At 73.0% G+C, this 56444-nt stretch carries 53 protein-coding genes and 1 riboswitch (2 of these 54 cut by a window edge); of the genes, 19 read left to right on the forward strand and 34 right to left on the reverse strand.

Annotated features, from left to right (window positions below; translation table 11 throughout):
• The 6 genes in view from HHX40_RS01270 to pyrR are tightly spaced (at most 27 nt apart) and all read right to left on the reverse strand, a layout consistent with a single transcriptional unit that may run on beyond the window.
• On the reverse strand, nucleotides 1–654 hold the 5' portion of the coding sequence (locus tag HHX40_RS01270) for a dihydroorotate dehydrogenase electron transfer subunit (protein WP_182879099.1). 204 nt of this gene lie to the left of the window's left edge; only the first 654 of its 858 coding nucleotides appear in the window; its start codon is at nucleotides 652–654; the stop codon falls past the left edge of the window.
• A gap of 27 nt (nucleotides 655–681) precedes the next feature.
• Complete coding sequence (gene carB, locus HHX40_RS01275; protein WP_117408567.1) at nucleotides 682–3960, reverse strand: carbamoyl-phosphate synthase large subunit; 3279 nt, start codon at nucleotides 3958–3960, stop codon at nucleotides 682–684.
• Nucleotides 3953–5068, reverse strand: a complete 1116-nt coding sequence (gene carA / locus HHX40_RS01280; RefSeq protein ID WP_182879100.1) for a glutamine-hydrolyzing carbamoyl-phosphate synthase small subunit — start codon at nucleotides 5066–5068, stop codon at nucleotides 3953–3955. The genes carB and carA overlap by 8 nt, the downstream gene beginning before the upstream one ends.
• Nucleotides 5065–6366, reverse strand: a complete 1302-nt coding sequence (locus tag HHX40_RS01285) for a dihydroorotase (RefSeq protein ID WP_182875745.1) — start codon at nucleotides 6364–6366, stop codon at nucleotides 5065–5067. Before HHX40_RS01285 ends, carA begins: the two co-directional genes overlap by 4 nt.
• Before the next feature lie 26 nt (nucleotides 6367–6392).
• The gene (locus HHX40_RS01290) at nucleotides 6393–7328 is read right to left on the reverse strand and encodes an aspartate carbamoyltransferase catalytic subunit (protein WP_117408564.1); all 936 of its coding nucleotides are present in this window, start codon (nucleotides 7326–7328) and stop codon (nucleotides 6393–6395) included.
• The gene (pyrR, locus tag HHX40_RS01295; RefSeq protein ID WP_117408563.1) at nucleotides 7325–7882 is read right to left on the reverse strand and encodes a bifunctional pyr operon transcriptional regulator/uracil phosphoribosyltransferase PyrR; all 558 of its coding nucleotides are present in this window, start codon (nucleotides 7880–7882) and stop codon (nucleotides 7325–7327) included. Before pyrR ends, HHX40_RS01290 begins: the two co-directional genes overlap by 4 nt.
• Nucleotides 7883–8285: 403 nt before the next feature.
• On the opposite strand from pyrR, the gene HHX40_RS01300 reads away from it, so the two are divergent.
• Nucleotides 8286–8780 (forward strand): transcriptional regulator, encoded by a 495-nt coding sequence (locus tag HHX40_RS01300; protein WP_117408562.1) that lies wholly within the window; start codon nucleotides 8286–8288, stop codon nucleotides 8778–8780.
• A 117-nt stretch (nucleotides 8781–8897) separates the two neighbouring features.
• Nucleotides 8898–10142: an arginine deiminase gene (locus HHX40_RS01305; RefSeq protein ID WP_182879101.1), complete on the forward strand. Its 1245-nt coding sequence runs from the start codon at nucleotides 8898–8900 to the stop codon at nucleotides 10140–10142.
• A 46-nt stretch (nucleotides 10143–10188) separates the two neighbouring features.
• Here the strand turns inward: HHX40_RS01305 and HHX40_RS01310 are convergent, their stop codons facing one another.
• Both HHX40_RS01310 and HHX40_RS01315 read right to left on the reverse strand, forming a co-directional pair.
• Nucleotides 10189–10626, reverse strand: coding sequence for an SAV_6107 family HEPN domain-containing protein (locus HHX40_RS01310; protein ID WP_117408560.1), 438 nt, complete (start codon nucleotides 10624–10626; stop codon nucleotides 10189–10191).
• 391 nt (nucleotides 10627–11017) lie between these two features.
• Nucleotides 11018–11902 carry a L,D-transpeptidase family protein gene (locus HHX40_RS01315; RefSeq protein WP_259403194.1) on the reverse strand — a complete coding sequence of 295 codons (885 nt, stop codon included), beginning with the start codon at nucleotides 11900–11902 and terminating at the stop codon, nucleotides 11018–11020.
• A 124-nt stretch (nucleotides 11903–12026) separates the two neighbouring features.
• On the opposite strand from HHX40_RS01315, the gene HHX40_RS01320 reads away from it, so the two are divergent.
• On the forward strand, nucleotides 12027–12503 hold the full coding sequence (locus HHX40_RS01320) for a YbaK/EbsC family protein (RefSeq protein ID WP_138462823.1): 477 nt from the start codon (nucleotides 12027–12029) through the stop codon (nucleotides 12501–12503).
• Between the two features lie 42 nt (nucleotides 12504–12545).
• Nucleotides 12546–13118: a GNAT family N-acetyltransferase gene (locus HHX40_RS01325; RefSeq protein ID WP_182879102.1), complete on the forward strand. Its 573-nt coding sequence runs from the start codon at nucleotides 12546–12548 to the stop codon at nucleotides 13116–13118.
• A 16-nt stretch (nucleotides 13119–13134) separates the two neighbouring features.
• Here HHX40_RS01325 and metF read toward each other — a convergent pair whose 3' ends face one another.
• On the reverse strand, nucleotides 13135–14061 hold the full coding sequence (gene metF / locus HHX40_RS01330; RefSeq protein WP_138462825.1) for a methylenetetrahydrofolate reductase [NAD(P)H]: 927 nt from the start codon (nucleotides 14059–14061) through the stop codon (nucleotides 13135–13137).
• Between the two features lie 165 nt (nucleotides 14062–14226).
• Here metF and HHX40_RS01335 point away from each other — a divergent pair, with 165 nt between their 5' ends.
• Nucleotides 14227–15294: a polyprenyl synthetase family protein gene (locus HHX40_RS01335; RefSeq protein WP_182879103.1), complete on the forward strand. Its 1068-nt coding sequence runs from the start codon at nucleotides 14227–14229 to the stop codon at nucleotides 15292–15294.
• Between the two features lie 116 nt (nucleotides 15295–15410).
• Here the strand turns inward: HHX40_RS01335 and thiE are convergent, their stop codons facing one another.
• The 3 genes from thiE to HHX40_RS01350 are packed head-to-tail and all read right to left on the reverse strand — an operon-like array spanning nucleotide 15411 to nucleotide 17689.
• The gene (thiE, locus tag HHX40_RS01340) at nucleotides 15411–16061 is read right to left on the reverse strand and encodes a thiamine phosphate synthase (RefSeq protein ID WP_244302388.1); all 651 of its coding nucleotides are present in this window, start codon (nucleotides 16059–16061) and stop codon (nucleotides 15411–15413) included.
• Nucleotides 16062–16089: 28 nt separating this feature from the next.
• Nucleotides 16090–16467: an Rv2175c family DNA-binding protein gene (locus HHX40_RS01345; RefSeq protein ID WP_111700302.1), complete on the reverse strand. Its 378-nt coding sequence runs from the start codon at nucleotides 16465–16467 to the stop codon at nucleotides 16090–16092.
• Between the two features lie 43 nt (nucleotides 16468–16510).
• Entirely contained in the window at nucleotides 16511–17689 is a 1179-nt protein-coding gene (locus HHX40_RS01350; protein WP_111700301.1) for an NAD(P)/FAD-dependent oxidoreductase, read from the reverse strand.
• Between the two features lie 171 nt (nucleotides 17690–17860).
• A riboswitch (TPP riboswitch) is annotated at nucleotides 17861–17972 on the forward strand.
• Here HHX40_RS01350 and thiO point away from each other — a divergent pair.
• The 4 genes from thiO to pknB all read left to right on the forward strand — a co-directional run bounded on the left by thiO (nucleotide 17961) and on the right by pknB (nucleotide 22254).
• On the forward strand, nucleotides 17961–19097 hold the full coding sequence (thiO, locus tag HHX40_RS01355; RefSeq protein WP_182879104.1) for a glycine oxidase ThiO: 1137 nt from the start codon (nucleotides 17961–17963) through the stop codon (nucleotides 19095–19097). It overlaps the preceding riboswitch by 12 nt.
• The gene (gene thiS, locus HHX40_RS01360; protein ID WP_111700300.1) at nucleotides 19094–19294 is read left to right on the forward strand and encodes a sulfur carrier protein ThiS; all 201 of its coding nucleotides are present in this window, start codon (nucleotides 19094–19096) and stop codon (nucleotides 19292–19294) included. Before thiO ends, thiS begins: the two co-directional genes overlap by 4 nt.
• Nucleotides 19291–20079, forward strand: a complete 789-nt coding sequence (locus tag HHX40_RS01365; protein ID WP_138462828.1) for a thiazole synthase — start codon at nucleotides 19291–19293, stop codon at nucleotides 20077–20079. Before thiS ends, HHX40_RS01365 begins: the two co-directional genes overlap by 4 nt.
• A 156-nt stretch (nucleotides 20080–20235) precedes the next feature.
• Entirely contained in the window at nucleotides 20236–22254 is a 2019-nt protein-coding gene (pknB, locus tag HHX40_RS01370) for a Stk1 family PASTA domain-containing Ser/Thr kinase (protein ID WP_182879105.1), read from the forward strand.
• 147 nt (nucleotides 22255–22401) lie between these two features.
• On the opposite strand, the gene HHX40_RS01375 is transcribed toward pknB, so the two are convergent.
• The 10 genes from HHX40_RS01375 to uraD all read right to left on the reverse strand — a co-directional run bounded on the left by HHX40_RS01375 (nucleotide 22402) and on the right by uraD (nucleotide 31165).
• Nucleotides 22402–22773 (reverse strand): hypothetical protein, encoded by a 372-nt coding sequence (locus HHX40_RS01375; RefSeq protein WP_182879106.1) that lies wholly within the window; start codon nucleotides 22771–22773, stop codon nucleotides 22402–22404.
• A gap of 167 nt (nucleotides 22774–22940) precedes the next feature.
• Nucleotides 22941–23930: an allantoicase gene (gene alc / locus HHX40_RS01380; protein ID WP_111700297.1), complete on the reverse strand. Its 990-nt coding sequence runs from the start codon at nucleotides 23928–23930 to the stop codon at nucleotides 22941–22943.
• Entirely contained in the window at nucleotides 23927–25285 is a 1359-nt protein-coding gene (gene allB / locus HHX40_RS01385) for an allantoinase AllB (RefSeq protein WP_310737893.1), read from the reverse strand. Before allB ends, alc begins: the two co-directional genes overlap by 4 nt.
• 49 nt (nucleotides 25286–25334) lie before the next feature.
• Nucleotides 25335–26495 (reverse strand): glycerate kinase, encoded by a 1161-nt coding sequence (locus HHX40_RS01390; RefSeq protein ID WP_182879107.1) that lies wholly within the window; start codon nucleotides 26493–26495, stop codon nucleotides 25335–25337.
• A 64-nt stretch (nucleotides 26496–26559) separates the two neighbouring features.
• The gene (locus tag HHX40_RS01395; RefSeq protein ID WP_220498530.1) at nucleotides 26560–27927 is read right to left on the reverse strand and encodes an 8-oxoguanine deaminase; all 1368 of its coding nucleotides are present in this window, start codon (nucleotides 27925–27927) and stop codon (nucleotides 26560–26562) included.
• Between the two features lie 67 nt (nucleotides 27928–27994).
• Nucleotides 27995–28564 carry a (2Fe-2S)-binding protein gene (locus HHX40_RS01400; protein WP_182879108.1) on the reverse strand — a complete coding sequence of 190 codons (570 nt, stop codon included), beginning with the start codon at nucleotides 28562–28564 and terminating at the stop codon, nucleotides 27995–27997.
• A complete protein-coding gene (locus HHX40_RS01405; RefSeq protein WP_182875756.1) occupies nucleotides 28561–29457 on the reverse strand; it encodes an FAD binding domain-containing protein in 897 nt (298 codons plus the stop codon). The genes HHX40_RS01400 and HHX40_RS01405 overlap by 4 nt, the downstream gene beginning before the upstream one ends.
• A 3-nt stretch (nucleotides 29458–29460) precedes the next feature.
• Complete coding sequence (gene pucL / locus HHX40_RS01410) at nucleotides 29461–30345, reverse strand: factor-independent urate hydroxylase (RefSeq protein WP_182879109.1); 885 nt, start codon at nucleotides 30343–30345, stop codon at nucleotides 29461–29463.
• A gap of 2 nt (nucleotides 30346–30347) precedes the next feature.
• A complete protein-coding gene (gene uraH, locus HHX40_RS01415; protein ID WP_182879110.1) occupies nucleotides 30348–30695 on the reverse strand; it encodes a hydroxyisourate hydrolase in 348 nt (115 codons plus the stop codon).
• Nucleotides 30692–31165, reverse strand: a complete 474-nt coding sequence (uraD, locus tag HHX40_RS01420; protein WP_138462835.1) for a 2-oxo-4-hydroxy-4-carboxy-5-ureidoimidazoline decarboxylase — start codon at nucleotides 31163–31165, stop codon at nucleotides 30692–30694. The genes uraH and uraD overlap by 4 nt, the downstream gene beginning before the upstream one ends.
• A gap of 147 nt (nucleotides 31166–31312) precedes the next feature.
• On the opposite strand from uraD, the gene HHX40_RS01425 reads away from it, so the two are divergent.
• On the forward strand, nucleotides 31313–32152 hold the full coding sequence (locus HHX40_RS01425; protein ID WP_182879111.1) for a deoxyribonuclease IV: 840 nt from the start codon (nucleotides 31313–31315) through the stop codon (nucleotides 32150–32152).
• Between the two features lie 537 nt (nucleotides 32153–32689).
• On the opposite strand, the gene HHX40_RS01430 is transcribed toward HHX40_RS01425, so the two are convergent.
• Entirely contained in the window at nucleotides 32690–33418 is a 729-nt protein-coding gene (locus HHX40_RS01430) for a LytR/AlgR family response regulator transcription factor (protein ID WP_182875761.1), read from the reverse strand.
• A gap of 318 nt (nucleotides 33419–33736) precedes the next feature.
• On the opposite strand from HHX40_RS01430, the gene HHX40_RS01435 reads away from it, so the two are divergent.
• The gene (locus tag HHX40_RS01435) at nucleotides 33737–35146 is read left to right on the forward strand and encodes a sensor histidine kinase (protein ID WP_182879112.1); all 1410 of its coding nucleotides are present in this window, start codon (nucleotides 33737–33739) and stop codon (nucleotides 35144–35146) included.
• 16 nt (nucleotides 35147–35162) lie between these two features.
• On the opposite strand, the gene HHX40_RS01440 is transcribed toward HHX40_RS01435, so the two are convergent.
• Together HHX40_RS01440 and HHX40_RS01445 are read right to left on the reverse strand one after the other, a co-directional pair.
• Nucleotides 35163–36446, reverse strand: coding sequence for a sensor histidine kinase (locus HHX40_RS01440; protein WP_310737894.1), 1284 nt, complete (start codon nucleotides 36444–36446; stop codon nucleotides 35163–35165).
• 27 nt (nucleotides 36447–36473) lie between these two features.
• On the reverse strand, nucleotides 36474–37094 hold the full coding sequence (locus HHX40_RS01445) for a sulfite oxidase-like oxidoreductase (protein ID WP_182879113.1): 621 nt from the start codon (nucleotides 37092–37094) through the stop codon (nucleotides 36474–36476).
• Between the two features lie 353 nt (nucleotides 37095–37447).
• Between HHX40_RS01445 and aroF the strand changes: the two genes are divergently transcribed.
• Complete coding sequence (aroF, locus tag HHX40_RS01450) at nucleotides 37448–38527, forward strand: 3-deoxy-7-phosphoheptulonate synthase (protein WP_182879114.1); 1080 nt, start codon at nucleotides 37448–37450, stop codon at nucleotides 38525–38527.
• A 46-nt stretch (nucleotides 38528–38573) separates the two neighbouring features.
• Here the strand turns inward: aroF and thiI are convergent, their stop codons facing one another.
• The 4 genes from thiI to HHX40_RS01470 all read right to left on the reverse strand — a co-directional run bounded on the left by thiI (nucleotide 38574) and on the right by HHX40_RS01470 (nucleotide 43306).
• Nucleotides 38574–39770 (reverse strand): tRNA uracil 4-sulfurtransferase ThiI, encoded by a 1197-nt coding sequence (thiI, locus tag HHX40_RS01455; protein WP_138462839.1) that lies wholly within the window; start codon nucleotides 39768–39770, stop codon nucleotides 38574–38576.
• A 146-nt stretch (nucleotides 39771–39916) separates the two neighbouring features.
• Nucleotides 39917–40606: a response regulator gene (locus HHX40_RS01460; protein ID WP_182879115.1), complete on the reverse strand. Its 690-nt coding sequence runs from the start codon at nucleotides 40604–40606 to the stop codon at nucleotides 39917–39919.
• Nucleotides 40607–40780: 174 nt separating this feature from the next.
• Nucleotides 40781–42052 (reverse strand): MacS family sensor histidine kinase, encoded by a 1272-nt coding sequence (gene macS / locus HHX40_RS01465; protein ID WP_182879116.1) that lies wholly within the window; start codon nucleotides 42050–42052, stop codon nucleotides 40781–40783.
• A 228-nt stretch (nucleotides 42053–42280) separates the two neighbouring features.
• A complete protein-coding gene (locus HHX40_RS01470) occupies nucleotides 42281–43306 on the reverse strand; it encodes a 6-phosphofructokinase (RefSeq protein WP_117409215.1) in 1026 nt (341 codons plus the stop codon).
• 277 nt (nucleotides 43307–43583) lie between these two features.
• On the opposite strand from HHX40_RS01470, the gene HHX40_RS01475 reads away from it, so the two are divergent.
• Both HHX40_RS01475 and HHX40_RS01480 read left to right on the forward strand, forming a co-directional pair.
• Nucleotides 43584–44480 carry a helix-turn-helix domain-containing GNAT family N-acetyltransferase gene (locus HHX40_RS01475; protein ID WP_310737895.1) on the forward strand — a complete coding sequence of 299 codons (897 nt, stop codon included), beginning with the start codon at nucleotides 43584–43586 and terminating at the stop codon, nucleotides 44478–44480.
• Nucleotides 44481–44504: 24 nt separating this feature from the next.
• Nucleotides 44505–44666, forward strand: a complete 162-nt coding sequence (locus tag HHX40_RS01480; RefSeq protein WP_182879118.1) for a hypothetical protein — start codon at nucleotides 44505–44507, stop codon at nucleotides 44664–44666.
• A 44-nt stretch (nucleotides 44667–44710) separates the two neighbouring features.
• Here the strand turns inward: HHX40_RS01480 and HHX40_RS01485 are convergent, their stop codons facing one another.
• Nucleotides 44711–46036, reverse strand: a complete 1326-nt coding sequence (locus tag HHX40_RS01485; RefSeq protein ID WP_182879119.1) for an alkaline phosphatase PhoX — start codon at nucleotides 46034–46036, stop codon at nucleotides 44711–44713.
• Between the two features lie 442 nt (nucleotides 46037–46478).
• Between HHX40_RS01485 and HHX40_RS36160 the strand changes: the two genes are divergently transcribed.
• The 3 genes from HHX40_RS36160 (at nucleotide 46479) to mmuM (ending at nucleotide 51320) form a co-directional block, all read left to right on the forward strand.
• Entirely contained in the window at nucleotides 46479–47318 is an 840-nt protein-coding gene (locus tag HHX40_RS36160; protein WP_259403196.1) for a helix-turn-helix domain-containing protein, read from the forward strand.
• Entirely contained in the window at nucleotides 47315–50074 is a 2760-nt protein-coding gene (locus tag HHX40_RS01495) for a VIT domain-containing protein (protein WP_259403197.1), read from the forward strand. The genes HHX40_RS36160 and HHX40_RS01495 overlap by 4 nt, the downstream gene beginning before the upstream one ends.
• 391 nt (nucleotides 50075–50465) lie before the next feature.
• Nucleotides 50466–51320 (forward strand): homocysteine S-methyltransferase, encoded by an 855-nt coding sequence (gene mmuM, locus HHX40_RS01500; RefSeq protein ID WP_182879120.1) that lies wholly within the window; start codon nucleotides 50466–50468, stop codon nucleotides 51318–51320.
• A 68-nt stretch (nucleotides 51321–51388) separates the two neighbouring features.
• Here mmuM and HHX40_RS01505 read toward each other — a convergent pair whose 3' ends face one another.
• Complete coding sequence (locus tag HHX40_RS01505; RefSeq protein ID WP_182879121.1) at nucleotides 51389–52933, reverse strand: MDR family MFS transporter; 1545 nt, start codon at nucleotides 52931–52933, stop codon at nucleotides 51389–51391.
• 148 nt (nucleotides 52934–53081) lie between these two features.
• On the reverse strand, nucleotides 53082–53780 hold the full coding sequence (locus HHX40_RS01510) for a lysophospholipid acyltransferase family protein (RefSeq protein ID WP_117409211.1): 699 nt from the start codon (nucleotides 53778–53780) through the stop codon (nucleotides 53082–53084).
• A 116-nt stretch (nucleotides 53781–53896) separates the two neighbouring features.
• On the opposite strand from HHX40_RS01510, the gene HHX40_RS01515 reads away from it, so the two are divergent.
• Both HHX40_RS01515 and HHX40_RS01520 read left to right on the forward strand, forming a co-directional pair.
• Complete coding sequence (locus HHX40_RS01515) at nucleotides 53897–54661, forward strand: alpha/beta hydrolase (RefSeq protein ID WP_182879122.1); 765 nt, start codon at nucleotides 53897–53899, stop codon at nucleotides 54659–54661.
• A gap of 12 nt (nucleotides 54662–54673) precedes the next feature.
• Entirely contained in the window at nucleotides 54674–55195 is a 522-nt protein-coding gene (locus HHX40_RS01520; protein ID WP_182879123.1) for a hypothetical protein, read from the forward strand.
• Nucleotides 55196–55229: 34 nt separating this feature from the next.
• On the opposite strand, the gene HHX40_RS01525 is transcribed toward HHX40_RS01520, so the two are convergent.
• Nucleotides 55230–56402, reverse strand: coding sequence for a hypothetical protein (locus tag HHX40_RS01525; RefSeq protein ID WP_182879124.1), 1173 nt, complete (start codon nucleotides 56400–56402; stop codon nucleotides 55230–55232).
• Nucleotides 56399–56444 carry the 3' portion of an endonuclease/exonuclease/phosphatase family protein gene (locus tag HHX40_RS01530; RefSeq protein ID WP_310737896.1) on the reverse strand. The gene runs 854 nt beyond the window's last position, so 46 of the gene's 900 nt are visible here — the last part of the coding sequence; the start codon falls outside the window, past its right edge — the gene reads right to left on this strand; its stop codon occupies nucleotides 56399–56401. Before HHX40_RS01530 ends, HHX40_RS01525 begins: the two co-directional genes overlap by 4 nt.

Raw genomic sequence — 56444 nt, forward strand, 5'->3', positions numbered from 1 at the left:
CACCGGGATGCCGAACTCGGCCGCGACCGCGGTGACGCCGCGCAGCGTCTCCATCGGACCGCACGCGTAGACGACGTCGGCCCGCGCGTCGGCGATGACCCCGGGCAGCACGTCCGTCACCCGGCCGCGCATGCCGAGCGAGCCGTCCTCGGTGGTCAGCGTGGTCGTCTCGCCCATCCGGCGGGCCCGCAGCGCGCCGAAGACCCGGTCGGCCGACGGCGCACCGAGCACGAAGTCGACCCGGCAGCCCCGCTGCTGCAGCGCGTCGCCCAGCGCGAACAGCGCCGCCGCGCCGTGCTCGTCGCCCACCAGCACACAGGTGCAGGGGTCGCGGGGCAGCGGGAAGGGCCGGCCCAGCGGGCCGACCAGGTCGAGCGTGTCGCGCACCCTGAGGTCGGCGAGCCAGGCCGTCCCCGCGCCGCGCACGCCGAAGACGAGCTCCACCGTGCCACCGTAGTCCGGCTTCACGTCGTGGACGGTGAAGGCCCGCCGGGTGAGCATCGAGGTGTTCCGGCCGCCCACGGCGACCGTGACGAAGTGGCCGGGCCGGAACCGGTCGGCGATGCCCGGGGCGACGACGGTGAGCGCATGGTAGGCGTCCACCCGGCGCGTCGTCAGCACCGTTCCCGTGACCTGAACCGGACTCCCGGCCACTCAGTCCTCCCTGCTATCGCGGCTCGCTCAGTCTCGCAGCCTCCTGGCGTGTTCCTGGAGGGAACGCACGTCGATGTCGCCCCGGACGAGTTGCTGGATGCCCTGGACCGCGGCGGCCAGGCCCTGGACGGTGGTGATGCAGGCGATGCCGCGGTTGACGGCGGCGGTGCGGATCTCGTAGCCGTCCAGGCGCGGCCCGGACTGGCCGGGGCTGCCGAACGGGGTGTTCACGATGAGGTCCACCTCCCCGTCGAGGATGCGGCGCACGATCGTCGGCTCGCCGCCGGGGCCCGTCCCCTCGCTGTGCTTGCGCACGATCCTGGCACGGACGCCGTTGCGGCGCAGCACCTCCGCGGTGCCCTCCGTGGCGAGGATCTCGAACCCGAGGTCCGCCAGCGCCTTCACCGGGAAGATCGCGGCCCGCTTGTCCTTGTTCGCCACCGAGACGAACGCCCGGCCCTTGGTGGGCAGCGCGCCGTACGCGGCCGACTGCGACTTGGCGTAGGCCGTGCCGAAGAACTCGTCGATGCCCATGACCTCGCCGGTCGAGCGCATCTCCGGCCCGAGGACGGTGTCGACGCCGCGGAACCGGTTGAACGGCAGCACCGCCTCCTTGACCGCGACCGGCGCGTCCAGCGGCAGCGTGCCGCCGTCGTAGCCCTCCGGCAGCATGCCCTCGGCGCGCAGCTCGGCGATCGTGGCGCCCATCGTCAGCCGGGCCGCGGCCTTGGCCAGCGGCACCGCCGTCGCCTTGGACACGAACGGCACCGTACGGCTGGCCCTGGGGTTGGCCTCCAGGACGTACAGCACGTTCGCGGCCAGCGCGTACTGGACGTTCAGCAGGCCGCGCACGCCGACGCCGCGGGCGATGGCCTCGGTGGCGGCGCGGATGCGCTTGACGTCGTAGCCGCCCAGCGTGATCGGGGGCAGCGCGCAGGCCGAGTCGCCGGAGTGGATGCCGGCCTCCTCGATGTGCTCCATGACGCCGCCGAGGTAGAGCTCCTCGCCGTCGAACAGCGCGTCCACGTCGATCTCGATGGCGTCGTCGAGGAACCGGTCGATCAGCACCGGGTGCTCCGAGGCCGCCCTGGCCATGTAGGTCGCGAGCGTGTCCTCGTCGTACACGATGGCCATCCCGGCCCCGCCGAGGACGTACGACGGCCGTACGAGCACGGGGTAGCCGATCTCCTCGGCGACCGCCTTCGCCTCGTCCACGGTCGTCGCGGTGCCGTGCTTGGGCGCGGTCAGCCCGGCCTCGGACAGGACCCGGCCGAACGCCCCGCGGTCCTCGGCGAGGTGGATCGACTCCGGCGAGGTGCCGACCACCGGCACCCCGGCGTCCTTGAGCGCCTGCGCGAGGCCCAGCGGCGTCTGGCCGCCGAGCTGGACGATCACTCCCGCGACCGGCCCGGTCTCCCGCTCGGCGTGCACGACCTCCAGCACGTCCTCCAGCGTGAGCGGCTCGAAGTAGAGCCGGTCGGAGGTGTCGTAGTCGGTCGAGACGGTCTCGGGGTTGCAGTTGACCATGACGGTCTCGTAGCCGGCCTTGGCCAGCTCGAACGACGCGTGGACGCAGGCGTAGTCGAACTCGATGCCCTGGCCGATGCGGTTGGGCCCGCTGCCCAGGATGATCACCTTGGGCCGGTCCCCCACCGGCACCTCGGTCTCCTCGTCGTACGTGGAGTAGAGGTAGGGCGTGCGCGCGGCGAACTCGGCGGCGCAGGTGTCCACGGTGTTGTAGACGGGCCGCAGGCCCAGCTCGTGCCGGGTGGAGCGCACCTCGGCCTCGGCCACGCCGAGGATCTCGGCGATCTGCGCGTCGCTGAAGCCGTGCCGCTTGGCCGTGTCCAGGGTGGGCCGGTCGAGCGCGGTGATCGACCGGGCGACCTCGTCGATCGCGAAGAGCTGGTCGACGAACCACGGGTCGACCGAGGTGGCCTCGTGGACCTGCTCGGGGGTGGCGCCCGCCCTGATCGCCTGCTGCATCGTGCGCAGCCGCCCGTCGTGGGGGCTGCGGCAGGCCTCCAGGAGCGCGTCCAGGTCGCCGGGCTCGCCCGCCCAGGTGAACGACGACCCCTTCTTCTCCATCGACCGCAGCGCCTTCTGCAGCGCCTCGGGGAACGAACGGCCGATCGCCATCGCCTCGCCGACCGACTTCATGTGGGTGGTCAGCGTCTCGTCGGCCCCGGCGAACTTCTCGAACGCGAACCTCGGCACCTTGACCACGATGTAGTCGAGCGACGGCTCGAACGACGCCGGGGTCTCCTTGGTGATGTCGTTGGGGATCTCGTCGAGGGTGTAGCCGATCGCCAGCTTGGCGGCGATCTTGGCGATCGGGAAGCCGGTGGCCTTCGACGCCAGCGCCGACGACCGCGACACGCGCGGGTTCATCTCGATGACGATCATCCGGCCGGTCGCCGGGTCGACCGCGAACTGGATGTTGCAGCCGCCGGTGTCGACGCCGACCTCGCGGATGACAGCGATCGCGACGTCGCGCATGTTCTGGTACTCGCGGTCGGTCAGCGTCAGCGCGGGCGCCACGGTCACGCTGTCGCCGGTGTGGACGCCCATCGGGTCGATGTTCTCGATGGAGCACACGATGACCACGTTGTCGTTGCGGTCGCGCATGACCTCCAGCTCGTACTCCTTCCAGCCGAGGATCGACTCCTCCAGGAGCACCTCGGTGGTCGGGGACGCGTCGAGGCCGGCGCCCGCGATGCGGCGCAGCTCCTCCTCGTCGTGCGCGAAGCCGGACCCGGCGCCGCCCATCGTGAAGCTCGGGCGGACGACGACCGGGTAGCCCAGCTCGTCCGCCGCGCGCAGGCACTCGTCCATCGTGTGGCAGATCGCGCTGCGCGCCGACTCGGCGTTGAGGCCGTGCTCGGCGGCCACCTTCGCGACGATCTCCTTGAACCGCTCGCGGTTCTCCCCCGCCTGGATGGCGTCGATGTCGGCGCCGATCAGCTCGACGCCGTACTTGCCGAGGACTCCCGCCTCGTGCAGCGCCACCGCCGTGTTCAGCGCCGTCTGGCCGCCCAGCGTGGGCAGCAACGCGTCGGGCCGCTCCTTGGCGATGATCTTCTCGACGATGTCCGGCGTGATCGGCTCGACGTAGGTGGCGTCGGCGAACTCGGGGTCCGTCATGATCGTGGCCGGGTTGCTGTTGACCAGGACGACCCGGAAGCCCTCGCTGCGCAGGACCCGGCAGGCCTGGGTGCCCGAGTAGTCGAACTCGCACGCCTGTCCGATGACGATCGGGCCGGAGCCGATCACCATGACGGACCTGATGTCCGTACGCTTAGGCACCCTCGGCCCCCTTCTTCTCCATCAGCTGGCAGAACTCGTCGAACAGGTAGGCCGCGTCGTGCGGGCCGGCCGCCGCCTCGGGGTGGTACTGGACGCTGAACGCGGGACGGTCCAGCAGGCGCAGCCCCTCCACGCAGTCGTCGTTGAGGTTGACGTGGCTGACCTCGGCCGCGCCGTACGGCGTCTCGAAGGGCCCGTCGAGCGGCGCCTGCACGGCGAAGCCGTGGTTGTGCGCGGAGATCTCGACCTTGCCGGTCCTGCGGTCCTGCACCGGCTGGTTCACGCCGCGGTGGCCGTACCGCAGCTTGTAGGTGCCGAGGCCGAGCGCCCGGCCGAGGATCTGGTTGCCGAAGCAGATGCCGAAGAACGGCACGCTCGCGTCCAGCACCTCGCGCAGCGACTCGACCGCGTACCCGGCCGCGGCGGGGTCGCCGGGGCCGTTGGAGAAGAAGACGCCGTCGGGGCCGAGGGCGAGGATGTCGGCGGCGCCGGCGGTGGCGGGCAGCACGTGCACCTCGCAGCCCCGCTCGGCCATCCGCTCCGGGGTCATCGCCTTGATGCCGAGGTCGACCGCGGCGACGGTGAAGCGCTTGCGCCCGCGCGCCGGCACGACGTACGGCTCGGGCGTGCTGACCTCGCGGGCGAGGTCGGCGCCCTCCATGCCGGGCGAGCGCCGCACACGCTCGACCAGCTCGGCGACGTCGCCGCCCTCGCTGAAGACGCCGGCGCGCATCGCGCCGCGCTCGCGCAGGTGGCGGGTGAGGGCCCGGGTGCCGGACATGGCGATGCCGACGACGCCCTGCTCGCGCAGGTAGTCGTCGAGCGTCCGGCGGGAGCGCCAGTTCGACGGGATCCGCGACGGCTCGCGCACCACGTAGCCCGCGACCCAGACGCGGCGGGACTCGGGGTCCTCGTCGTTCACGCCGGTGTTGCCGATGTGGGGGGCGGTCATCGCCACGATCTGGCGGTGGTAGGAGGGGTCGGTGAGGGTCTCCTGGTAGCCGGTCATGCCGGTGTTGAAGACCATCTCGCCGAACGTCTCACCCACGGCGCCGTACGGCGTTCCCTCGAAGACGCGTCCGTCCTCGAGAACCAGCAGGGCTGTCATACGAGCTTCCCTTCGAGAACGGTGGGGCGGCCGCGCAGGAACGTGGCGACCACGCGGCCGGGCAGGGTCATCCCCTCGTACGGGGTGTTCCGGCTCTTCGACGCCATCGCGGTGGGGTCGACGGGCCGCCGGACCGACGGGTCGTACAGGGTGAGGTTGGCGGGCGCGCCGGGCTCGATGGGCCGGCCGTGCCCGGAGAGGCGGCCGATCCTGGCCGGCCGCGCGGACATGCGGTCGGCGACGCCGGCCCAGTCGAGCAGCCCGGTCTCGACCATGGCCTCCTGGACCACCGGCAGGGCGGTCTCCAGGCCGATCATGCCCATCGCCGCCGCGGCCCACTCGGTCTCCTTGTCCTCGACCGGGTGGGGGGCGTGGTCGGTGGCCACGCAGTCGATCGTGCCGTCGGCGAGGGCCTCGCGCAGCGCGCGCACGTCCTCGGCGGTGCGCAGCGGCGGGTTCACCTTGTAGATCGGGTTGTACGGCCCGAGCGGCGAGGTCTCCGCGCAGGAGTCGGTCAGCAGCAGGTGGTGCGGGGTGACCTCGGCGGTCACGTCCCAGCCCTTCGACTTGGCCCACCGGATGATCTCGACGGAGCCCGCGGTGGAGACGTGGCAGACGTGCAGCCGGGAGCCGACGTGCGCGGCGAGCAGGCAGTCGCGGGCGATGATCGCCTCCTCGGCGACGGCCGGCCAGCCGGTCAGGCCGAGCCTGGCCGACACCTCGCCCTCGTTGAGCTGGGCGCCCTCGGTGAGCCGGGGCTCCTGGGCGTGCTGGGCGACCACGCCGTCGAACGCCTTGACGTACTCCAGCGCCCGGCGCATCAGGACCGCGTCCGAGACGCACTTCCCGTCGTCGGAGAAGACCCGGACGCGGGCCGCGGAGTCGGCCATCGCGCCGAGTTCGGCGAGCTGGCGGCCCTCCAGGCCGGAGGTCACCGCGCCGACGGGCTGGACGTCGCAGTGGCCGGACTCCTGGCCGAGCCGCCAGACCTGCTCGACCACCCCGGCGGTGTCGGCCACCGGGGAGGTGTTGGCCATCGCGTGGACGGCGGTGTAGCCGCCGCGCGCCGCGGCCTGGGTGCCGGTCTCGACGGTCTCGGCGTCCTCCCGGCCCGGCTCGCGCAGATGGGTGTGCAGGTCGACGAGGCCGGGCAGGGCGACCAGCCCGGCGGCGTCGATCGTCTGGCCGGCCTCGGCGCCCGCGAGGTCGCCGATCTCGGCCACGACGCCGTCGCGCAGCAGGATGTCGCGCGGGGCGCCGCCCAGGATGCGGGCGCCCCTGATGAGGATGGTGGTCACAGCTCCCTCGTGAAGGTCGTACGCGTTCATTCGGCGCCTCCGATGGCGGGCTCGGAACCGCCGAGCAGCAGGTAGAGGACGGCCATCCGGACCGTGACGCCGTTGCCGACCTGCTCGACGATCGTCGAGCGCGGCGAGTCGGCGACCTCCGCGGAGATCTCCATGCCGCGGTTCATCGGCCCGGGGTGCATGACGATCGCGTCGTCGTGCAGGCGGGCGAAGCGGTCGCGGTCGAGGCCGTAGCGGCGGCTGTACTCCCGGGCCGAGGGGAAGTAGGCCGCGTTCATCCGTTCGAGCTGGACCCGCAGCATCATCACGACGTCCGACTTCGGCAGCACGGCGTCGAGGTCGTACGAGACCTGGCAGGGCCAGCTCTCCACCGCCACCGGCAGCAGGGTGGGCGGCGCGACGAGCGTGACGTCCGCGCCGAGCGTGTGCAGCAGCAGCACGTTCGACCGGGCCACCCGGCTGTGCAGCACGTCGCCGACGATCGAGATCTTCAGACCGTCGAGCCGGCCGAGCCTGCGGCGGATGCTGAACGCGTCGAGCAGCGCCTGCGTGGGGTGCTCGTGGGTGCCGTCGCCGGCGTTGACCACGCTGCCGCGCACCCAGTTGGCCAGGCGGTGCGGCGCGCCCGAGGCGCTGTGCCGGATCACCACGGCGTCGGCGCCCATGGCCTCCAGGGTGAGCGCGGTGTCCTTCAGCGACTCGCCCTTGGACACGCTCGACCCCTTGGCCGAGAAATTGATCACATCGGCCGACAGGCGCTTGGCCGCGGCCTCGAAGGAGATGCGGGTCCGGGTGGAGTCCTCGAAGAAGAGGTTCACCACCGTCCGGCCGCGCAGCGTGGGCAGCTTCTTGATCGACCGCTGCGAGACCCGGGCGAGCTCCTCCGCGGTGTCGAGGATGAGGAGGGCGTCGTCGCGGGTGAGGTCGCCGGTCGAGAGCAGGTGCGGCTTCATCGGTCGTCCCCCTTGATGAGCACGACCGCGTCGCGCCCGTCCGTCTCCTCCAGGAAGACCTTGACCTTCTCGCTCTTGGAGGTCGGCAGGTTCTTGCCGACGTAGTCGGCGCGGATCGGCAGCTCCCGGTGGCCGCGGTCCACCAGCGTGGCGAGCTGGACCGCCCGGGGCCTGCCCACGTCGTTCAGCGCGTCGAGCGCGGCGCGCACCGTACGCCCGGAGAAGAGCACGTCGTCCACGAGGACGACGGTCCTGCCGTCCACGCCGTCCGGGGGCAGCTCGGTGCGGCCGAGCGGGCGCGCCGGACGCAGGCGCAGGTCGTCGCGGTACATCGTGATGTCGATCGCGCCGACGGGGACCTTGATCCCCTCGAACTGCGCGATCCGGCCGGCGATCCGCTGGGCCAGGGTGGCGCCGCGGGTGGGGATGCCGAGCAGGACGACGCTCTCGGCGCCTCTCGTCCGTTCCAGGATCTCGTGCGCGATCCGCGTGAGCGCCCGGTGGATGTCGGGCCCCTCCAGGACGGCACGGGCCTGATTTTGGACATCGGACATGAAAAAGTCACCACCTTTCCCGCCTCACGGGACGGGTCTTAAAAGGGTGTCAGGTCTGCTTAGAGTATCAGGGCCCTCCGCCATCCCCCCTCCCGCCAGGGGTGATGCGCCGGGGAGGCGGCGTACGCCCCCGGTCCCCGGGGGATCGGAAGCCGCATCACATCGGGTGTCGGGGATTTCGGTGAGAGCACTGTTTGGCGCTCTTTTTTCCAATCAGCTTGACCTTTGGGAGTGTCGGCTTTACCGTCACTGTCCGTAACCACAACACGCGACCTTCCTGGGTAAAACCCGACGCAGCGGTCACCGAAGGTGCCGGGGCCGGTGCCAGCCCCGGTGTTCGGAACGCTTGGGACAAGGACGCACAATCAAGTGAGAAGAGACATAGAAAGCCGGGGGCCACACGATGCCGTCTGACTACGCCAAGTCGCTGGGCGCGCGCCTGCGCGCCATCCGGACCCAGCAGGGGCTGTCCCTGCACGGTGTCGAGGAGAAGTCCCGTGGCCGGTGGAAGGCCGTCGTCGTGGGCTCCTATGAGCGGGGCGACCGCGCGGTGACCGTGCAGAAGCTCGCCGAACTCGCGGACTTCTACGGGGTGCCGGTCTCCGAGTTGCTGCCGGGCGGGGCCGCTCCCAGCCCGCTCGCCCCGGCTCCCAAGCTGGTCATCGACCTGGAGCGGCTGTCGCAGCTGCCGAAGGACAAGGCCGGTCCGCTGGCCCGCTACGCGGCCACGATCCAGAGCCAGCGTGGTGACTACAACGGCAAGGTGCTGTCCATCCGGCAGGAGGACCTGCGCTCGCTGGCGGTCATCTACGACAAGTCACCCGTCGAGCTGACCGAGGAGTTCATCAACTGGGGCGTGCTCGACGCCGAGGCCCGCCGCGCCGTCGAGTCCTTCTGACCACTCCTCCCGGCCGTTCCCCCCGACCACCGGGCCGCCGCGGCGGCCCCCCATCGGCCTCCGCACGCCGGGGAGCCGCGTCACGAGTGATTCCTGTCATAGGGGGATAGGCAGGACATGACTTTTTTCGTGGGCTCGGAGGTGGGCAGGCTCCGCCAGGTCCTGGTCGACATCCCCGAACTGGCGCTCAAGCGGCTCACCCCCGGCAACAAGGACGGCCTGCTCTTCGACGACGTGCTCTGGGTGCACCGCGCGCTGGAGGAGCACCGGGAGTGGTGCGAGGTGCTCACGGCGCGCGGCGTCACGGTGCACCACCTCGGCGACCTCCTACGGGAGGCGATCGAGGTGCCCGACGCGCGCAAGCACATCCTCGACGGCAGCGTCGACGAGCACTGGTTCGGCCCGCTGGCCGCCGACGCGATCCGCAACACGCTGGACGCCCTCGACGGAGCCGCGCTCGCGCCGTACCTGACCGGCGGGATCACCAAGCGCGAGATCATGGAACTGGGCTGCGACCCGGGGTCCGTCGTCTTCCACGCGTTCGGCATGGACGACTTCGTCCTCCCGCCGCTGCCCAACCACCTGTTCGCCCGCGACACCTCCTGCTGGGTGTACGGCGGGGTGTCCATCAACGCGATGCGCAAGAAGGCGCGCAGGCGCGAGACCCTCAATTTCGAGGCGGTCTACCGGTGGCACCCGATGTTCGCCGCGGGCTACGGCGACCCGTCCGGCGGGGGGTTCGACGTCTGGTACGACGGCACCCGCATGGCCCCCGCCACCATCGAGGGCGGTGACGTGCTGGTGCTCGGCGACGGCGTCGTGCTCGTCGGGATGAGCGAGCGCACCCAGCCGCAGGCGGTCGAGATGCTGGCGACGAAGCTCTTCCGGGCGGGCGCGGCGACCCGCATCGTGGCGCTCGACCTCCCCAAGACCCGCGCGTTCATGCACCTCGACACCGTGATGACCAACGTCGACGTGGGGGTGTTCACCAAGTACGCCGGGCTTGGCATGCTGCCGTCGTACACGGTGGAGCCGGGCGACACCGACAAGGAGCTGAAGGTCACCGACCATCCGCCCGAGGACATGCACCGGGCCATCGCGCAGGCCCTCGGCCTGGACGACATCAAGGTCCTCACGCCGACGCAGGATGTGCACGCGGCCGAGCGCGAGCAGTGGGACGACGGCTGCAACGTGCTGGCCCTGGAGCCGGGAGTGGTCGTCGCCTACGAGCGCAACACCACGACCAACAACTACCTGCGCAGACACGGCATCGAGGTCATCCCGATCCGGGGCAGCGAGCTCGGCCGCGGACGCGGCGGGCCCCGCTGCATGAGCTGCCCTCTGGAGCGCGATCCCGTCTGAGGCCGCACCCGGCCGCCGGCGGGCCGTGGGCGCCCTTGCAGCGCCGTCAGCCTGCCATGGGGAGGGTGGGGCGGCCGGGCAGGCCGAGGATCGACTCGACCTCGCCGACGAACCGGTCCGCTTCCGCTATGATCTCGTCTGCGTCGTTCTGAGTGACGGCCCGGACCATTCCGGCCTCGACCGCCGCTCGCTTGGTCGCGCTCATCGCGAAGTAGGCCGCCCAGTCCGCGAGCTTCGGCTCGACCTCGGGAAGCAGTTCCCAGGCGCTGCGCAGCCGCCGCCTGCGTCCGTCCATCGGACGGGGACGCGCGGCGAGGATCCCGGCGGCCGCGCGCAGCGCCGCGAGATGGGCCGACACGTAGCGGTCCGCGGGCGTGGGCCCGACGGTCGCGTCGGCGAGGCATGCCCTGGCGTCCGCGAGACGCGCCAGGACCGCCTGCGGAAGCCGGGGCCCGGTCCGCTGATCGCCGTTCTCTTCAGTCATGCCCGCCTCCTTGAGTCGTGGCATCCGGCGAAGGCCGCCGGTGACTTCACAGTCGCAGACAGCACCGACAATTTCGATCTGCCGCGTAATCCCGGGCACCACCGGGATCACGCGGCTTTCTCACGCTCCCGTGGGCGGCCGGACGAGGAGCTTCCCCTCTCCCCGTCCGGCCCACGCCGCGGGCCGTGCCGCATCCGTCTCCGCCGACGACGTAGGCACGGATCCGACGGTGTGGGCGCAGGCCGCGAGTCCTGCGCCCACTCCATCGAACATAGATTCGACCATGCCCGCTGTCAAGGATGTCAACGAACAAGGGTTCGAGGACTGGCGGGGGCCCGTACGACGAAGGGCCCCGCGCGAACACCTCGCGCGGGGCCCTCCGATCCGCTGGCTACCGCCGGAAAGCACCTCTGACGTGCACGGGAACTCCCTTGCCGAGCATGCCAGGAAGGATCCCGGCGACGTTCATCGGCAGCCGTACACAGCCGTGCGACGCCGGATAGAGCGGCACCGACAGCGCGCCGTGGAGGGCGATCCCGCCGTTGAAGAAGATCGGGTTGTAGAGCTGCCCCAGGTAGGACCGGTGCCAGCCCCTGGCCCGCCACGTGGTCTTGTAGTCGCCGGTCGGCGTGCGGGCACTGCCGGAGAAGACCTGCCTCTTGCCGTTCCACACGGCGTACTCGGTGTAGGGAATACCGCTGCCGCTGGAGATGTGACTGATCAGCACCGGGACGCCGGAACGATACAGAACCATCACCTGTTTGGTCAGGTCCACCTCGACCCGGGTGGCCTTGCCGCGGGGCACGAGGACCCGGGGCGCGCGGGGGTTCTCCAGCGCCCTCCAGGTGCGGGCGGCGACCGTGCTGGTCGGCTTGATCCCCTGCACCTTCTGGAACGCCCAGACCGCCGTCAGCGTGGCCCCGCCGTACCGGCCGTCGGCGCTGCCGGGCACGTAGCCGAGCTCCTTGAGGCGGGCCTGCAGCGCCTTCACGGCGGCGCCCTTCGCCCCGAGCCTGAGCGTCTTGCCCGGCGCCTCGAACGGCGGGTATCCGGCCCGTCCCGGCAGGGCTCCCCGCGCTCCGGCCACCCGCGTCGCGACCGTCCGCGCGCCGGACACCGGCGCCGCGCCGGCGAGGCCGGCCGTCGCGTACGTCACGGCTCCCGCCGGAACGGCTGCGCCGGCCCGCGCCGGGCCGGCGACCCCGGCCGTCGCGAACGCCACGGCCCCCATCGCGACGAGCATGGCCGCGGCCGGTCGCCGTCGACCTCTCATCATGACCAACCCCTCATAAGCCTGATTCCTAACAAAGGACTCACCTTACGGTCCGATTGCGAGCCGTGTGATCACAAGTGGCGATAATCGGCCGCGTCTGTCCTGGCAATCCGTTTAGAGTGGCCGGGTGCCGGAAAAGTTGCATCCGAACGTCGCCCGAGTCGAGCAGGCCCTGCGGGAGCGGCAGGTGACCGGTGAGGTCGTCGTGCTGGACGACGCCGCGCCGACGGCCGCCACGGCGGCGGCCCAGCTCGGCTGCGAGATCGGCGCGATCGCCAACAGCCTGATCTTCGACGCGGACGGCGCGCCGCTGCTGGTGCTGACCAGCGGCGCCCATCGCGTGAACACCGACCTGATCGCACGGCTCGTCGGAGCGGCCAAGGTGCGCAGGGCGACGCCGGAGTTCGTCCGGGAGCACACCGGGCAGCCCATCGGCGGCGTGGCCCCGGTCGGGCATCCGGCGCCCGTGCGGACGCTCGTGGACACCTGGCTGGGCAAGCACGAGGTCGTGTGGGCCGCCGCCGGGCATCCGCACTCGGTCTTCCCGACCTCCTTCGACGAGCTCGTACGGATCACCGGGGGCACCCCCGCCGAGGTCGAATGACGTCCGCGACCGGCCTGGCGGCGCTTTGCTAGTGTGCGACGCGTGATCCGACTGCGCCGGGTGGGGCCCGACACGTTCAGGGCGGTGCTGGACACCGTGCTGGAGATCTACACGGACGCCATGCGGCCGCCGTCGGACCAGCTCGCGGGCCGCATGGCGATCATGCGCAACCACGCCGGTTATCCCGACTTCGCCTGCGTCCTCGCCGAGGACCCGCAGGGCCCCGGCATCGCCGGCTTCGCGTACGGCTTCCACGGCGGCCCCGGCCAGTGGTGGCACGACGTCGTCCGCGGCGGCCTGCAGGACCGGGCGGGGCCGGTGGTGGCCGACGAGTGGTTCGGCGACGCCCTGGAGATCGCCGAGATCCACGTACGCCCCGGGTACCAGGGCAAAGGCGTCGGGCGGCGCATGATCCACGCGCTGTGCGAGGGCCGCCCGGAGCGAACCGCCGTGCTGTCCACGCACGACGCCCCCACGGTGGCCCGCCATCTCTACCGCGACGTGGGCTTCGCCGACCTGATGACCCGGTTCGTCTTCCCGGGCGGCTACGAGGAGTACGTCATCGCGGGGGTGCGGCTGCCGTTGCCCGGCCCCGCGCCGCTCGCGAAGGACTGATACGCGGGCAGGCGGGTCAGCCGGCGACGGCGGGCACGCCGTGCAGCGCCTGGAACACCTCGCGGGTCGCGCTCGACCGGTTGAAGGTGATGAAGTGGATGCCGGGGGCGCCCTCGTCGAGGAGCGTCCGGCACATCTCGGCGGCGTGCTCGATGCCCAGGCGGCGGACCGCCACCGGATCGTCGGCGACGGCCGCGAACCGCTCGGCCACCTCCGGCGGGAACGGCGCGCCGGACAGCTGCTCGGACCGGGCGATCGTGCTCATCTGCGTCACGGGCATGACGCCCGGGATGATCGGCGTGTCGCACCCCTGGGCCGCCACGCGGTCGCGCAGCCGCAGGTAGTCCTCCGCGCGGAAGAACATCTGGGTGATCGCGTAGTCGGCGCCGGCCCGGCACTTCTGCACGAAGTATCTCGTGTCCGACTCGACCGTGGCCGACCTCGGGTGCTTGTACGGGAAGGCCGCCACGCCCACGCAGAAGTCGCCCGCCTGGCGGATCAGCCGCACCAGGTCCTCGGCGTACAGGACGCCCTCGGGGTGCCTGACCCATTCGTCCATCGGGTCGCCGCCGCGCGGGTCGCCGCGTACGGCGAGGATGTTGCGCACCCCGGCGTCGGCGAACCGGCCGACGAGGTGGCGCAGCTCACGGATCGAGTGGTCGACGGCGGTGAAGTGGGCGACGGGCGTGAGCGTCGTCTCGTGGGCCAGCCGCTCGACGATGTCCACGGTGCGGTCGCGGGTCGAGCCGCCGGCGCCGTAGGTGACGGAGACGAACGTCGGCCGCAGCGCCTCCAGTTCGCGGATCGCGCGCCACAGCTGGCGCTCCCCCTCGTCGGTCTTCGGCGGGAAGAACTCGAACGAGAACGAGCGCTCGCCCGCGGCCAGCAGTTCGCGGACCGTCGGGACGCGATCGGGAAGCCGCGAGGGCAGACCGAGAGCCATACGGGAAAGATTACAGCGCGGGCCGGTCCCCGGCCTCGCGGTCTTGCCATGTGGACCGGCCGCATGTAGTGGTCACCCGGACGTTTTGCCCTAACAGCGCGAGCTGACCAATTTAGAGGGGATCTGCGCTGTGATGTCGGGATCTGGCCCGGTTACTCTCTGAGCATGACCACTTCCGCCGCCTCGCTCGACCACATCCGTACGGAGGTGGACCGCGTTCTCCGGGAGTTCCTCGACCGGCAGCGCCCACACTTCGAGGACCCGCATCTGGCCGTCCTGCTGTCCGCCGCGGAGGACTTCCTCGCCGGTGGCAAGCGGCTGCGTCCCGCCTTCTGCCACTGGGGGTGGCGCGCCGCCGGGGGCGGCGACGAGCCGGGACTGCACTTCGCCGCCGCGTCGCTGGAGCTGCTCCAGGCCAGCGCGCTGATCCACGACGACGTCATGGACGCGAGCGACGTACGCCGCGGCATGCCCTCGGCGCACCGGCGCTTCGAACGCCTGCACGCGGACGCGGGCTGGCACGGGTCGGCGCGGCAGTTCGGCGAGGGCTCGGCCGTGCTGCTGGGCAACCTGCTGCTGGTGTGGTCCGGCGAGATGTGGCGCGGCAGCGGCCTGGACCCCCGGGCGATGGCCGCCGCCCAGCCCCTGCACGACTACATGCTCACCGAGCTGATGTGCGGGCAGTACCTCGACCTGCTGGAGCAGGCGCAGGGCGAGAGCACCTTCGACAGCGCCCTGCGGGTGGCCCTTTACAAGAGCGGTAAATATTCCGTCGAGCAGCCGCTGCGGCTCGGGCTGGTCCTCGCCGCCCAGGCCCGGCACTCCTGGATCGACCGCCTGTGCGTGCAGTACGGCCAGCGGGTGGGCATCGCCTTCCAGCTCCGCGACGACATCCTCGGCGTGTTCGGCGACCCGGCAGAGACCGGCAAGCCCGCCGGGGACGACCTGCGCGAGGGCAAGCGGACCGTGCTCATCGCGCGGGCCCTCGCCGGGGCCACCCCCGCCCAGCAGGATGTCGTACGGACCCTGCTGGGCGACCCCGGGCTCGACGCCGACGGGGTCGCGCGGCTGCGCACGGTGATCGAGGAGACCGGCGCGCTGACGGACTGCGAAGACATGATCAAGCGTTATCTGGACGAGGCGCTGCACGCCCTCGAACAGGCGCCGATCGAGGAGGACGCCCGCGCCGCGCTGGCCGCCCTGGCCGTCGCCGCCACCTCCCGCCGCACCTGACGACGCCCCTGCCCGGGATCGCCGGCACCCGAGTCGCCGTGCCGGGCGATTCCGCGCGCCCGGGGCCCGGCGACCTCCGGGCCCGGCCCGCGTCGCCGTTCAGGCGGCGGGCCGGCTCACAGCGGGACGGCCGACAGGCGCGCCTTGAGAGCCGAGGCGGCGGCACCGGGGTCCTCTGCCTCGGTGACGGCCCTGACGACCACCACACGGCGCACGCCGTGCGCCATCACCTCGTCGAGGTTCTCCGGGCCGATGCCGCCGATGCCGAACCACGGCCGGTCGGAGCCCAGGCCCGCCGCGTGCTCCAGCAACGCGGGACCGGGCGCCGGGCGGCCCGGCTTGGTCGGCGTGGGCCACACCGGCCCGCAGCAGAAGTAGTCCACGCCCGGTTCCGTCGCGGCGGCCGACGCCTCGGCCGCCGAGTGGGTCGACCTGCCGACGAGCACGCCGGGACCCAGGATCTCCCGGGCCACGGAGACCGGGAGGTCGTCCTGGCCGAGGTGCAGGATGTCCGGCCGGGCGGCGTACGCGACGTCCGCCCGGTCGTTCACCGCCAGCAGCGCGCCGTGCCGGTCGCAGGCCGCGCGGAACACCTCCAGCAGGTCCAGCTCCTCGCGGGCCTCCAGGCCCTTCTCCCGCAACTGGACGATGTCCACGCCGCCGGCCAGGACCGCGTCGAGGAAGTCCTCCAGGTCGCCGCGGTCCCTCCTGCCGTCGGTGCAGAGGTAGAGCCTGGCCTGCGCGAGCCGTCGCCGGGTGTCGTTCACCCGACCAACAATGCCATGCGGCGGACGGTCAGAAGCCCAGCGCCTGGGCCCTGCGCTTGACCTCGGTGTGCCGGCCCTTGACGATCGCGTCGATCGGCGCACCCGGCAGCGAGTCGTCCGGGGTGAACAGCCAGCGGATCGACTCCACCTCGTCGTACCCGGCGTCGGCCAGGACGGTCAGCGTGCCGGGCAGGCCCTTGAGCACCTCGCCGTGGGCGACGAACACCGACGGGATCTGCGGCTGGCCGCCTCCGCTCCGCCGGGCGCCGACGAGCTTCTTGTCCTTAAGGAGTTGCTTGGTGCGGCCGATGCTGAGCCCCAGCTTCTCGGCCGCCTGCGAGAGGGGGAGCCACTCCCCTACGAGCTGGTCGGTCTCCCGGTCGATCTGCGCAACAGTAAGCGTCACGGAACCACCATTACCACATGCGAGCCGCCGGGAAACACCTCGATTACGTCATAATGCAGTCGCGGAGCGGCACGGCCGGATCGGCCACCCGCCGGGGGTCGAGCCTCCGGCCGCCCTCCACCAGGCGGCGGCCCTGCACCACGTCGCGTGGCAGGTCCACGGTGAACACCGCGGCGAGCCGGTCCTCGGGGGTCAGCCAGCACACCGCCCACTTCCCGTCCGCGCGCGGGTCGCCGCGCAGCAGCACCCGGTCGTCCGCGGTCGGGTGGCCGGCGAACTGCAGCATGTGGTCGAACTGCTCCGACCAGAAGTACGGCACCGGGTCGTAGACCGCCTCCTCGCCCAGCAGCGTGGCGGCGGCCGTGTCGGGGGCCTGGAGCGCGGTGTCCCAGTGCTCGACCCGCAGCCGCGTGCCGAACCTGCGCGACCACCAGTTGGCGCAGTCGCCCACCGCGACCACGTTCGGCAGCGACGTGCGCAGGTGCTCGTCGACGACCACGCCGTCGTCGAGCCGTACGGCCGAGCCCTTGAGCCATTCGACGGAGGGGCGCACCCCGACGCCGGTGACCACGACGTCGGCGGGCACCCGCGCGCCGGACATGAGCGTGAGCCCGTCGGCGTCCACCGTGCCGACCATCGCGCCGAGGCGCAGCTCGACGCCGGCCCGGGCGTACCAGCCGATCGTATGGCAGCCGACCGCGGGGCCGACCGCGGCGGCGAGCGGGCTCTCCCCCGCCTCCACCACCGTCACCGCGCACCCCGCCCGGGCCGCCGCGGTCGCGACCTCGGCGCCGATCCAGCCGGCGCCGATGACGGCCACGCGGGCGCCGGGCACCAGCAGCTCGCGCAGCGCGAGCGCGTCGTCGATCGTGCGCAGCACGTGCTGGTGGCCCTCTCCCCGCAGCCGGATCGGGGCCGCGCCGGTGGCGATGACCAGGCCGTCGTACTCCAGCTCGCCCTCGGTCGTCTCCAGCACGCCGTTCCGCAGGCCCTTGGCGGCCGTGCCGAGGCACAGCCGCACGTCCATGGCGTCGAGGTCGGAGTCGACCACGGTGGAGTCGGCGTCGCCGAGCAGCACCGCCTTCGACAGCGGCGGGCGGTCATAGGGGCGATGGTGTTCCTCGCCGATGAGCGTGATGCGCCCGGTGAACCCCCGGGACCTCAGCGCCTCGATGCTTCGCACGCCGGCCAGGCCGGCACCCACCACCACGACGTGATCCACGCCTTGACCATAGATTGTCAACGGGGGGACTGGCCAACCGGCTCCCCATAACGAGTTGGGCAAGGAGCGCGCACATCTCCGGCAGCCCCGGTTGTGAGCCACGTCACGCCCGCCCGGGCGGGCGCCGAACCGGGCGATCCGCCGGTATCGGCCACGTACTACGCTGTTGGGCGTAAGACGCGCGGGAGCCCGGCGGACCGGGCTGAGAGGAGAGCGTACGGCTCTCGACCGCCCACCACCTGATCCGGGTAATGCCGGCGAAGGGAGCGCGGTGTCCTCCACACGGCCCTCCGGAATCGAGCCCGGCCACGACGTCGTGATCGTGGGAGGCGGCGTGGCGGGCCTCGCCGTCGCCTGGCGCACGGCGCGGCGCGGACTGTCGGTGGCCGTGGTGGACCCCGCGCCGGGAGGCGGCGCCACCCACGCCGCCGCCGGGATGCTCGCGCCGGTCAGCGAGGTGACCTACACGGAGGAGCCGCTGCTGCGGCTCGGGCTGGCGTCGCTGGCTGCCTGGCCGGCGTTCCGGGCGGAGCTGGAGGACGAGTCCGGCGCCGAGCTCGACTACCGCACCGAGGGCACGCTGGAGGTCGCCCGCGGCGCGGACGACATGGCCTTCCTCGACGACCTCGCGGCCTTCGAGCGCACGCTCGGCCTGCGGGTCGAACGCCTGACCGGGCGCGAGTGCCGTTCCTTCGAGCCGATGCTGTCCCCCTCGGTGCGCGGCGGGCTGCTGGCCCGCGACGACGCCTGGGTCAACCCCCGCAGGGTCGTGCGCGCGCTGCTGACCGCGTTCGAGAAGGCGGGCGGCACGCTGGTGGCCGAGCGCGCCGCCGGGATCGTCCTTCCCGGCCGGGGCTCCCCGTCGGTGCGGCTGGAGTCCGGCGGGACCGTCCCGGCCGGCCGGGTCGTGGTGGCCGCCGGCTCGTGGTCGGCCTCCCTGCTCCCCGGCCTGCCCGTACGGCCGGTCAAGGGGCAGATCCTCCGGCTCCGGGGTCCCAAGGGGTTCCTCACCCGGTGCGTACGGGGGCTGGTGCACGGTTCTCCCGCCTACCTCGTCCCCCGGGGCGACGGAGAGATCACTTTGGGCGCCACCTCCGAGGAGCTGGGATACGACGCGCGGGTCACCGCCGGCGGGGTGTACGAGCTGCTGCGCGACGCCCGCGAACTGGTGCCCGGCCTCACCGAGCTCGAACTGGCCGAGACGGCCGTCGGGTTCCGCCCGGGGACCCCGGACAACCTTCCGCTCGTCGGCCCCGCCGGCCACCCCGGCGTCCTCGCGGCGACCGGGCACGGCCGGAACGGCGTGCTGCTGGCCCCGATCACCGCCGAGGCCGTCGCCGCCCTCCTCACCGGCGGCGCGGTGCCGGAGGCCGCCCTGTCCTGCGACCCAGGGAGATTCCGCGAATGAAGGTCACGATCAACGGAGACCCGGCCGAGCTGCCGGAGGGGGCGACGGTGGGCGACGCCGTACGGATCCTCACGGCGCTCACGTCCGGCGTCGCGGTGGCGGTCAACGGCGAGGTGGTGAGCCGCAGTGCCTGGGACTCCACCCAGGTGGAGGACGGCGACGGCGTCGAGGTGCTCACCGCGGTGCAGGGAGGATGACAGGAATGACGGAACAGGACGCGTCCGGCGACGTCTTCGTGCTCGGCGGGGAGAAGTTCGCCTCGCGCCTGATCATGGGGACCGGCGGCGCGCCGTCGCTGGAGGTGCTCGACCAGGCTCTGGAGGCGTCCGGCACCGAGCTGACGACCGTCGCGATGCGCAGGCTGGACCCGGCCGCCCGCGGCTCGGTGCTCGACCTGCTGCGGGCGAGGAACATCAAGGTGCTGCCGAACACGGCCGGCTGCTTCACGGCCGGCGAGGCCGTGCTGACCGCCCGGCTGGCCCGCGAGGCGCTGGAGACGAACTGGGTCAAGCTGGAGGTCATCGCCGACGAGCGGACCCTGCTGCCCGATCCGATCGAGACCTTCGACGCGGCGGAACGGCTGGTCGCCGACGGCTTCGTCGTGCTGCCGTACATCGGCGACGACCCCGCGCTGGCACGGCGGCTGGAGGACGCCGGGTGCGCGGCGGTGATGCCGCTCGGCGCCCCGATCGGCTCGGGCCTCGGCATCCGCAACCCGCACAGCATCGAGCTGATCGCCGAGGCCGCCACGGTGCCGGTGATCCTCGACGCCGGGATCGGCACGGCCAGCGACGCGGCGCTCGCGATGGAGCTGGGCTGCGACGCCGTGCTGCTCGCCAGCGCCGTCACGCGGGCGCACCGGCCCGGCCTCATGGCCGCCGCCATGCGGCAGGCGGTCACGGCCGGACGGCTCGCCCGCCTGGCCGGGCGCATCCCCCGCCGCCGCTACGCCGAGGCGTCCTCCCCCTCTCGCCCCGCCTGACCGCACCGGCCCCGGCGTCCTTCCGGTTCGGACGCCGGGTAAGGCGGGTTTTAGGATGGAGAACGGCTTTCCGGGTGGTGCGGAAAGGGCCGCGTCAGGTCTCGGTTTGGGATTCGGGAACACGCCCGGCGGCAAATCACCCGTAAACTCGGGCGGGTGGACACGACGCTAACCGATCCGCTCGTGGGGCAGCTGCTCGACGGGCGCTACCGCGTCGAGTCCCGGATCGCCCGGGGCGGCATGGCCTCCGTCTACCTGGCTCTGGACGTCCGGCTCGACCGCACGGTCGCTGTCAAGGTGATGCACCGTTCACTGGCCGAGGACCCGCAGTTCGTCCAGCGGTTCATCGGCGAGGCCAAGTCGGTGGCGAGCCTCTCGCACCCGAACATCGTGCAGGTCTTCGACCAGGGCACCGACGGGGCGAACGTCTACCTGTCGATGGAGTACGTCCCCGGCAAGACCCTGCGCGACATCCTGCAACGGCGTGGCCGCCTCCCGGCGCGCGAGGCCCTGGAGATGGTCATCCCGGTGCTCGCCGCCCTCGGCGCGGCCCACCAGGCGGGGCTGATCCACCGGGACGTCAAGCCCGAGAACGTGCTGCTCGCCGACGACGGCCGGGTGAAGGTCGTGGACTTCGGCCTGGCCCGGGCGATCGAGGCCACCAACCAGACCAAGACCGGCATGATGATCGGCACGATCGGCTACATGTCGCCGGAGCAGGTCACGACCGGCCTCGCCGACGCGCGCAGCGACGTGTACGCCGCCGGGATCATGCTGTTCGAACTGCTCACCGGACGCCAGCCGTACGCCGGTGAGACGCCGATGTCGATCGCCTACCGGCACGTGCACGAGACCGTGCCCGCGCCGTCCTCGGTCGTGCCCGGCATCCCGCCGCAGATCGACGCGCTCGTCACCGCGGCCACCGACAAGGACCCCGCCCGGCGCCCGGCCGACGCGACCGCCATGCTGGTCGCCGCGGTCGAGATCCACCGCACGCTGCCGAAGACCGGGCACACCGGCGGGCACGCCCGCCCCGGCGTCGCGGGCGACTCCGCGACGGGCTCTGTGACGGGCTCCGCGACGGGCGCGCACAGCATGGCCGGCACGGGGGCGCACCGCGCGCCCGCCGCTCCGGCCGGCGCGACCCCCGCGTCCGGCACGGCCGGGCACGCGCAGCTCGGCCAGACGATGATCCAGCCGCGCACGGACCTGCTGACCGGCCCCATGACCGGCCCGCCGGAGGCGGGAGGGCGCCGCGGCACCCGCAGGGCCAGACCGGTCTGGTTCCTCTCCGCGCTGGCCCTCGTCATGCTCGCGGGCGTCGCCTTCACGGGCTGGTGGTTCTCCGAGGGGCGCTACACGAAGGTGCCCGACCTGGTGAACAAGCCCCTCACGGTCGCGCGGCAGGAGGCGCAGAACCACGGTTTCGAGGTCCAGGTCCTCAAGCCGGTGTTCGACGACAAGATCCCCAAGGACGTCGTCCTGAACACCGAGCCCGGGCCGGGCGCCGAGGTGGTCAAGGGAGCGGTGCTCAAGCTGGTCCCGTCGGCCGGGCCGGAGACCATCCCGGTGCCGAAGGTCGAGGGCCTCAGCCTCGCGGACGCCCGGGCCAAGATCGCCGAAGCCGGGCTGACGCCCGGGCGGGTCAGCCGGAGCGCGAGCGAGACCGTCCCGCGCGACCAGGTCATCCGTACCAACCCGCTGGTGGGCAAGCGCGTCAGGAAGGGCGGCTCGGTCAACTTCGTGGTCAGCGCCGGGCTGCTCATGCCGGACGTCACGCAGATGATGCGCGACCAGGCGGAGAAGTTCCTGCGGGACAAGGGCTTCAACGTCCAGATCGACGAGACGGCCGACGACGCCCCGCCGGGCACCGTGATCGCACAGGACCCCTCCGGCGGCGCGGAGGTGGTGGCCGGGGCGACCGTCCACCTGACCGTGTCACGCGGCCCGGACCAGGGCTTCCACTGGCCGTGGGAGACCGACCCCTCGCAGGCGGCGCCCGACTTCGTGAACGTGCCCGACGTGCGCTTCAAAGCGGTGCGGGACGCGGTGTCCGAGCTGAAGGCGGCCGGGTTCAAGGTCAGGGTCCGCGAACTCGTCGGCACCCAGCGCGTCGTCGGCGAGAACCCCCTCGGCCAGCAACCCCAGGGCAGCACCATCACGATCTGGCACTGACCCCCGCCCCGCCGCATTCGTCGACCATGTCCGCACGGATGCCATGCCCCTGGGAAGAATCCTCACAGGCGGTTCTCATGCAGAGAATTGACGGTGAGCCCGAGGCATGCGGCGCGGAAGCGGTACCGCCTTGGACGTCTCCTCTGCTCAGATGAGATGGGTGAGATCGACGGCCAAGGCGACGTCGATGCCCTTCTCCTGCGGAGGCATTCCATCCGTCCAACCGCGGTAGTTGAGTTGTCGTCGGATCACCTGGACGCGGCCGTCGTGTGTCCACTGGGCCGTCTGCGCATCGTTGGCCGCTGCCGGTAACGGCTGAAAGTTGGGGTCGGGACGACCTCGGTAGACCCGCACCGCCGTCACCTCACTCGCGCGCGACCTCCGCTGACCGATCAGATCGGCGACCCCGGCGGGATCGGGCACGCATCTGTACAGCGGGAGACCGTAACTCTCGAAGAGACCGTGCCCGCTCAGATGGACGCTCTGGAAGTCCAGGAAAACCGCGACACGTTCCGCCACGAGGTCGTCTCCCACATGAAAAAGCCCCGCCAGTCCCGGAGGACGGCGGGGAGTAATGGTCCCAGTGTAGCAGAACGAACCGTACTCGTTCCGCTACCCTCCGAAATCGCCTTGCCACCCTACTTCGCGCCATGCTCGGTACGCAGCGATTCCATCGGTCCGGGTGCTCAGGCGATGAGGGTGCCGGGGAGGCGGAGGCGGGCGAGGCCGCCGTCGGGGAAGATGTCGAGGCGGACGTGGGTGACGCGGCGGTCGTCGTCGAGGCGGAAGCGGTGGCGGGTGTCCGGCTGGAGCCGGGTCTTCGGCAGCAGCGGGAACCAGGCGTCGTCGTCCGGCGGGGGCGCCTGGCCGTCGTCCGGCTGGGGCGCCCGGCCGGTGTCGATGCCCGTCAGGGAGGCCCAGCCGGGGGCGTTGAACTTCAGGTTGGCGGTGTCGATCTCGGCCACGGCGATCCGGCCGGGCCCGGCCAGCGCGACGACGAGCCAGTCGTTGCCGCCGTCGCGCCGCCGGGCGGTCTCCCAGCCCTCGGCCTGGTTGCGGGCGAGGCCGGGCGCGAGGACGTTGTTCGGCGAGGAGTAGAACTCGTCGGAGCACGCCGTGACGAACCCGCCGTTCTCCAGCGCGGCGAGGTCGACGGTCAGCCCGTGCAGGAACGCGGGGTCGGGCACGACCCGGCCGTGCACCCGCAGCCGCGCGACCCCGCCGTCGGGGAAGATGTTCAGCCGGACGTGGGTGAACCGCCGGGGATCGGTGACCGCGAACTCGTGGGTCGCGTCGCCCCCGAGCGGGCTCTTCGGCACGATCTCCACCCAGCCGTCCAGCTCCTCCGGCGCCGGGTGGCCCTCGGCCGCGCACGCCTCCACCGAGGCGTACGGCGGGTAGTTGCCGCGGAACCACGCGGTGTCGACGACGACGCCCCGGACGACCCCCGGCATGCCGAGGCGGACGATCGCCCAGTCGTGGCCCGCCTCGCGCCGCCGGCGCGTCTCCCAGCCGTCGTAGACCTGACCCTTGGCGCCGAAGGTGTGCGGCCGGAACTCGGCCGGTCCGGGCCTGATGAGGGCCTCCCGCTCGGCGAACGACTCGTCGTTGGCCGCCACGACCGACCCGCCGTACGTGCGGAGGGCGAGGTCGGGCAGGCGGGTGAAGGCGTTCACCGGGCTCCTCTGGTCAGCAGACGTCCGGCCGGGGTGGCGAGGTCGGCGGGCCTGCCACGCAGCCAGGTGGTGCGGACGACGCCGGACAGCCGCCGCCCGTCGTAGGGCGACACGGGGTTGCGGTGGTGCAGCGCCGCCACGTCGACCGTGAACTCGGCGTCGGGGTCGAAGGCCACCAGGTCGGCGTCGTTGCCCGGCCTGATCGCCCCCTTGTACGGCAGGCCCGCGAGGCGGGCGGGGCCCTCGGCCATCCAGCGGACGACGTCGGTCAGGCCGTACCCTCTGGCGCGGGCGGCGGTCCACACGGCGGGCAGGCCGACCTGGAGCGAGGAGATCCCGCCCCAGGCCTTGGCGAAGTCGGGCACCTTGAGGTCGGGCGTCGACGGGGAGTGGTCGGAGACGATCCCCATGAGCACCCCTTCGGCGAGCGCCTCCCACAACGCGTCGCGGTTGGCCGCCTCCCGGATCGGCGGGCAGCACTTGTACGCCGGGCCGGTGACCTGCTCGGCCGTCAGGGTCAGGTAGTGCGGGCAGGTCTCGGCGCTGACGCGCACCCCGGCCGCCCGCGCCTCGCGCAGCGGCCGGAGGCAGGCGGCGGCCGACACGTGCACGATGTGCGCCCTGGCGCCCGTCTCGGCGGCCAGCGCGATCACCCGCTCCACCGCCCGCCGCTCGGCCTCCTGCGGGCGCGACCTGAGGAAGTCGTCGTACGCCGGGCCGCCCGGCTCGGACAGCAGCGCCGGGTCCTCGGCGTGCGCGATCAGCAGGCCGCCGAAGCCCGCCACCTCCGCGAGCGCGGCCCGCAGCCCGTCGTGGTCGAGCTCGGGGAACTCCTCGACCCCGGACGGGGACAGGAAGCACTTGACGCCCATGACGCCGGCCTCGTGCAGGGGGCGCAGGTCGGGGAGGTTCCCCGGGACCGCGCCGCCCCAGAAGCCGACGTCCACGTGGCACCGACCCTCGGCGGCCTTCCGCTTGACCTCCAGCGAGGCGACGTCCAGGGTCGGCGGCAGCGAGTTCAGCGGCATGTCCACGATGGTGGTGACGCCCCCGGCCGCCGCCGCCGCGGTGGCGGTCGCGAAGCCCTCCCAGTGGGTGCGGCCGGGCTCGTTGACGTGCACGTGGGAGTCGACCAGCCCGGGCAGCAGCGGCAGGTCGCCGAGGTCGACCAGCTCGGCGGCGCCGGGCGGGTCGTCGTAGGGGCTCAGGGCCTCGATCAGGCCCCCGCGCACGGCGACGGCGAGTGCCCGCTCCCCCTCCGGGGTCACGACCCGCCGCGACCGCACCACCAGGTCGCACTGCCGGCCGCCGGGTGAGGCTTCCTCTTCCCCCGAGTGATCGTGCAAAGAACTCACCGCTCCTCTCGCGATCCCGGCGCCTCCCGTCGTGGTCCCGCGCCGGTGCCTACCGCCTGGTGAGGTGCTCGGCCGCGATCCGCCGGGCCAGCCGTTCGAGCAGCGGCCCGGCCTCGGCCACGCACCTGCCCACGTCGGGCTCGATGTCGGTCAGCGCGTACGCCGCCTCGATTCCCGCCTTCTTCAGTTCGTCGTCGCCCACCGCGCGACGGCCGCATACGGCCACGACCGGCACGCCGTGGCCGGCCGCCGCCGCGGCGACGCCCACGGGCGCCTTGCCGCGCAGGGTCTGCTCGTCGATCGCGCCCTCACCCGTGATCACCAGCCGGGCGCCCGCCATGTGCCGGTCGAAGTCCACCAGGTCGAGCAGGTAGCCGATGCCCGGCCGGATCTCGGCGCCGAGGAAGGCCAGCGCGCCGAAGCCCACCCCGCCGGCCGCGCCCGCCCCCTCCCGCCCGGCCACGCCCATCGCGCGCACGACTCCGTCGTGCTCGGCGGCGCCGGCCAGGCCGTGGGTGTGCGCGGCGACGGCCGCCAGCCGGGCCAGCCCGGCCTCCAGCACGGCGACGTCGCCGGGGCTCGCGCCCTTCTGCGGGCCGTACACCGCGGCCGCGCCGTACGGGCCGAGCAGCGGGTTGTCCACGTCGCTCGCGACCACGACCTCGAACCCGCGCAGCCGATCGGAGGCGTCGATCGCGTGCAGGTCGCGCAGCGCCGCCCCGCCCGGCGGGAGCTCGTTCCCCCGGGCGTCGAGCAGCCGTACGCCGAGGGCCTGGGCCATGCCCGCGCCGCCGTCGGTGCAGGCGCTGCCGCCGAGCCCGAGCACGACCCGGGCCGCACCGTGCCGTACGGCGTGAGCGATCAGCTCACCGGTGCCGCGGCTGGTGGCGGTGAGGGGCGCCGTGACGCCTCGCGGGAGCCGTCGCAGGCCGGAGGCCTCGGCCAGCTCGATCACCGCGACCCGGCCGCCCGGCTCGTCCCGCACGGCGTAGGCCGCCGCGACCGGCGTGCCGTCCGGCCCGGTCACCTCCGTCTCGACCCGGGTGAACCCGCTCGCCACGACCGCGTCGACCGTGCCGTCCCCTCCGTCGGCGACCGGCAGCGACACGACGGGGACGCCGCCCAGCCCGGCGGCCACGCGCGCGGCCACCTCCGGTGCGGTGAGCGACCCCCGGAACTTGTCCGGCGCGATGACGACGTGCCCTGTCATGCCGTGTGCCCCGTAGCCGTGTGCCCTGTCATGCCTGGCCTTCCGATAGTCCGTCTGGAACTTCTCAGACATGATCCCCGGTGCGCAAGCGGCGGTGCGCGTCGGCCCCCGCACGCGCGGCGGCCTCGCCCGGCACCGTGCGCAGCTCGCCGCCGTCCACCACGGTCCGGCCGCCGACCAGCAGCCGGGCGAGCGGCGGCGTGGCGCCGTAGGCGAACGCGACGACGGGGTCGTCGATCGCGGCGTGGAAGCCGCCGAGCCGCCACAGCGCGACGTCGGCGAGCTTGCCGGGCTCCAGCGAGCCGATCTCGGCCTCCCGGCCGAGGCAGCGGGCGCCGCCCAGGGTGGCGGTCTCCAGAGCCTGGCGGGCGGTGAGCGCGCGCGGGCCGTACCTCGCCCGCTGCATGAGCATGGCCATGCGGATCTCCCCGGCCAGCGGGGTCATCTCGCTGGAGGCGGCGCCGTCCACGCCGAGCCCGACCGGGGCTCCCGCCGCGAGCAGGTCGCTGATCCGGGCGATGCCGGCGCCGAGACGGCCGTTGGAGGAGGGGCAGTGGGCGACCCCGGTGCCGGTTTCGGCGAAGCGCCGCACGTCCTTGTCGGTGAGGTGCACGCAGTGGGCCAGCCACACGTCGGGGCCGAGCCAGCCGAGCCGGTCGAGGTATTCGACGGGAAGCACGCCGAACTGCTCCACACAGTGCTCGTCCTCGTCCGCCGTCTCCGCGCCGTGCGTGTGCAGCCGTACGCCGAGGGAGCGGGCGAGCTCCGCCGAGCGGGTCATGAGCTCGCCGCTGACCGAGAACGGCGAGCAGGGGGCGACGGCGACGCGCAGCATCGACCCGAAGGACGGATCATGATATTTCCGGACCGCCTCCTCGGTCGCCCCGAGGATCTCGTCGATGTCCTCCACGACCTCGTCCGGCGGCAGCCCGCCATGCGAGGTCCCCCGGTCCATGGACCCCCGGCAGGGATGGAACCGCAGCCCGACCGCGCGGGCGGCCTCGATCTCCGCCTCGAACAGGTCGCCCCGGCCCTTGGGGAAGATGTAGTGATGGTCGGTCGAGGTCGTGCAGCCCGACAGGGCGAGCCAGGCCAGCCCGGCCGTCGCGGCGCCCGACACGACCTCGGCGTCCATCCGCGCCCACAGCCGGTAGCTCGCGACCAGCCATTCGAACAGGGTGCCGTCGGGCGTCACGCCCTGGGCCGCCCACTGGTAGAGGTGATGGTGGGTGTTGACCAAGCCGGGAGTGGCCAGGCAGCCGGAGCCGTCGACGCGCTCGGCCTCCCCCGGCGCGTACGGCGCGGGTCCCGGGCCGACCGCGGTGATCCGATCGCCCTCGATCACGAGGTGGCCGGAGGGGATCTCCTCCGCCGTGACGGGCACGATGTAGGCGTTCTCGATGACCACTCGCCGTGGTGCGAGATCACGCAATGAAGACTCCCTGGTCGGGCGGGACGGAGGCGGGTGGCGGCCGGGCCGGGTGCGGCCGGCGCCGCGCTCACGGCGGTGGGCGGAGGCGGACGGCGGCGAGCCGGACCGCGTCGAGGATCTTCTCGTAACCGGTGCAGCGGCACAGGTTGCCGGCCAGCGCCTCCCGGATGTCGGCGTCCGCCGGCACGCCGTCCGCCTCGGCCAGCAGCGCGTGCGCCTGGACGACGAGGCCGGGCGTGCAGAAGCCGCACTGCACCGCCCCGGCGTCGAGGAACGCCCGCTGGACCTCGTGCAGCCCCTCCCCGGAGTCATCGGCGGTCCGGGAGACACCGGACGCACCGGCTGGGGCCGGGCCGTCGCCGTACGCGGATCCGGCGCCGGAGGACGGGGCGCCGCCGTGGGACAGTCCCTCGACCGTGACGACCTCGCGGCCCTCCGCCTGGCCGGCGGCGACCAGGCACGCGCAGACCGGTGTGCCGTCGAGATAGACCGTGCAGGAGCCGCACTCCCCCTGTTCGCAGGCGTTCTTGGCACCCGGCAGGCCGAGCCGCTCACGCAGGACGTAGAGCAGGCTCTCGCCCTCCCACACGTCGTCGGCCGCGGTCGCGCGGCCGTTCACGGTGAGGTTCACCCTCATGCGCTCCCCCTGTCGCCGTCCGCCCCGGAATCGGCCCCGGAATCGGCCCTGAAGTCGGCCCAGGCCCAGCCGAGCGCGCGGCGGGCCAGCACGGCCAGCGCGTGCGTGCGGTAGGCGGCGCGGCCGCGTACGTCGTCGATCGGGGCGGCGGCGCCGGCGACGAGCTCCCCGAAGCGGCGGGCCACCTCGGGATCGAGCGGCGAGCGCCCCTGCCAGTCGAGCCGCGCGGCCGCGAACTCCTCGGCGGCGACGGCCCGGCGGGGCGTCGGGGCGGCCGAGCCGACGCCGGTCCCCACCCGCCGCTCCGCCGCGTGCAGGGCGATCGAGAACGAGCACACCGCGATCACCATGGCGTTCCTGGTGCCGATCTTGGAAAAGTACTGCGGCCCGCGCGCCACCGGGACGCGTACGGCGCGGATCAGTTCGTCGGGCGCCAGCGCGTTGCGCTTGACCCCGGTGTAGAACTCCCCGATCGGGATCAGCCGGGCGCCGCGCACCGACTCGGCCTCCACGACCGCGCCGCAGGCCAGCAGCGGCGGGTGGCTGTCGCCCGCGGGCGAGGCCGCGCCGAGGTTGCCCGCGACCGTGCCCCGGTTGCGGATCTGCGGCGACCCGACCGTGCGGGACGCCTGGGCCAGGCCGGGCAGGCGCGTCCCCAGTTCCCCGATCAGCCGCGCGTAGGTCACCCCGGCGCCGAGGCGGACGACGTCCCCCTCCCGCGACCACTCCCGCAGTCCGGGGATCGGGGTGAGGTCGAGCAGGGCGGCGGGGCGGCCCCTGTCGAGGTTGATCTCCACCATGACGTCGGTACCGCCCTGGATCGGGGTGGCCTCGGGCCGTCCGGCCTTCAGGTCCAGGGCCTCGGCCCAGGTGCGCGGGCGCAGGAAGTCCATCGGCTACTCCCAGGCCGGGCCGGCGTCGGGCGCGTCCTCGCGCAGCACGGCCCCCTCGATCAGCCCGTACGGCCGGTCGGCGGCGAAGAAGACCTCCCCGTCGTTGGGCAGCCCGAAGGGCGCGAGGTCGACCAGGAAGTGGTGCCTGTTCGGCAGCGACAGCCGCACCTCGCAGATCCCCGGGCACTCGGCCAGCACGCGCGTGCCCATGGCGTACAACGTCTGCTGCAGCGACAGGCTGTAGGTGTCGGCGAAGGCCGTGAGCAGGGCCGCCCGGGCCTTCTCGTAGGCCTTGTCCCAGTCCGGCGAGACGTCCGGGGAGCCGTCCCGCGAGACGTCCGCGTGCCGCCACGACACGTCGACGGCGGTGGCCAGGACGCGGTCGCCGGTCTCCGGCAGCGTCGTGTACTCGTCCTTCGCGAACCCCCGGAACTCGGAGTCGGTCGTGTTGAGCACCACGAGGTCGCGCAGCCCGGAGACCACCCACGACCCGGTCCCGTCGTGATGCGCCACGCAGGTGCGCACCTCCCGCCCGGAGCGGACGAAGGAGTGCCCGAACGCGCCGTTGCGCTCCCAGACGTGCTCCTCGACCGCGACCCTGGCGTGGTGGATCGCGGGCTGCGAGTCCACGAAGTGACGCGCCAGCAGCAGCGCGAAGTCCTCGATCGCCCCGACGCCGTGCCTCTTGGCGAACGCGAAGACGGTGTTCTTCTGCGAGTCGGTGGGCAGGACGGCGGAGTTGTCCCCGCTCAGGTGCACCTCGGCCAGGTCGCCCGACAACGCCGTGCTCACCGTGAGGTCCTTGATCCGGTGGGCGTCGCCGTGCCGGGTCACCCGTACGACCCTCGTCTCGGCCTTGCCATACCTGTTGGGTCCCAGAACGGCCACGGCTAGCTCCCCCGGTAGGTCGAGTAGGCGAAGGGGCTCAGCAGTAGCGGCACGTGGTAGTGCCCGCCGGGCTCCCGGACGGCGAACACCACGCTCACCTCCGGGAAGAACGCGTCGTCCCCCAGATAGGCGGCCGTGTCGAAGACGAGCCGGTAGGTCCCGGGACGCGGGTCGAGCGCCGGGTCCCACTCCCGGCCCAGCGGGCTCCATTCCCGGATGCGGCCGTCGGCGTCGGTGCGGCCCTCCGCGACCGGCACGAAGCCGTGCGCGGCGCGCCGCGACAGCCGTACGGGCACGTCCTTGGCGGGCGTCCCGGCGGCGGTGTCGAGCACGTGCGTCGAGAGGCTCACCGGCCCTCCCAGAGCTTGGCCAGCCGCAACGCGACGATCTTCGACAGCTCGTCCCTGACGACCCCGCGCTCGGTCTCCTCGTCGTTGCCGAGCCGCCCGCGCAGCAGCGCCAGCAGGTCGTCGGCGTCCCGGCCGGTCGCGCAGACCAGGTAGACGTGGCCGAACCGGCTCTCGTAGGCGGCGTTGCCCTCGCGGAGCGCGTCGAGGACGCCCCGGCCGGCGTCCGCGGCTCCGGACTGCTCGGACCGCGACCACGCGGCCTCGCGTCCGGCGCCGCCGGGCCGCTCGCCGATGCGGGGGTGCGCCGCCAGCGCCTCCAGCACGTCGTCCCAGGCCAGCGCGGCGAGCGCCGGCCCGCTCGCGCGGCGCAGCCCGTCGAGATCCCGGTACGGCCCGCGCGCGGCCACCTCCTCCACCCATCTGGCGGAGGCGCAGCAGGACCGCAGGTCCTCCCGGCTGAGTTCGCGCATGCCCGTCAGTCAACCGCCGGGCCCGCGGCGGGGTCCAGCGGCGTGAGGTCCGAACCGCGTGCCCTGCTCGGGGGGCCGCTTTGTACGTTGTGACAAAGGGGTGGCACGTGAGAGGCCACGAGGTGCGCGACTAACCTGGAGGTCATCATGGCTCCCAGCAATCTCATCGGCGGTCACGTCTTCGTCGCGGGCGGCCTGGCCAAGGGCGGGCTGAAGTACGCGTCCGAGATCGGCGCGGAGATGATCCAGGTCTTCGTCACCAATCCGCGCGGCTGGGCGCTCAGCGCGGGCGACCCCGCCGAGGACGCCAGGCTGCGCGAGTCTGGCGTGCCGGTCTTCCTGCACGCCGCCTATCTCGTGAACTGCGGGTCGCCGACCCCGGCGACCCTGGAGAACTCGATCGCGGTGATCCGCCACACGCTGCGCCGGGGCGCCGAGACCGGCGCGCGGGGGGTGGTCGTGCACACCGGCTCCGCCGTCAGCCAGTCGCGCGAGACCGCGATGCGCCAGATCCACGAGCACCTGCTGCCGGTGCTGGACGAACTGCCCGACGACGGCCCCGACCTGCTGCTCGAACCGATGGCGGGGCAGGGCCGGATGCTGTGCGCCACGGTCCAGGACCTCGGGCCCTATCTGGAGGCGCTCGACCATCATCCGAAGGCGGGCGTGTGCCTGGACACCTGCCACGCCTTCGCGGCGGGGCACGACCTGTCGGCGCCGGGCGGGGTGAAGGAGATGATGGACGCGCTGCACGAGGTCGCCCCGGGGCGGCTCAGGCTCATCCACGCCAACGACTCCAAGGACCCGTGCGGGTCCAAGAGGGACCGGCACGAGAACATCGGGGCCGGGCACATCGGCGCGCAGGCCTTCGGCGATCTCATGCGGCATCCGGCGGCCGCCGGTGTCCCGCTCTGCATCGAGACGCCCGGCAAGGCGGACAAGCACCACGAGGACATCGACCTGCTGAAGAAGCTCCGGAGCGCCTGACTCGCGAGGATCGCGGCTGCCGGCGTCGCGCGTCGTGGCCGGTCGGAGGCGTTCGCGGCGATCCGGCGCCCCCGTATGGCCGGATCGCCGCGTCCCCCGGTAACGCGCGGGCGGGGCCCTTCCCCCCCGAGTAGGGCCCCGCTTGATAACCACCTGGTGAGAATCGACTCACTTTGTGATTACCCCGCGTGTCTTGCGACGAGCGAAAGACTACGAGGTGTAGTCGGGCCGCCGGATGGCCCTTCGGACGAGCGGTCCCTAGCCAGCGCTATGCGGCCCGTCCTCACACGACGAGCGGAGCCCGGTGAGCGACAAACGGTCGGCCCCGGACCCGTCGCGGCGGCCCGGCCCTCGGACGGTCCCTCATGCCTCCATGGGACGAGCCGTTCCCTGGCCCGCTCCCGGGGCGCCGGGGGCGAGCGCGGGTCATGGACCGATCAGGGCCGGGCAGGGCAGCTCAGGGCCAGGCAGAGCAGATCAAGGGTGATCAGGGCAGATCAGGGCCGGGCAGGGCAGCTCAGGGGCGATCAGGGCAGATCAGGGGCGGAACTGCCGGACGAGCTGCTCCCGCACCTGCCGGGTCAGCCTCCGGCTCACCGGCAGCGTCTCCCCGCCCACCTGAAGGACCACCCGCCCGGCGTCGAAGCGCAACTCGCTGACGTGCCTGACGTTGACGAGCGTGCTGCGGTGGACCCTGACGAACCCCGACCCCGCCCAGCGCCGCTCCAGCGCCGCGAGGGACATCCGTACGAGGTAGACGGCCCCGGCGGTGTGCAGGCGGACGTAGTCGCCGTGCGCCTCGGCGTAGCACACGTCCTGCCGGGCGACGAACTTCGTGCGGCCCGCCAGCTCGACCGGGATCGTCTCCAGGTCCTCGTCCGCGCCGGGGGGCGCCACGGCGGTCAGCAGCCGGCGTACGGCCTCCGCCAGGCGTTCGGGGCGCACGGGCTTGAGCAGGTAGTCGACCGCCTCCAGCTCGAACGCCTGCACGGCGCAGTCGTGGGCGCTGACGAAGACCAGCTTCGGCGGCGTGGGGAACCCGCCGATGAGGCGGGCCAGGTCGAGGCCGTCGAGTCCCGGCATGCGCACGTCCAGGAACACCCCGTCGAGACGCTCGCCGTCGGCGATCATCTGGACCATGTCGCGGAGCGCGGCCCCGCTGTCGGTGGCCGTGCTCACGTGCTCCACCCGGGTGTCCTGACGCAACAGGAAGGCGAGCTCGGACAGGGCGGGGACCTCGTCGTCCACCGCGAGCACACGCAGCATGGCGTCCACCGTGCCGTGTGCCCGCCTCTCCGCGCAAGGGGTGACCGGACGGTAGGTGACGGACCCGTCACGCTGGGGCGTCGCCGGTGTCCGTGCGCGGAGCCCACCGGTTCCGGCGACGGTTCACCCGCCGGCGGGACCGGCCTCGGGCGTCCTTTCCGCACCTCGCCCGCACCGGCAAATCGCCGGCTCGACGAACACCAGGTCAAGCCGAGGGAAGCTTTTGGGGGCATATATCCACATTTATTCTATTATCCGCCTTTCCGTCCCCCGGCTGCCTACCATGGCGGGGGAGAACAGGCCGAACAAGGATCGTCGATGGGCATCAGGCGGGGCGCCCTGCCTCTTCCCCGTTCCGGCTCCATCCGGGCACGGGTGACGCTGACGGTGGCCGGGCTGTCCGTCCTCCTCGCCGGCGTGATCGCGGCCGGTCTCTGCCTGCTGATCCGTCACCGGGTCGAGACCGAGATCTTCAATGAGACGCGCCGTGTCGCGAGCGAATGGATCGGTTCCATGCGGCCCGACCGCATACCGCCACCGGCTCCGACGGCGCGCGTCCCCCTCATCCAGCTCGCCGACTCCCGGGGCCGGGTGGTGCTGGCCGGCCCCATGGCCGACGGGGGCCCGATGAGCACGGCCCGGCCCACCAGCGACGACCGCTTCCAGGATCTGACCGAGTGCTCCGGCGACCGGTGCGTCGTGCTCACCGCCGCGCGGGTCCCGTCGCTGCAGGCGGCGGAGATCTGGCAGGGCGAGCCCCACTACGTGTACGCCGGCACGGACCAGCCGCCCGCCCTGCGCGGGCACCGGCTGGAGCTCCTCGTCGGCGCCAGCGGGGCGGTGCTGGCCGCGCTGTGGACGTGGACGACCTGGCGGGCGGCGGGCCGCATCCTGCGGCCGATCACGGCGATCGGGCAGCGGATGTCGGAGATCACCGCCCACGACCTGTCCCTGCGGGTGCCGCAGCCGCCCGGCCGGGACGAGATCGCCCGGCTCGCCCGCACGGCGAACCAGACGCTCGACCGGCTCGAATCAGCGGTCACGCAGCAGCGGCACTTCGCCGCCGTGGTCTCGCACGAGCTGAAGTCCCCGCTCGCCGGGCTCCGCGCCGGCCTGGAGGAGGCGCTGCTCTACCCGGAGGTCGACGCGCGCGAGGCGATCGCCGGGGCCCTGCCGGTCACCGACCGCCTGCAGCAGATCATCGACGAACTGCTGGCCTTCGCCCGGCTCCGCAACACCCCCTGCGTGTCCGAACCGGTCGACCTCGGAGCTCTCGTACGCGCCGAGGTGGCGGCGCGCGGCGGAGAGGTTCCGGTGCACGCCAGGACGGAGCCCGGGCTGTGGGTCCTCGGCAGCCGCGTCCAGCTGGCCAGCATCGTCACGAATCTGCTGGTGAACGCGCAGCGGCACGCGACCTCCAAGGTGGACGTGACCGCGGCGCCCGTCGGCGCCCAGGCGCTGGTCACGGTGCTGGACGACGGCGCCGGCGTCGCCGAGGAGGACCGGGAGCGGGTGTTCGAGCCCTTCGTCCGCCTCGACGCGGGGCGGCGCCTCGACCCCGGTGGCAGCGGGCTCGGCCTGGCCCTGTGCCGGGCGATCGCGGTCGCCCACGAGGGCAGCCTCCGCATCGAGGAGTCCCCGCGCGGCGCGCGGTTCGTCCTGAGGTTGCCGCTCCTCACCGACGTCTCCCCCGGCCAGGAGGCGGCCTCGGGCAGCACGGCCGTGTGACGACGGCGGCGGCCGGTCAGGGACGGGCCGGGCTCGTACGGGGACGGGTCTTGGGGATCCGCAGCCCGATGCGGGTCCCCTTGCCCGGCGCGGTCTCGACGACCAGCCCGTGACCGGGGCCGTAGATGTGCCGCATGCGCACGTCGACGTTGCTCAGCCCGATGCCGGTCCGCTGCTCCCGCAGCGCGGCGTGGAGCTGCTCCGGATTCATCCCGACGCCGTCGTCCTCGACCCAGATGTGCGCCTCCGACCCGGCGTCCCTGATCACGACCCGCACCTCCCCCGGCATGCCGTGCTTGATCGCGTTCTCGACCAGGGGCTGCAGGCACAGGAACGGCACGTCCACCCGCAGCACCTCGGGGGCGACCTGGACGGTGAACCGCAGCCGGTCGCCGAACCTCGCCTGCTCCAGCAGCAGGTAGCGGTCCACGCAGGTCAGCTCGTCGGCGAGGGTGGTGAAGTCGGCGGCCCGGCGCAGCGCGTACCGGATGAAGTCGGCGAAGTCGAGCAGCAGTTCGCGGGCGCGCTCCGGATCGGTCCGGACGAACGAGGCGATCGTGGTCAGCGAGTTGTAGATGAAATGAGGGGATATCTGGGCCCTCAGGGCCCGTGCCTCGGCCTCCAGCGTCCGCCTGCGCGAGGCGTCGAGTTCGGCGAGTTCGAGCTGGCCCGACAGCCAGCGGCCCACCTCGGTCGCGGTGCGCACGAGCGCGGTGCCCACCCGCGCGTCGTACGCCGCCAGGGCCCCGACCACCCGGCCCTCCACGGCCAGGGGGACGACCACCCCGCGCCGGCCGCCGCCCCGTGACGCCGGGACGACGCGTGGCCTGCCCCCGGCCGCCGCCGCCCGCACCTCGGCGAGGACGGCCTCGTCCCCCGGCACGTCCGCGCCGCCCCTGGCCAGCACCCGGTCGGGCGTCGCGACGACCAGCCCGGCGGTGCCCAGCAACGTCCGCAGGTGCCGTACGGCGCCGCGGGCTGAGGCCCGGGTGAGCCCGGCGGCGCGCAGCGAACGCGCGGCCAGACCGGCGGCGCGCAGGGCGCGGAACGCCGCCTCACCCGGCCCTTCGCCCCGCACGCGACCAGGCGCGTCGCGCCCCGCACGACCAGGCGCGTCGCGCCACGCGTCATCCGGCGCGTCACGCCCCGCCGCGCCCGCCGTCCCGTACGGCGGCAGCCCGGCACACGACCTCCCCGGACGTCCCCCGGGCGGCGGCTCCCTGTGGGGCAGGGCGCGGCCGAGCACGCCGCCGCAGACTCCGCAGAGCGCGCACAGCGTGACCCACACGGCTGTCGACACGCCGGACACCGTAGCCCTTCGGCGGCCTCACGGTGGGCCCTCGCCCGGCTCCTCCTGGTATGAGTAGCGCTGCTCCTTCCAGGGGTCGGCCACGTTGTGGTAGCCGCGCTCCTCCCAGAAACCACGCCGGTCCTCGGTCAGGTACTCGATGGCGCGCACCCACTTCACGCTCTTCCACGCGTAGAGATGCGGCACGACGAGCCGGACGGGGAAGCCGCGCTCGGCGGAGAGCGGCTTCTCGTCGAGGTGCGTGGCGAGCAGCGTCGTCGGGCGGTCGAAGTCGCTCAGGCGCAGGTTCGCGCTGTAGCCGTACTCCGCCCAGATCATCACGTGCCGTACGCCCGGCCCCGGCGGGACGCGGGCGAGCAGGGCCGAGGCGGGAAAGCCGCTCCACTCGTTCCCCATGATCGAGAACTTGGTGACGCAGTGGAAGTCGGACACCATGGTCGTCGTCGGCAGCGAGGAGAACTCCTCCCACGAGAACTCGTGGATCCGGCCGGTGGCCGTCTCGCCGAACACCTGGAAACGCCACGTCTCGGGGCGGAACGCCGGCACCCTGCCGTAGTGGACGACGGGCCGTCCGCGCGGGACGTACTGGCCCGGGGGCAGTCGCGTCTCCTCGTCAGGTATCTCCGGCACGCAGGCCATCCTGCCACCCGCCGGAAAGACGGCCCGCACCGGATCCCGGGCGCGCGGCCCGGCTCCGGTCGCGCTCCGGCCGCGCTCCGGGCACGCCCGCGCGGAGCCGTACGGAACACGCCACGGACGCGAGAGGTCGACGCGAGCGTCGAGATGTGCGCTATATTGCGTCACATGCGTACCGCTTGGTCGTTTTGGTATGGCGACGGACCCGTGAGGACCGATCGCCTCCAAGCGCTGCGCTGACAGCCAAGGAGAACGAAGGCCCCGGGTCCCACGGACCCGGGGCCTTCGTCGTTTTCCGGACCGGAGACACCCGGCCACACCGTCCGTCCGCACCATCGAGAGCACGAGGAGACACCATGGTCATCGTCATGACCCCCGAGGCCACCCAGGACGACGTCGAGGCGATCACCGACCTCGTCGCCGCGGCCGGAGGGGAGGCGTTCGCGAGCCGCGGCGTGAACCGCACGATCATCGGCCTCATCGGCGACGTCGAGCAGTTCGCCACGCTCAACCTGCGCGCCATGCCGGGCGTCGCGGACGTGGTGCGGGTCTCCACGCCGTACAAGCTGGTGAGCCGCGAGAACCATCCCGATCGCTCCACGGTGACCGTGCGCGGCGTCCCCATCGGGCCCGACACCGTGACGCTGATCGCGGGCCCGTGCGCGGTGGAGACCCCGCAGCAGACGCTGGAGGCCGCGCTGATGGCCAAGGCGGCGGGCGCGACGCTGCTGCGCGGCGGGGCCTTCAAGCCGCGCACCTCGCCGTACGCCTTCCAGGGGCTGGGCGAGAAGGGCCTGCGCATCCTCGCCGACGTACGCGAGCAGACCGGGCTGCCGATCGTCACCGAGGTCGTGGACGCCCACGACGTGGCGCTCGTCGCGTCGTACGCCGACATGCTCCAGGTCGGCACCCGCAACGCGCAGAACTTCGCGCTGCTGCAGGCCGTGGGCGCCGCCGGGAAGCCGGTCATGCTCAAGCGCGGCATGACCGCGACCATCGAGGAGTGGCTGATGGCGGCCGAGTACGTCGCCCAGCGCGGCAACCTCGACATCGTGCTGTGCGAGCGCGGCATCCGGACCTACGAGCCCGCCACCCGCAACACCCTGGACATCTCGGCGGTCCCGGTCGTCCAGCGGCTGTCGCACCTGCCGGTGATCGTCGACCCGTCGCACTCCGGCGGCCGGCGCGACCTCGTCCTGCCGCTGACCCGCGCGGCCGTCGCGGTGGGCGCCGACGGCGTGATCATCGACGTGCACCCGCATCCGGAGCAGGCGCTCTGCGACGGCCCGCAGGCCCTCGTCGACGGCGACCTGGACCGGCTCGCCGCGATCATGCGCGACTTCCCCCCGCTGGTCGGCCGCACCGCCACCGTGGGGACCACCGCAGAGGGAGCCACCGCCGGAGGAGCCGCGGCCGTCGCTTCCGCTCTCGCCTGACCACGCCGGGTCCGGTACGGCCCGCGACCGCGGGCCGTACCCGGGCTCAGACCTCCAGCTTGTACGGCTGGATGGAGTCGGCGAGCTGGGCGGCGAGATCCTCGGCGTCCAGCCGCCGCTCGATCAGCTTGAGGTCCTCGATCTTCGCGCGGGTCTCGGCCTGCCGGGACGCGAGGAGCGTGCAGCAGTCCTCGTCGGGCAGCTCGGAGATCTGCAGCGTGCCGATCCTGCGCGCCTCGGCCATGATCTCGGTCTTGTCCAGGCCGATCAGCGGACGCATGATCGGCATGTCCACGGCGTGGTCCTGCGCGGTGATGTTGGTGAGGGTCTGCGAGGAGACCTGCCCGAGGCTGTCGCCGGTGACCAGCGCCTCGGCGTGGATGCGGTGGGCGACCTCCTCGGCCGTCTTGAGCATCAGCCGCCGCTGGGCGATCACCGCGAGCCGGTCCTGCCCGGAGTTCCTGATCGACTGCTGGGCCTTGCCGAACGGCACCACCCACAGCCGCGACTTGCCCTGGAACCTGTCCAGGTTGCGCACCAGCGCGTACGCCTTGTAGATCGACTCGGAGGTGGTGAACGGGATGCCGGAGAAGTGCAGGAAGTCGACCCGCAGACCGCGCCGCATCATCCGGTAGGCCGCGACGGGCGAGTCGATGCCGCCGGACAGCAGCACGAGCCCCCGCCCGCTGGAGCCGACCGGCAGGCCGCCCTGGCCCGGACGGCCGTCGGTGAACAGGAACGCCTCGTCCTTGTCCACCTCGATGTGCACGGTGAGCTCCGGGCGGCTCAGGTCCACCGGCAGGCCGAAGGTGTCGTTGATCGCCCCGCCGACCAGGTGGTCGAGCTCGTTGGAGCGCAACGGGAACCGCTTGTCGCGGCGGCGCGAGCGCACCGCGAAGCGGGCCGAGCGCGCCACCTCGTCGCTGTCCCTGATCAGCTCGATGGCGGCCTTGGTGATCGTGTCCGGGTCCTTCGGGATCCGCCACGCGAGGTGGACCAGCACGATGCCGGGCACGTCGGACACGCGGGCCGCCACCGTCTCGGCCACCTCGACGTCGGTGCCGGCGGGCAGGAACAGGGCGATCACGCCGTGCCGCTGGCGGATGTCGACGCGGTGGTCCTTGAGCGCGTGCTTGATGTTGGCCCGCAGGCGCATCTCGAAGATCTCGCGGTTCCGGCCTTTCAGGACCACCTCGCCTAACTTGAGCAGCACACAGGGCTCTCCCAGGGCGGTCATGGTCATGGGTGGAAACCTCCGGACGGACAGGGACGGCCACGGCGCCGGGGTGAGGCGCGGCCGGGAAAGGGTTCGCTGGTTCGCTGAGAGGACAACGCGTCGCCCACGTGCGGGCTTCCCACTGTAACGCCGCCGCCGAGCGGCGCACTCCCTCAATCGAGGTCGGCCAGGCCCTTCTCGATGGCGTAGCGGACCAGCTCGACCCGGTTGTGCAACTGGAGCTTGCTCAGCGTGTTCTGCACGTGGTTCTGCACCGTGCGGTGCGACAGCACCAGACGCTCGGCGATCTGCCGGTACGACAGGCCCTTGGCGACCATGCGCAGCACCTCGGTCTCCCGCTCGGTCAGCCGGGGACCGTCCCGCTGCTCCTCCTGGACGCCGGGCCGCCGGTGGGCGAGCCTGCGGTACTCGCCCAGGACGAGCCCGGCCAGGCCGGGCGTGAACACCGCGTCGCCCTCGGCGGTCCGCCGGACCGCGTCGAGGAACTCCTCCCGCCCGGCCGACTTCACGAGATATCCGGAGGCGCCCGCCTTGACCGCCTCCAGCACGTCGGCCTCCTCCGCGCTGGCCGACAGGACGAGCACGCGCGGAGGGAGCGCGGACGCGCCCAGCCCGCGGGCCACCTCCACCCCCGGCAGGTCGGGCAGGCGCAGGTCGAGCACCACCACCTCCGGCCGGACCGCCGCCGCCACCCGAAGCGCCTGCCGGCCCTCGCCCGTCGCCGCGACCACCTCGTATCCTGCCTCGGTCAGGTCGCGGGCGACCGCCTCCCGCCACATCGGGTGATCGTCCACCACCATGACCCGCACCGGGGACCGCTCGGTCCCCTCGCCTCCGGCCATGTTCACGCCCTCCTCCGCCCTCACCACGTCCAGGGCTTGTTCACCACCTTCACACCCGCCCGCGAGCTGCGCCCTCCCCGCGTCCGGCGACCGTTCACGCCGAGCCGCCCGCTCCGCCCTTATTAGGTCCAAGGGCCGTCCCGCCCGCACGCTCCCTCCGCGGGAGGGCCGAGGTCACGCCCGCTCCCCCGCCGGAACCGACAGCTCGATCTCCGTCCCGGACGGCGAGGAGGTGATGGCCGCCGTGCCGCCGAGGTCGGTCACGCGTCCGCGGATCGATCGGGCGACGCCCATGCGTCCCTCGCGGGCCGCCTGCTCCAGCCGTCCGTCGGGGATGCCCGGTCCCTCGTCGCGGACGGTGACGACCACCGCGTCGTCGTCCTCCTCCGCGAGTATCCACGCCCGGGTGCCCTCCGGGCAGTGCCGTACGACGTTGTCGAGGGCCGCGCCGACGGCCGCCGCCACCTCCCGTGCCGTCGCGGCGGGCAGCGGCAGCGGCGTCGCGGGCGCCGACACGGTCACCCGGGCCGTGCCGAACGGCCGCAGGAGGTCACGCAGGTCGGCGTACGGCTCTGCCCCGGGCTCGGGCGCGAATTCGGGCGCGGGCTCCGCGCCGGGGCGGGCGGGGCGACGGAGGCGGCCGGCGGAGCCCGGGCCGCTCCCGGCGCGGGTGCCGCGCGCCGCGAACGCCGGTCGCAGGCGGTCGCGCAGGCCGGTGGGGGCGAGATCCGGCGCCTGGGTGATGGGCGGGGCCTGCACCAGCGCCCGCAGCGCCGCCTCCTGCTCGCCCGCGAGCCTGCCGAGCTCGGCCGCCTCGCCGCCGATCTCCGCGCCCCTGCGCTGCACGAGGGCGAGCACCTGGAGCACCGAGTCGTGGATGCCGCGCGCCAGGCGCTCCCGCTCCCGGCCCGCGGCCTCCATCAGCACGGCGCGCCGCATGCGCTCCTCCGCCTCCCGCGCGAGCCGGGCGACGTGCCCGACGACCACTCCGGCCAGGAACATGAGCACCGCGCCGTTCACCTGCAGCGAGGCGAGTTCGACCCCTCTCCCGCCGCGCAGCCACAGGTCCGCCGCCGACATGACCGCGGCGGCTGCGGCGCCCGCGCGGCGTCCTCCGGCCACGCCGTACGCGAGGACCGGCCCGGCCACCCACGTCGCCGTCAGCGGCATCACGCCGGCCGCCGCGGCGGCGGGGCCCTGCGCGTACGGCGTGGCCAGCAGACAGGCGACCGTGACGAGGAGGTCGGCGGCCAGCAGCGGCACACGCCGGGTGGCGGGATACCGGACGAGCGTGACGGCCGTCCAGGCGGCCATCACGCCGATGACCGTCCAGGACACGACCGGACGGGCGTATCCGCCCGCTCCGAGCACGAACAGCGCCGCGTACGCGAGCGACGCGACGCGGTAGACCGCGATCGCCCGCCAGAACGGTCCCTCGATGCCCATCGCGCGGCGCCCCCTCGTGACTGAGCCGGGAGGGCCGATCCCTCCGCTCACATACTGGGCGATTCCGGGTGGCGATCCGGCGGGTTCCGGCCTCTCACACGCGTACGGCTCCCGCGAGGCGACGCGGGAGCCGTACGGACGGACGGTGGACGGCCCGCCCGCAGCGAGCGGGCCGTCATCACGGATCGGCGGGTCAGCGTGGCCCGGCCAATCGGTGTGGCCGGCGGATCAGCCGAAGAAGACCTCGGCCTCCGAGTAGCGGGAGGCGGGGACGGTCTTGAGCTCGGAGGTCGCCTCGTCGAGGCCGGCGCGGACGATGTCGGTGCCGCGCAGCGCGACCATCTTGCCGAAGTCGCCGTCGTGCACGGCGTCGATCGCGCCGAGGCCGAAGCGGGTCGCGAGCACCCGGTCGTAGGCGGTCGGAGTGCCGCCGCGCTGGATGTGGCCGAGGACCGTGGTGCGGGCCTCCTTGCCGGTGCGCTTCTCGATCTCCTTGGCCAGGAGCTCGCCGATGCCGCCGAGACGCACGTGGCCGAACGCGTCGAGCTCACCGGCCTGGAGCGCCATCTGGCCCTCCATCGGGTGGGCACCCTCGGCGACGACGATGATCGGCGAGTAGCGGGTCTTGAACCGCGACTCGACGTAGGAGCAGACCTTGTCGATGTCGAACGGCTTCTCCGGGATGAGGATCACGTTGGCGCCGGCGGCCATGCCCGCGTGCAGCGCGATCCAGCCCGCGTGGCGGCCCATGACCTCGCAGATCAGCGCGCGGTGGTGGGACTCGGCGGTGGTGTGGAGCCGGTCGATGGCCTCCATCGCGATGTTCACCGCGGTGTCGAAGCCGAAGGTGTAGTCGGTCGCGTTCAGGTCGTTGTCGATCGTCTTGGGCACGCCGACGACCTTGACGTCGCGGTCGAACAGCTGCTTGGCGACGCCGAGGGTGTCCTCGCCGCCGATCGCGATGAGCGCGTCGACGCCCTGCGCGGCCAGGTTCTCCTTGATCCGCTCGACACCGCCCTCGATCTTGATCGGGTTGGTGCGGGAGGACCCGAGGATCGTGCCGCCGCGCGGCAGGATCCCGCGGACGGCCTGGATGTCGAGCGGCATGGTGTCGCCCTCCAGGGGCCCACGCCAGCCGTCGCGGAATCCGACGAACTCGTGCCCGTACACGCCGATCCCCTTGCGGACGACGGCGCGGATCACCGCGTTCAGACCGGGGCAGTCGCCGCCTCCGGTCAGGACTCCAATACGCATGACGGGTATTCCTCCATCTTGGATACGCGGAATGGCGCGGCCGGGCCCAACGCAGACCCCGGTGCTCACCGCACCGCATTCTGCCCAAGCCTCGCGACAATGGTCTAGACCAACAAGAGAGGCTACGCCACCCGGCCGACCACGACCAAAACAGTCTCGCACGGCGAGACCGCAGCCGCCGGGAGACCCGTCTTCCCAACCGTACGCGGCGGCTCTATGTTTGACTCAGTCAAACGTTTCCTTGAGGTGGGCAACCAAAATGGACATAGTGCCGCAAGTGCGTGCGTTCAACCGCTTCTACACCTCCGTCATCGGGGTGCTCGGTGCGGGAATGCACGACACCCCCTACTCGCTGACGGAGGCGCGGGTGCTGTTCGAACTTGGCACCCGGGAGCAGGCGGCCGACGCGGCGGACATCAGGGGCATGCTCGGTCTCGACGCCGGCTACCTGAGCCGGATCCTGTCCAGGTTCGAGACCGACGGGCTCGTCTCCCGCGAGAAGTCCCCGGAGGACGCCCGCCGCCAGGTCGTGCGGCTCACCCCGAAGGGCCGGGAGACGTTCGCGATGATCGACCGGCGCTCCGCCGCCGAGATCGACGCCCTGGTCGAGAAGCTCGCCGACCCCGAACGCCGCCGGCTCGTCTCCGCGATGGACACGGTGAAGCGCCTGCTGGAGCCACCCGCGCAACGGCGCGAACCGTACGTGATCCGGCCGCCGCGGCCGGGCGACCTCGGCTGGGTGGTGCAACGGCACGGGGCCCTCTACAGCGAGGAGTACGGCTGGGGCGCGTCGTTCGAGGCGTACGTCATCAGGATTCTCGCCGCCTACCTCGACGACCACGACCCCCGGCGGGAGGCGGGCTGGATCGCCGAGGTCGCGGGCGAGCCCGTCGGGTGCGTCTTCTGCGCGCACGAGGACGAGACCACGGCGCGGCTGCGACTGCTGCTGGTCGAGCCGTCCGCGCGGGGAATGGGGATCGGCGGGCGACTGGTCGAGGAGTGCCTGCGCTTCGCCACCGCGGCCGGGTACCGCAGGATCACGCTCCTGACCCGGGACGTGCTGCTCGGCGCCCGCCGGATCTACCAGGCCGCCGGGTTCACCCTGGCCGATCGCTATCCGGGCGAGGAGTCGGGCGTCCCCATCGTCGAAGAGGTGTGGACGCGCGACCTCTGACTCCCCCGCCCTAGCATGATCGCCATGCGCGGAGCGGTATGGCGGGCCGCTCAACCGCATGCCGTCGCGGGCGTGGACAAGGATCTCGAAGTGGCCTTCGGCGACGGACGGCGGTTCGGCGCCCGGGCCGGAACGCCACTCGTGCGGTGTCCCACGGCCCCTGCTGACGTCGCCTGCCCGGCCTGATGTCACCGGGCTCGGTAGGACGGGCGCGTCCTGCCGCGCGTGGCTCAGGCGCGTACGAGGTCCTCGAACGGGCCGGTGATCTCGACGGTGACGGGCACCACACCGGACCGGGCGGCGGCGGGTGGGCGGCAGGAGAGATAGAGCCTGTCGCCCGCCGGGGACATGGACGGACCCGTGACCGTCCAGCCGTCCGGCATCCGGAGGAACGGCACCACCCGGTCCCCCGCGACGAGGACGATCTCCTCGCCGTCGTCCCTGCCGCCGGGCCGTGCCTCCGGTTCCTCAGCCGTCGCGGAGCCCGGGCCGCTCGACCGGGTGGGGGCGCTGAGGTCGGCAGGAGTGCCGGGGGCGTGGGCGATGCCGGTGCTGCCGGGGGTGCCGGGGTCGTGGAGAACACCGAGACGTTCGGACCTGACGTCGTAGGCCCACACGCGGCCGTCGCCCTCGCTGACGAACCGCAACACGCCGTCGAGGTAATGACAGTCGCCGCCGCCCGCGAACCGCCGGGCACCCTTCACCTGGTCGCGTACGGGCACGCGGGACGCGGCCGGGGACGGCACCGGCTCCCACCGGACGGCCTCGTCGCCGGGAGCTCCGGTCATCACGTCGAGGACGCCGGTGGTGAGATCGCCCCAGTCGCCGGGGCGGAACCGGTACAGGCACCCGTCCGGCTCCCCCTCGGTGAGGTAGACGAACCCCCGGTCGGCATCGCAGACCATGCCCCCATGGGTGAACAGGCCCATCGCCAGCCGGGGCATCGGAGCGCGCAGGCCGTACGGGTCGCATTCGAAGACCGTGCCCTGGGGCGTCCGCTCGCCCGACAGCCAGGTGTCCCACGGGGTCACGGCGCCGGAGTCGACGCGGTCGGCGCCGGACAGCACGCGATATCCGCCGCGCAGGCTCCCGTCCGGCGCGAACCGCAGCGCGGTCACGCCACCGAGCAGCGGCAGCGCGCAGTTGGAGACATAGATCCAGCCGTCACCGTCCGGGAAGCACCCGCCGCCGCCGGGCGCGGCGTGCCACACCACGCCGCCGGTACGCTCCCCCGACCAGGCCACGATCCGGCAGGTGAAGCCCGGCGGGAGGGTACGCGGCAGGTGCCGGGCCACCAGGTCGTCCGCGTCGCTCCGCTCGGGAGACTCGTTCCCGTCAGACCGGTCCGCGCGCCCGGCGAGAGCCCTCTTCCGGCGCGGCTCGGCCTGTCGGGGGCGGCCCGTGTGCCCGTGCGGGTTCCGCTCCCCCGGCGGCTCGTCCCGCTCGCCGTGGCCGACGCCTCCCGGCCCGTGTGGGTCGGCTCCGCGAGGGAGCGCCGTGCGCCAGAGCGATCCCGGCGACGCCGACACGGCCGCCGACAAGGAAGTACCCCGCACCGCTGACCCGCCTTCCCTGACCTTCCCCTGGTCATGCCTCTGGTCACGCCTGTTGTCGCTCCGGTCCGCCCCGTACGGACGGTGCCGCTTCGCCTGCGGGCCGCCCGGGACGGCCGCCTTCTCACCTGGACGCCCTCTCACACGGCCGCCCGGACCGCCCTCTCGCCCGAGGCCGCTCGCCCGTGCCGCCTGGCGCCGCCCGCTCCCCCTACCCCGTCCGGAACGCATCTGACCGGGTCTTTCTCTCCAGGACGGCGGGTCGCACACGTGGACGCCCAGTGGATCGGGAACACGTGAACGCCGAGGAAAGGGACATCTCTCATCGAGGCGAACGCTCCGCGAACCCTGGCGCCGCACGCCGGGACGAGGCCCTTCACCCCTGACGGGAACCTTCATCGGCGAGATGTTGACAGTGTCATTGTTACAGTGTCATCGTAGAGGCATGAGCGGGACCTGGACGATCGGTGAGCTGGCAGAGCGGGCGGCGGACCTGCTCGGATCCGAGCCGCGCGTCAACGGAAGGGTCCGGGAGGTGCCCAACGAACGGCTCATCCGCTGGTACACGACGATCGGCCTGCTCGACCCGCCCGCCGCCCGGCGCGGCAGGCTCGCTCTCTACGGCCGCCGCCACCTGCTTCAGCTCGTGGCCGTCAAGCGCCGCCAGGCGGAGGGGCTGTCCATCGCCGCCATCCAGGCCGAGCTCGCGGGCGCGACCGACGCCATGCTCCAGCGGATCGCCGGCCTTCCCGAGGTGCCCCACCCGCAGGGCGGCCCCGGTCGCGCCCTTGCCGAGCCGTCCCAGCCGGGAGTGACAGAGCCGGAACGGCCCTCGGCCGCCACGATCCCCGACGTGGCGTGGCCGACGGACCGGAAGCGGTTCTGGGCCCGGCCGGCCGGCTCCACCCACTTCGATCCGGCAGGCTCCGGCCCTGCGGGGGCCGGCCCCGGCGATCCCGTCCCGGTGCCGCGTCCCGGCGCGGCACCCGATTCCTTCGGCACACCAGACCTGCGCACCGTCACAACGGCTTCTACCGGCGGACCGGCGGGGGACCTTCGGGGGGACGTCCTGTTCGGCGTCCGTCTCGCGCCCGGGGTGACGGTCCTGCTCGAATCGGCCCACCGTACGCCGGACGGCGACGAGGCGGCCGCGCTGCGCCGGGCCGCCGCTCCGCTCCTCGCGGCACTCGGCGCGCTCGGCCTGGCCGGGCCCTTCGAGGACGCCGAGACCACGACGCCCTGGGACTCATCGGATTCCGAGACACGCAAGGGGATGACCTCATGACCGTTCCCATCACACCTCTGCGGCCGGAGGAGTGCCTGCCCGAGCCGCATGCCGGGCTCGGCGCGCTCGAAACCGCGAAGGGCAACCTCCCTCTGGAGAGCGTCGACGTCACCGCGCGTCTCACCGGGCTGGTGGCCGGCGTCGAGGTCGTCCAGACCTTCCGCAACCCGTTCGGCGTGTCGCTTGAGGCGACGTACGTCTTTCCGCTGCCGCCGCGAGCGGCGGTCACCGCCTTTCGCATGGAGGCGGACGACCGGGTGATCGACGGCGTGCTCAAGGAGCGCGGCCAGGCGCGGGCCGACTACGACCGCGCGCTCGCCGAGGGCAGGCGCGCGGCGATCGCCGAGGAGGACCGGCCCGACGTCTTCACGATCCGGGTCGGCAACATCGTCCCCCGGGAGCGCGTGGTCGTCCGGCTCACGATGAGCCAGCCGCTCCCCTACGAGGACGGCGCGGCCGAGTTCCGCTTCCCGCTGGTCGTGGCGCCCCGCTACATACCGGGGGCTCCCCTGTCCGAGCCCGCCGCGGGCGACGGCGTCGCGCCCGACACGGACGCCGTGCCCGACGCCTCCCGCATCTCACCGCCGGTCCTGCTGCCCGGGTTCCCGTCCCCGGTACGGCTGTCGCTCACGACGACCGTCGACTCCGCCGGGCTCGGCCTGCGGGAGGTCCGCTCCAGCCTGCACGAGGTCGAGCGAGAGGGCGACAGGATCACCCTGCGGCCCGGCGAACGGCTCGACCGCGACTTCATCCTGCGCCTGGCGTTCGACGCCTCCTCGTCCCTCGCCCTCGTCCCGGACACCCTGTCCGGCGGTGTGCCGGACGCGCCGGGCGGCGTGCCAGAGGGCGTTCCCGCCCGACCCGCGGGCCGCGAGCCGCGGGCAGGCGAGACGACGGCCGGACGGGAGGCGGCCGGACGGGAGGCGGCCGGACGGGAGGCGGCCGGACGGGAGGCGGCCGGACGGGAGGCGGCCGGACGGGAGGCGGCCGGACGGGAGGCGGCCGGACGGGAGGCGGCCGGACGGGAGGCGGGCGATGCCTCGGAAACCCCGGAGGGGACCTTCGTGCTCACCCTGCTGCCTCCGCCGGAGGACACGGCACGGTCCGCGCCCCGGGACGTCGTCCTGCTGCTCGACCGCTCGGGCAGCATGACCGGATGGAAGATGGTGGCGGCTCGCCGCGCCGCGGCCCGCATCGTCGACACGCTCACCCGGCACGACCGGTTCGCCGTGCTCTCGTTCGACTCCGTGGTCGAGCGCGCGTTCCCGGGTGGCCTGGTGGAGGGCACCGACCGCAACCGGTACCGCGCCGTCGAACATCTCGCCCGGCTCGGCGCCCGGGGCGGCACCGAAATGCTCGCCCCCCTTGAGGAGGCCCTGCGCCTGCTGGGCGAGCGGGACGACGACCTCCCGGGCGAGCCCGCACGCGATCGGGTGCTCGTGCTGGTCACCGACGGCCAGGTGGGCAACGAGGACGAGATCCTCGAACGCGTCGGCCCCCGGCTGGGCGGCACCCGCGTCCACACCGTGGGCATCGACAGGGCGGTGAACGCGGGGTTCCTCGGCCGGCTGGCCCTGCTCGGCTCCGGCCGCTGCGAACTGGTCGAGTCGGAGGACCGTCTCGACGAGGCGATGGAGCACATCCACCGGCGGATCGGCTCACCGCTGGTGACCGACGTCTCCGTGCGCGCCGAGGGCGTCGACCTGGTGCCGGGCACCGTCACGCACGCGGGTTCGCTCTACCCGGGGGTCCCGCTGGTCGTGACCGGGCGTTACCGGGGCGGGGCGGCGGGCGCTCTCACCGTGCACGGCCGCACGACCGACGGGCGTACCTGGGAGGATCGCGTCGAGGGCCGTCCCGCCCGGGACGGCGCGGCGCGGGCCGTGTGGGCGCGGGCGCATCTGCGCGCCCTGGAAGACCGATACGCGGTGGGCGACCGCTCGCTGGAGCAGCAGATCATCGACATCTCGCTCCGCTTCGGTGTGCTGTGCCGGTTCACCGCGTTCGTGGCCGTCGACACCCATGTGACCGGTGAAGGCGCTCCGGAGCATCGCGTCCTCCAGCCGGTCGAACCGCCGAGCGGGTGGGAGATACCCGCCGCGATGCCCATGATGGTGGCCGGAGCGCCGATGATGGCCAGGATGGCCTCCGTCACCAGCAGCGCGGAGGCCGCACCCGGCACGGCGGCGGACGCGCCCATCGGAGCGGTCTCCGGGGCTGTCGCGCCGAGCGCGCCCTTCGCCGCCGCACCGCCCCCACCTCTGTCTCCGGCTCCGCCTCCGGCCCCGGGCGCACCTGGCGGCAGGGCGCGTCCGTCCCGAGGATTCTCCACCGGAGGCTTCCTGTCGCGTCGTGGCTCCGAGCCCGCGGCGCTGACGGACCTCGACGGCGTACGGCCCCTGCTGACCGAGGAGCTCACGAGACTGGGCCAGGCGGAGTCGCTGCCGGAGCGGGAGCGCCGGCGCTACCTGGCGGATCTCGCCAGCCGCCTGCGAGTCGTCGCCCAGATGGTGGGGAGTCACCCCGGCCTTCTCGCGCTGGCAGCCGACCTCGACAAGGCCGAGTGGGCCGAAAGCTCGCTCGACGACCTCTGGCGGCGGGCCGTCGATCTGCTGACCGCCCTGGTCGGCGGCTCCGGGCGGGGCGAGCACGGCGCCGGTCACGGCGAAGGCGAGCACGGCGCCGGTGACGGCGAGGGCAAACACGGCTCCGCGACGGAGAAGGAGCGCCGGCGCCCCTTCTGGAAGCGGTCCTGACCCTTCCCGCCTCCCGGGGCGCGTCGCCGTGAGCGTCTCGGGACGGACGGCTGTGGCCGGGACACCGGCGGAAACGCCGGGCCCGGCCACAGAGGGTCCGCTGCCGCAGTGAGCGAAGCCCTACGAGGGTTCAGGTAGGCGGATGACATCGGACGGCGGGGTGGGCACGGGACGCCGAGGCTCCCGCACCCCTCCCGCGTCGGGCCGATCGTCGCGTCCACCTGCGGGGACGCGAGACCGGCGGCGCAGCAACCGATTGACGAGCTCTTTAAGCCCCATACCTGGCGAACGTAGTAGATCCACGAGCGGTTCCGACAGAGAACCGGCGTCCGCTCCGGGCGAACCATCCCCTCCGGCCAGCTCACGGACCTGAAGCACGTAGGGTGCCGGTATGCATCCCGTGGTCCTCGACGGCGGTCTCGCGACCCATCTGGAGTCCCTCGGCTGCGATCTGAGCGACGACCTGTGGTCGGCCCGGCTGCTGGCCGACGATCCCGGCGTCATCCGCCGCGCGCATCTCGACTACTTCCGCGCCGGCGCCGACGTCGCCACCACGGCGAGCTATCAGGCCAGCGTCCCCGGGTTCGTACGGCACGGCATGTCGCCGCGGGAGGCCCGCGACCTCATCCGGCTGTCGGTGACGCTGGCCGTGCAGGCGAGGGACGAGGCCGGGCACGGACTGGTCGCGGCGAGCGTGGGGCCCTACGGCGCCTACCTCGCCAACGGCGCCGAGTACACGGGCGACTACGACCTGGACGAGGACGGCCTGGTCGAGTGGCATCGCGAACGCTTCGGCATCCTCGCCGGCGCCGGAGCCGACCTGCTGGCGTGCGAGACGATTCCCTCGGGGGCCGAGGCCCGGGCGCTGGCGCGGCTCCTGCGTGAGACGCCGTCCGTGCGCGCCTGGGTCGCCTTCTCCTGCCGGGACGGCGAGCACGTCAGCGACGGGACGCCCTTCGAGGAGTGCCTCGCGATCTTCGACGGGCTTCCCCAGGTGGTCGCCGTCGGCGTGAACTGCACCGCGCCACGGTTCGTGCCCGACCTGGTCAAGCGTGGTGCCACCGTCGTCTATCCGAACTCCGGCGAGCGGTGGGACGCCGTGAACCGCCGCTGGCTCGGCCTCGCCGACCCCGTGGAGTTCGGCAGGGCGGCCGCCGGATGGGTCTCGCTCGGCGCCCGTCATGTGGGCGGCTGCTGCCGCACCACTCCCGCCCACATCCGCGAGATCCGCTCCCACCTCGCCTGACCGGCCCTGACCCGGGGCAGATCTCCTGGACCGCGAGGCCCACGCCCGGGCGGCCCGAGCGGGCGCTGTCAGCCCATCTCGGCCTGGGCCCGGCCCTCGCCGCCCCGGGACGCCAGCGGGATCTCCTTGAGGAACAGGGCCACGACCAGCGCGGCGGCGACGAAGGGCAGACAGGTGAGGAACACGTCGTCGATCGCGTTCGTGAACGCGACCAGCACGTGGTCCTTGACCGGCTGCGGCAGCCGCTGGATCGCCTGCACGTTGTCGGCCTTCACCTGTCCCGGAGGCATCCTGCCGCCGAACTCCGCGGCCAGGTAGTGATTGAGCCGGCTGGTGAGGACCGCGCCCATGACCGCCGTACCGATGGCGGCGCCCATCATCCGGAAGAACGTCGCCGAGCTTGTCGCCACGCCCATGTCGGCCCGCTCCACCGCGTTCTGGATCGCGGTGACGACCGTCTGCATGGTGAACCCGAGCCCGGCGCCGAAGAGGTAGGCGTAGATCGCCACCTGCCAGTACGGCGAGTCCGCCCGGATCGTGGACAGCAGCCACAGTGCCACCAGGAGGACCGCCGCGCCGAGGATCGGGTAGACCTTGTAGCGCCCGGTGCGGCTCATCAGCTGGCCGGAGGTGATCGACGTGGAGAAGATGCCGACCACGGCGGGCAGCAGTGCCAGTCCCGACACGGTCGGCGACATGCCCTGCACCGCCTGCAGGTAGACCGGCAGGAAGATCATGCCGCCGAACATCGCGAGTCCCGCGAGGAAGTTGTAGCCGTTGCCCACGCTGAAGACCGCGTTGCGGAACAGGCGCATCGGCAGGATCGGCTCGGGCGCCCGCAGCTCCACCAGCACGAACAGCGCCGCGAACGCCACGAAGGCGGCGAGCAGGGCCAGCGCGCCGGGGGCCGTCCAGCCGAGTTCGTTGCCCGCCCAGTCGAGGTAGAGCAGGAAGCACGACACGGCGGCCACGATCAGCGTCGCGCCGAGGTAGTCGACGCGGTGGCTGCGGCGCACGGTGGGCATCTTCAGCGCCACCGAGGTCACGACGAGCGAGACCACCCCGATCGGCAGGTTGATCCAGAAGATCCACCGCCAGCCCGGGCCGTCGGTGAAGAAGCCGCCGAGCAGCGGCCCGGCCACGCTGGAGGTGCCCCAGACGGCGCCGAAGTATCCCTGGTAGCGCCCGCGCTCACGCGGCGGGATCACGTCGCCGATGATGCTGAACGCCAGCGACATCAGGCCGCCGCCGCCCAGGCCCTGCAGCGCGCGGAACGCGATGAGCTGGCCGATGTTCTGGCTCAGCCCGGCCAGGACCGAGCCGAGCAGGAAGATGCCGATCGCGGTCTGGAAGATCACCCGCCGGCCGTACAGGTCGGAGATCTTGCCCCACAGCGGGGTCGCCGCGGTCGAGGTGAGCAGGTAGGCGGTGACCACCCAGGAGAGCTTGTCGAGGCCGCCGAGCTCGCTGACGATGCGCGGCAGCGCGGTGCCGACGATGCTCTGGTCGAGCGCGGCCAGCAGCATCCCGGCGGCGACTCCGCACAGGACGATCAGGATCTGACGGTGGGGCAGGTATCCCGGTGCGGCCTGCTGCTCCTCGCGGACGCTCATGCCGCGCGCCCCCGCGGGCCGGACCCCCACGCGGTGGGTGACGTCGACGTGCGGCACCTGTGTGCTGGCTTGGGCATGCGCCTTCCGATCTGAACGTCTGGATCACGCGCGGCGGACATCGCCACGTTACCCGTCCAGTCCGGAAGTATTAGGAATTCTCGCGAGCCGCCCGTGTCATCTCGGTCTTCGCCGCCGCCGCGTACTTGTCGACGTACTCCTGGCCCGACAGCTCCATCAGCGCGTACATGATCTCGTCGGTGACGGCGCGGAGCACCAGGCGGTCGTTCTCCATGCCGTAGTAGCGGGAGAAGTCGAGCGGCTTGCCGTACCGCACGCCGGGACGGATGCCGAACCTCGGCACGGGCCGCCCGGGGGGCATCATCTCGAACGTGTTGACCATCGCCCATGGGATCACCGGCGACCGGGACTCCAGCGCCAGCCGCGCCACGCCCGTCTTGCCCTTGTAGAGGCGGCCGTCGGGCGACCGGGTGCCCTCGGGGTAGATGCCGAGGACCTTGCCCTCGTTGAGGATGCGCAGCCCGGTGCGCAGCGCCGCCTCGCTCGCCTTGCCGCCCGAGCGGTCGATCGGCACGGTGCCGACGGCCGAGAAGAAGGCCCGGCTGAAGAGGCCCTTGATGCCGCTGCCGGTGAAGTACTCCGCCTTACCGAGCGAGATGACCTTGCGGGGCAGGAACCCGGCCCCGAAGAAGTGGTCGGCGAACGACAGGTGGTTTCCGGCCAGGATGACCGGGCCCTCCTTCGGGACGTTCTCCACGCCCTCCGCCCAGGGGCGGAACACGAAGTGGAGGAGCGGCCAGAGGATGGCCTTCACCACCCAGTACAACACGCGGACTCCCTCGGCTCAGATGTGAAGTCATCTTCGCACGCCCAGCCCTCTCGCACTAACGCTGACCAACGTGCGAGTATCGGGCGGAACACGCCGCCGTCGGACGGAGGTCTCCCATGCCAGTGCTGCCCGGTGCGGAGCCGTACCACCACGACGGCGGCGAGATCGGCGTCCTCCTCTGCCACGGGTTCACCGGCTCGCCGCAGTCCCTGCGGCCGTGGGGCGAGCACCTGGCCCGGGCCGGGCTGACCGTCTCCCTGCCGCGCCTGCCCGGCCACGGCACGAGCTGGCAGGAGATGAGCCGCACGCGCTGGGAGGACTGGTACGCCGAGCTGGGCAAGGCGTTCGCCGACCTGCGCGGCCGGTGCTCGGACGTGTTCGTGGCGGGGCTGTCCCTCGGCGGCTGCATGGCGCTGCGCCTGGCCGAGGTCCACGGCGACTCCGTACGCGGGGTCGTGGTGGTCAACCCCTCGGTGGTCAGCGACGCGCCGCTGCTGCGGCTCGCCCCGGCGCTGAAGTACGTGATGCCCTCGGTCCCCGGCGTGGCGGGCGACATCAAGAAGGAGGGCATGACGGAGCTCGGCTACGCGCGCACCCCCGTGCGTGCCGCGGCCACGCTGCCCCAGCTGTGGAAGCTGGTCCAGCGGGACATCGGCGAGGTGAAGCAGCCGCTGCTGGTGTTCCACAGCAGGGACGACCACGTCGTGAAGCCGGCGAGCGTGGCGTTCCTCCAGGCGAGGCTGGGGGACAATCTGGAGGTCAGGGAGCTGACGGACAGCTATCACGTCGCCACCCTCGACAACGACGCGCCCGCGATCTTCGAGGGGAGTCTGGAGTTCATCCGCTCCCACGCCTCGGTACCCTTGACGAAGGACCTGTGACCAGGGATCGACGTGACACCGCAAAGTGACGAGGACGAGGTCTGGCGCCAGATCGTCGCCTCGTTCAACGAAAAAGCCGAGGACGCCTCGGCCGATCAGCCATGGCCTGATCGCGAGAACGTGACCGAGGAGCCCCGCCCCGGCGCGGCCAACGGCTCCACCGCCACCGACCGTGACGGCGCCGACGACGGCGCCCGGGACACCGGCGGCGAGCGTGACGACGCCGCCGGCGAGGGCACGGACGAGCCGGACGGCCAGACGGCCCCCGTCGCGGTGAGCGAGGACGACGACCACTACGTCCCGCCGCCCCCGCCGCCGCTCCCCCAGGCGGACGCGGTCACCCGGGCGTCGTGGCTGGCGCTGTTCGGCGGCCCGGCCTATCTGCTGCTGGCCGCCCTGCTCGACTGGCCCAGGGACGGCTGGATCGTGTTCGCCGCCGTGTCGGCCTTCATCGCGGGGTTCGTGGTCCTCGTCGTACGGATGGGCGACGGTCCGCCCACCGACTCCGGCTGGGACGACGGCGCGGTCGTCTGACCCGGCGCCCGCCTCCCGTCACGCCTGCCGCGCCTTACTGGGCGGCGAGGGCGTGCGGCGGGCCGAACCGCTCGACGAGGTCGGTGTAGCGCTCCTTGCCGTCCAGCACGTGGCCGATGGCCATGGTCAGCTCACCGGTGTGGGTGACCGCCTGCAACCGCACCTTGCGGTCCGCGCCGGACTTCTGGCCGCGCAGCCTGGTCCAGCGCGACCCGTCGTAGCGGAGCAGGAAACCGTCCGCCGCGTGGGCGGGGTCGTAGCCGGCGATCCAGAACACGCCCTCGCCGTCGCCGGTCACGCCGTACAGTTCGGCGTGCCGCTCCGGCGGCGTCGCCCGCTTCCAGCGCCTGCCGTCCCAGTCGAGGACCAGCGGGGAGATCTTCCCGTCCCGGTAGACGCCGCCGATCGCGACCGCCCGCTTGCGGCTCTCCGCGTAGACGTCGCGCAGGAAGCCGCCCCTGATCCGCGGCAGGTCGGCCCGCTTCCACCCGCCGCCGGTCAGCCGCATGGCCAGGGGGCCGTCACCCGAGTCGCCCACCGCCCAGCCGTCCGACTTGCCCGCCAGGGCCACGCCGTAGAGGGCTCCCCCGGGCCCCTGGCCGGTCTTCCAGGCGGCCCCCTTGCCGGCGCCGCCGCTGCTCAGCAGGAACGCCTGGCCGTCGCGGCTGCCGACGGCGGCCACCCGGCCGGAGGACGCGGCGATCCCGCCGAGCCAGTCGCCCGTGCGCAGGCGCGGCACGCCGACCCGGTCGAACCCGTCGGCCGACCCCTTCGCGAGGTACGGCAGGCCGTCGTGCCCGTCGCCCACCACCCAGACCTCCCTGGGGGACGCGGCGGCGACCGACCGCAGGTGCCCGGCGCCGGTGGCGTCGCCCCTGATCGGCACCTCGCTCCAGGAGGAGCCGTCCCAGTGGGTGATGACTCCCCGGTTGCGCCAGAAGTCCCAGGCCTCCTGCTGGCCCACCGCCCAGACGTCCCCGGCTGAGAGGCCGGCGACGTCGGACAGCGAGGCGTCGGCCCTGAGGCGCCCGGTGGGGAGCCCCGGGCCCTGCGCGACCTCGTCTCCCGACGGGTCTCGCTCCGCCCGGGGGCGGGCGGTCCCTGTCTGCGCGTACGCGACCGATGTTGCGCACGGGAGGAGTCCGGCCAGCAGACCGGCGGACAGCACACACAACGGCACCGCACGCCGGATGCGGCGTCGGGTCATGGAACAGATCGTAAGGGGAACGGCGCCCTCTCCGTCGCAGAG

The sequence above is a fragment of the Microbispora sp. H10949 genome (genome assembly GCF_014161435.1).
In the GTDB taxonomy this organism is placed as follows: Bacteria; Actinomycetota; Actinomycetes; order Streptosporangiales; family Streptosporangiaceae; genus Microbispora; species Microbispora triticiradicis.

Coding starts and splice junctions, on each gene's coding strand:
- carA (WP_182879100.1), bottom strand. CDS start 5,068: ATGACAGCCCTGCTGGTTCTCGAGGACGGACGCGTCTTCGAGGGAACG.
- HHX40_RS01290 (WP_117408564.1), bottom strand. CDS start 7,328: ATGAAGCCGCACCTGCTCTCGACCGGCGACCTCACCCGCGACGACGCC.
- pyrR (WP_117408563.1), bottom strand. CDS start 7,882: ATGTCCGATGTCCAAAATCAGGCCCGTGCCGTCCTGGAGGGGCCCGAC.
- HHX40_RS01300 (WP_117408562.1), top strand. CDS start 8,286: ATGCCGTCTGACTACGCCAAGTCGCTGGGCGCGCGCCTGCGCGCCATC.
- HHX40_RS01305 (WP_182879101.1), top strand. CDS start 8,898: ATGACTTTTTTCGTGGGCTCGGAGGTGGGCAGGCTCCGCCAGGTCCTG.
- HHX40_RS01310 (WP_117408560.1), bottom strand. CDS start 10,626: ATGACTGAAGAGAACGGCGATCAGCGGACCGGGCCCCGGCTTCCGCAG.
- HHX40_RS01315 (WP_259403194.1), bottom strand. CDS start 11,902: ATGATGAGAGGTCGACGGCGACCGGCCGCGGCCATGCTCGTCGCGATG.
- metF (WP_138462825.1), bottom strand. CDS start 14,061: ATGGCTCTCGGTCTGCCCTCGCGGCTTCCCGATCGCGTCCCGACGGTC.
- HHX40_RS01335 (WP_182879103.1), top strand. CDS start 14,227: ATGACCACTTCCGCCGCCTCGCTCGACCACATCCGTACGGAGGTGGAC.
- thiS (WP_111700300.1), top strand. CDS start 19,094: ATGAAGGTCACGATCAACGGAGACCCGGCCGAGCTGCCGGAGGGGGCG.
- HHX40_RS01365 (WP_138462828.1), top strand. CDS start 19,291: ATGACAGGAATGACGGAACAGGACGCGTCCGGCGACGTCTTCGTGCTC.
- HHX40_RS01390 (WP_182879107.1), bottom strand. CDS start 26,495: ATGACAGGGCACGTCGTCATCGCGCCGGACAAGTTCCGGGGGTCGCTC.
- HHX40_RS01400 (WP_182879108.1), bottom strand. CDS start 28,564: ATGAGGGTGAACCTCACCGTGAACGGCCGCGCGACCGCGGCCGACGAC.
- HHX40_RS01405 (WP_182875756.1), bottom strand. CDS start 29,457: ATGGACTTCCTGCGCCCGCGCACCTGGGCCGAGGCCCTGGACCTGAAG.
- uraD (WP_138462835.1), bottom strand. CDS start 31,165: ATGCGCGAACTCAGCCGGGAGGACCTGCGGTCCTGCTGCGCCTCCGCC.
- HHX40_RS01425 (WP_182879111.1), top strand. CDS start 31,313: ATGGCTCCCAGCAATCTCATCGGCGGTCACGTCTTCGTCGCGGGCGGC.
- HHX40_RS01430 (WP_182875761.1), bottom strand. CDS start 33,418: ATGCTGCGTGTGCTCGCGGTGGACGACGAGGTCCCCGCCCTGTCCGAG.
- HHX40_RS01435 (WP_182879112.1), top strand. CDS start 33,737: ATGGGCATCAGGCGGGGCGCCCTGCCTCTTCCCCGTTCCGGCTCCATC.
- HHX40_RS01445 (WP_182879113.1), bottom strand. CDS start 37,094: ATGGCCTGCGTGCCGGAGATACCTGACGAGGAGACGCGACTGCCCCCG.
- aroF (WP_182879114.1), top strand. CDS start 37,448: ATGGTCATCGTCATGACCCCCGAGGCCACCCAGGACGACGTCGAGGCG.
- thiI (WP_138462839.1), bottom strand. CDS start 39,770: ATGACCATGACCGCCCTGGGAGAGCCCTGTGTGCTGCTCAAGTTAGGC.
- HHX40_RS01460 (WP_182879115.1), bottom strand. CDS start 40,606: ATGGCCGGAGGCGAGGGGACCGAGCGGTCCCCGGTGCGGGTCATGGTG.
- macS (WP_182879116.1), bottom strand. CDS start 42,052: ATGGGCATCGAGGGACCGTTCTGGCGGGCGATCGCGGTCTACCGCGTC.
- HHX40_RS01470 (WP_117409215.1), bottom strand. CDS start 43,306: ATGCGTATTGGAGTCCTGACCGGAGGCGGCGACTGCCCCGGTCTGAAC.
- HHX40_RS01480 (WP_182879118.1), top strand. CDS start 44,505: ATGCGCGGAGCGGTATGGCGGGCCGCTCAACCGCATGCCGTCGCGGGC.
- HHX40_RS36160 (WP_259403196.1), top strand. CDS start 46,479: ATGAGCGGGACCTGGACGATCGGTGAGCTGGCAGAGCGGGCGGCGGAC.
- HHX40_RS01495 (WP_259403197.1), top strand. CDS start 47,315: ATGACCGTTCCCATCACACCTCTGCGGCCGGAGGAGTGCCTGCCCGAG.
- mmuM (WP_182879120.1), top strand. CDS start 50,466: ATGCATCCCGTGGTCCTCGACGGCGGTCTCGCGACCCATCTGGAGTCC.
- HHX40_RS01505 (WP_182879121.1), bottom strand. CDS start 52,933: ATGAGCGTCCGCGAGGAGCAGCAGGCCGCACCGGGATACCTGCCCCAC.
- HHX40_RS01515 (WP_182879122.1), top strand. CDS start 53,897: ATGCCAGTGCTGCCCGGTGCGGAGCCGTACCACCACGACGGCGGCGAG.
- HHX40_RS01525 (WP_182879124.1), bottom strand. CDS start 56,402: ATGACCCGACGCCGCATCCGGCGTGCGGTGCCGTTGTGTGTGCTGTCC.